This is a genomic window from Methanococcus mangrovi, assembly GCF_054506835.1.
The window spans coordinates 57672-113917 of record NZ_CP197114.1; the positions used below are offsets into that span (position 1 = coordinate 57672).

65 protein-coding genes (2 of these 65 cut by a window edge) are annotated in these 56246 nt (G+C 33.3%); 32 read left to right on the forward strand and 33 right to left on the reverse strand.

The genetic code is table 11. The annotated features are described in order from the left end of the window. Positions 1-802 carry the 5' portion of an anaerobic ribonucleoside-triphosphate reductase gene (gene nrdD / locus ACS5L2_RS00290; protein WP_459201773.1) on the reverse strand. 1505 nt of this gene lie to the left of the window's left edge, so 802 of the gene's 2307 nt are visible here — the first part of the coding sequence; it begins with the start codon at positions 800-802; its stop codon lies beyond the left edge, outside the window. A 229-nt stretch (positions 803-1031) separates the two neighbouring features. Between nrdD and ACS5L2_RS00295 the strand changes: the two genes are divergently transcribed. Further along, positions 1032-2153, forward strand: a complete 1122-nt coding sequence (locus ACS5L2_RS00295) for a tRNA (guanine(10)-N(2))-dimethyltransferase (RefSeq protein ID WP_459201774.1) — start codon at positions 1032-1034, stop codon at positions 2151-2153. 15 nt (positions 2154-2168) lie between these two features. On the opposite strand, the gene ACS5L2_RS00300 is transcribed toward ACS5L2_RS00295, so the two are convergent. The 4 genes from ACS5L2_RS00300 to ACS5L2_RS00315 all read right to left on the reverse strand — a co-directional run bounded on the left by ACS5L2_RS00300 (position 2169) and on the right by ACS5L2_RS00315 (position 5234). Beyond that, positions 2169-2900 carry an amino acid ABC transporter ATP-binding protein gene (locus tag ACS5L2_RS00300; RefSeq protein ID WP_459201775.1) on the reverse strand — a complete coding sequence of 244 codons (732 nt, stop codon included), beginning with the start codon at positions 2898-2900 and terminating at the stop codon, positions 2169-2171. Next, positions 2884-3564, reverse strand: a complete 681-nt coding sequence (locus ACS5L2_RS00305; RefSeq protein WP_459201776.1) for an amino acid ABC transporter permease — start codon at positions 3562-3564, stop codon at positions 2884-2886. The genes ACS5L2_RS00300 and ACS5L2_RS00305 overlap by 17 nt, the downstream gene beginning before the upstream one ends. 84 nt (positions 3565-3648) lie before the next feature. Continuing rightward, a complete protein-coding gene (locus ACS5L2_RS00310) occupies positions 3649-4431 on the reverse strand; it encodes a basic amino acid ABC transporter substrate-binding protein (protein ID WP_459201777.1) in 783 nt (260 codons plus the stop codon). Between the two features lie 116 nt (positions 4432-4547). After that, positions 4548-5234, reverse strand: a complete 687-nt coding sequence (locus ACS5L2_RS00315; protein WP_459201778.1) for an HDIG domain-containing metalloprotein — start codon at positions 5232-5234, stop codon at positions 4548-4550. 81 nt (positions 5235-5315) lie between these two features. On the opposite strand from ACS5L2_RS00315, the gene ACS5L2_RS00320 reads away from it, so the two are divergent. The 11 genes from ACS5L2_RS00320 to ACS5L2_RS00370 all read left to right on the forward strand — a co-directional run bounded on the left by ACS5L2_RS00320 (position 5316) and on the right by ACS5L2_RS00370 (position 14862). Further along, on the forward strand, positions 5316-5684 hold the full coding sequence (locus tag ACS5L2_RS00320; protein ID WP_459201779.1) for a cysteine-rich small domain-containing protein: 369 nt from the start codon (positions 5316-5318) through the stop codon (positions 5682-5684). 20 nt (positions 5685-5704) lie between these two features. Then, positions 5705-6745, forward strand: coding sequence for an A24 family peptidase C-terminal domain-containing protein (locus ACS5L2_RS00325; protein ID WP_459201780.1), 1041 nt, complete (start codon positions 5705-5707; stop codon positions 6743-6745). Between the two features lies 1 nt (position 6746). Continuing rightward, the gene (locus ACS5L2_RS00330) at positions 6747-7136 is read left to right on the forward strand and encodes a class III signal peptide-containing protein (RefSeq protein WP_459201781.1); all 390 of its coding nucleotides are present in this window, start codon (positions 6747-6749) and stop codon (positions 7134-7136) included. Positions 7137-7249: 113 nt separating this feature from the next. After that, on the forward strand, positions 7250-8398 hold the full coding sequence (locus ACS5L2_RS00335) for a DUF515 domain-containing protein (RefSeq protein ID WP_459201782.1): 1149 nt from the start codon (positions 7250-7252) through the stop codon (positions 8396-8398). Then, complete coding sequence (locus ACS5L2_RS00340) at positions 8398-9294, forward strand: hypothetical protein (protein WP_459201783.1); 897 nt, start codon at positions 8398-8400, stop codon at positions 9292-9294. Before ACS5L2_RS00335 ends, ACS5L2_RS00340 begins: the two co-directional genes overlap by 1 nt. Before the next feature lie 34 nt (positions 9295-9328). After that, the gene (locus ACS5L2_RS00345; RefSeq protein ID WP_459201784.1) at positions 9329-9745 is read left to right on the forward strand and encodes a class III signal peptide-containing protein; all 417 of its coding nucleotides are present in this window, start codon (positions 9329-9331) and stop codon (positions 9743-9745) included. After that, positions 9723-10172: a hypothetical protein gene (locus ACS5L2_RS00350; RefSeq protein ID WP_459201785.1), complete on the forward strand. Its 450-nt coding sequence runs from the start codon at positions 9723-9725 to the stop codon at positions 10170-10172. Before ACS5L2_RS00345 ends, ACS5L2_RS00350 begins: the two co-directional genes overlap by 23 nt. After that, entirely contained in the window at positions 10138-10650 is a 513-nt protein-coding gene (locus tag ACS5L2_RS00355) for a hypothetical protein (protein ID WP_459201786.1), read from the forward strand. The genes ACS5L2_RS00350 and ACS5L2_RS00355 overlap by 35 nt, the downstream gene beginning before the upstream one ends. Further along, positions 10647-12527, forward strand: coding sequence for a DUF2341 domain-containing protein (locus ACS5L2_RS00360; protein WP_459201787.1), 1881 nt, complete (start codon positions 10647-10649; stop codon positions 12525-12527). Before ACS5L2_RS00355 ends, ACS5L2_RS00360 begins: the two co-directional genes overlap by 4 nt. Before the next feature lie 9 nt (positions 12528-12536). Beyond that, the gene (locus ACS5L2_RS00365; protein WP_459201788.1) at positions 12537-13061 is read left to right on the forward strand and encodes a hypothetical protein; all 525 of its coding nucleotides are present in this window, start codon (positions 12537-12539) and stop codon (positions 13059-13061) included. Positions 13062-13071: 10 nt separating this feature from the next. Beyond that, entirely contained in the window at positions 13072-14862 is a 1791-nt protein-coding gene (locus ACS5L2_RS00370) for a DUF2341 domain-containing protein (RefSeq protein ID WP_459201789.1), read from the forward strand. 20 nt (positions 14863-14882) lie between these two features. Here the strand turns inward: ACS5L2_RS00370 and ACS5L2_RS00375 are convergent, their stop codons facing one another. The 10 genes from ACS5L2_RS00375 to psmA all read right to left on the reverse strand — a co-directional run bounded on the left by ACS5L2_RS00375 (position 14883) and on the right by psmA (position 19835). Beyond that, positions 14883-15152 (reverse strand): NifB/NifX family molybdenum-iron cluster-binding protein, encoded by a 270-nt coding sequence (locus ACS5L2_RS00375; RefSeq protein WP_459201790.1) that lies wholly within the window; start codon positions 15150-15152, stop codon positions 14883-14885. Positions 15153-15162: 10 nt separating this feature from the next. Further along, positions 15163-15537, reverse strand: coding sequence for a dihydroneopterin aldolase family protein (locus ACS5L2_RS00380; protein ID WP_459201791.1), 375 nt, complete (start codon positions 15535-15537; stop codon positions 15163-15165). Next, positions 15530-16546 (reverse strand): DHH family phosphoesterase, encoded by a 1017-nt coding sequence (locus ACS5L2_RS00385; protein WP_459201792.1) that lies wholly within the window; start codon positions 16544-16546, stop codon positions 15530-15532. The genes ACS5L2_RS00380 and ACS5L2_RS00385 overlap by 8 nt, the downstream gene beginning before the upstream one ends. A 38-nt stretch (positions 16547-16584) precedes the next feature. Continuing rightward, positions 16585-16926: a prefoldin subunit beta gene (locus ACS5L2_RS00390; protein ID WP_459201793.1), complete on the reverse strand. Its 342-nt coding sequence runs from the start codon at positions 16924-16926 to the stop codon at positions 16585-16587. 58 nt (positions 16927-16984) lie between these two features. Next, positions 16985-17236, reverse strand: coding sequence for a KEOPS complex subunit Pcc1 (locus tag ACS5L2_RS00395; protein ID WP_459201794.1), 252 nt, complete (start codon positions 17234-17236; stop codon positions 16985-16987). A 7-nt stretch (positions 17237-17243) separates the two neighbouring features. After that, on the reverse strand, positions 17244-17738 hold the full coding sequence (locus tag ACS5L2_RS00400; RefSeq protein ID WP_459201795.1) for an rRNA maturation protein: 495 nt from the start codon (positions 17736-17738) through the stop codon (positions 17244-17246). Then, positions 17738-17878 (reverse strand): DNA-directed RNA polymerase subunit P, encoded by a 141-nt coding sequence (locus tag ACS5L2_RS00405; protein ID WP_011869173.1) that lies wholly within the window; start codon positions 17876-17878, stop codon positions 17738-17740. Before ACS5L2_RS00405 ends, ACS5L2_RS00400 begins: the two co-directional genes overlap by 1 nt. A gap of 54 nt (positions 17879-17932) precedes the next feature. After that, a complete protein-coding gene (gene rpl37A, locus ACS5L2_RS00410; protein WP_459201796.1) occupies positions 17933-18223 on the reverse strand; it encodes a 50S ribosomal protein L37Ae in 291 nt (96 codons plus the stop codon). 29 nt (positions 18224-18252) lie between these two features. After that, positions 18253-18957, reverse strand: coding sequence for a ribosome assembly factor SBDS (locus ACS5L2_RS00415; protein WP_459201797.1), 705 nt, complete (start codon positions 18955-18957; stop codon positions 18253-18255). A 98-nt stretch (positions 18958-19055) separates the two neighbouring features. Beyond that, on the reverse strand, positions 19056-19835 hold the full coding sequence (psmA, locus tag ACS5L2_RS00420) for an archaeal proteasome endopeptidase complex subunit alpha (RefSeq protein WP_459201798.1): 780 nt from the start codon (positions 19833-19835) through the stop codon (positions 19056-19058). A gap of 172 nt (positions 19836-20007) precedes the next feature. On the opposite strand from psmA, the gene ACS5L2_RS00425 reads away from it, so the two are divergent. After that, complete coding sequence (locus ACS5L2_RS00425) at positions 20008-20304, forward strand: iron-sulfur cluster biosynthesis family protein (protein ID WP_459201799.1); 297 nt, start codon at positions 20008-20010, stop codon at positions 20302-20304. A gap of 62 nt (positions 20305-20366) precedes the next feature. Here ACS5L2_RS00425 and ACS5L2_RS00430 read toward each other — a convergent pair whose 3' ends face one another. Beyond that, complete coding sequence (locus tag ACS5L2_RS00430; RefSeq protein ID WP_459201800.1) at positions 20367-22475, reverse strand: acetate--CoA ligase family protein; 2109 nt, start codon at positions 22473-22475, stop codon at positions 20367-20369. Positions 22476-22616: 141 nt separating this feature from the next. On the opposite strand from ACS5L2_RS00430, the gene ACS5L2_RS00435 reads away from it, so the two are divergent. Together ACS5L2_RS00435 and ACS5L2_RS00440 are read left to right on the forward strand one after the other, a co-directional pair. Continuing rightward, positions 22617-24131, forward strand: a complete 1515-nt coding sequence (locus ACS5L2_RS00435) for an NAD(P)H-hydrate dehydratase (protein WP_459201801.1) — start codon at positions 22617-22619, stop codon at positions 24129-24131. A 29-nt stretch (positions 24132-24160) separates the two neighbouring features. After that, on the forward strand, positions 24161-25048 hold the full coding sequence (locus ACS5L2_RS00440; RefSeq protein WP_459201802.1) for a PHP-associated domain-containing protein: 888 nt from the start codon (positions 24161-24163) through the stop codon (positions 25046-25048). A gap of 28 nt (positions 25049-25076) precedes the next feature. Here ACS5L2_RS00440 and hisH read toward each other — a convergent pair whose 3' ends face one another. The 7 genes from hisH to ACS5L2_RS00475 all read right to left on the reverse strand — a co-directional run bounded on the left by hisH (position 25077) and on the right by ACS5L2_RS00475 (position 29513). Next, on the reverse strand, positions 25077-25688 hold the full coding sequence (gene hisH, locus ACS5L2_RS00445; protein ID WP_459201803.1) for an imidazole glycerol phosphate synthase subunit HisH: 612 nt from the start codon (positions 25686-25688) through the stop codon (positions 25077-25079). Between the two features lie 11 nt (positions 25689-25699). Next, on the reverse strand, positions 25700-26245 hold the full coding sequence (locus ACS5L2_RS00450) for a TATA-box-binding protein (RefSeq protein WP_459201804.1): 546 nt from the start codon (positions 26243-26245) through the stop codon (positions 25700-25702). Positions 26246-26375: 130 nt separating this feature from the next. Continuing rightward, positions 26376-26675, reverse strand: coding sequence for a 50S ribosomal protein P1 (gene rpl12p, locus ACS5L2_RS00455; RefSeq protein ID WP_012067791.1), 300 nt, complete (start codon positions 26673-26675; stop codon positions 26376-26378). Positions 26676-26759: 84 nt separating this feature from the next. Continuing rightward, complete coding sequence (locus tag ACS5L2_RS00460; protein WP_459201805.1) at positions 26760-27767, reverse strand: 50S ribosomal protein L10; 1008 nt, start codon at positions 27765-27767, stop codon at positions 26760-26762. Between the two features lie 13 nt (positions 27768-27780). Further along, the gene (locus ACS5L2_RS00465; RefSeq protein ID WP_459201806.1) at positions 27781-28422 is read right to left on the reverse strand and encodes a 50S ribosomal protein L1; all 642 of its coding nucleotides are present in this window, start codon (positions 28420-28422) and stop codon (positions 27781-27783) included. Between the two features lie 186 nt (positions 28423-28608). Next, positions 28609-28899, reverse strand: a complete 291-nt coding sequence (locus ACS5L2_RS00470; protein ID WP_459201807.1) for a DNA-directed RNA polymerase subunit L — start codon at positions 28897-28899, stop codon at positions 28609-28611. Beyond that, on the reverse strand, positions 28896-29513 hold the full coding sequence (locus tag ACS5L2_RS00475; protein WP_459201808.1) for a DUF2067 family protein: 618 nt from the start codon (positions 29511-29513) through the stop codon (positions 28896-28898). The genes ACS5L2_RS00470 and ACS5L2_RS00475 overlap by 4 nt, the downstream gene beginning before the upstream one ends. A gap of 452 nt (positions 29514-29965) precedes the next feature. On the opposite strand from ACS5L2_RS00475, the gene ACS5L2_RS00480 reads away from it, so the two are divergent. The 5 genes from ACS5L2_RS00480 to ACS5L2_RS00500 all read left to right on the forward strand — a co-directional run bounded on the left by ACS5L2_RS00480 (position 29966) and on the right by ACS5L2_RS00500 (position 33776). Beyond that, a complete protein-coding gene (locus ACS5L2_RS00480) occupies positions 29966-30157 on the forward strand; it encodes a hypothetical protein (protein ID WP_459201809.1) in 192 nt (63 codons plus the stop codon). A gap of 251 nt (positions 30158-30408) precedes the next feature. Beyond that, positions 30409-31338 (forward strand): tyrosine--tRNA ligase, encoded by a 930-nt coding sequence (locus ACS5L2_RS00485; RefSeq protein WP_459201810.1) that lies wholly within the window; start codon positions 30409-30411, stop codon positions 31336-31338. A 17-nt stretch (positions 31339-31355) separates the two neighbouring features. Next, positions 31356-32411 (forward strand): mechanosensitive ion channel family protein, encoded by a 1056-nt coding sequence (locus tag ACS5L2_RS00490; RefSeq protein ID WP_459201811.1) that lies wholly within the window; start codon positions 31356-31358, stop codon positions 32409-32411. 31 nt (positions 32412-32442) lie between these two features. Further along, positions 32443-32886: a DMT family transporter gene (locus ACS5L2_RS00495; protein ID WP_459201812.1), complete on the forward strand. Its 444-nt coding sequence runs from the start codon at positions 32443-32445 to the stop codon at positions 32884-32886. A 263-nt stretch (positions 32887-33149) separates the two neighbouring features. Then, on the forward strand, positions 33150-33776 hold the full coding sequence (locus ACS5L2_RS00500; protein ID WP_459201813.1) for a HoxN/HupN/NixA family nickel/cobalt transporter: 627 nt from the start codon (positions 33150-33152) through the stop codon (positions 33774-33776). A 22-nt stretch (positions 33777-33798) separates the two neighbouring features. On the opposite strand, the gene ACS5L2_RS00505 is transcribed toward ACS5L2_RS00500, so the two are convergent. Genes ACS5L2_RS00505 through ACS5L2_RS00515 form a run of 3 tightly spaced genes read right to left on the reverse strand, consistent with a single transcriptional unit; the run spans position 33799 to position 35988 of the window. Continuing rightward, a complete protein-coding gene (locus ACS5L2_RS00505) occupies positions 33799-34440 on the reverse strand; it encodes a MarC family protein (protein ID WP_459201814.1) in 642 nt (213 codons plus the stop codon). Positions 34441-34468: 28 nt separating this feature from the next. Continuing rightward, complete coding sequence (locus tag ACS5L2_RS00510) at positions 34469-35185, reverse strand: hypothetical protein (protein WP_459201815.1); 717 nt, start codon at positions 35183-35185, stop codon at positions 34469-34471. 14 nt (positions 35186-35199) lie between these two features. Continuing rightward, the gene (locus tag ACS5L2_RS00515) at positions 35200-35988 is read right to left on the reverse strand and encodes a tRNA pseudouridine(38-40) synthase TruA (protein WP_459201816.1); all 789 of its coding nucleotides are present in this window, start codon (positions 35986-35988) and stop codon (positions 35200-35202) included. Positions 35989-36246: 258 nt separating this feature from the next. Here ACS5L2_RS00515 and larC point away from each other — a divergent pair, with 258 nt between their 5' ends. Then, positions 36247-37464 (forward strand): nickel pincer cofactor biosynthesis protein LarC, encoded by a 1218-nt coding sequence (gene larC / locus ACS5L2_RS00520; RefSeq protein ID WP_459201817.1) that lies wholly within the window; start codon positions 36247-36249, stop codon positions 37462-37464. 9 nt (positions 37465-37473) lie between these two features. Here the strand turns inward: larC and ACS5L2_RS00525 are convergent, their stop codons facing one another. The 4 genes from ACS5L2_RS00525 to comA are packed head-to-tail and all read right to left on the reverse strand — an operon-like array spanning position 37474 to position 40424. After that, complete coding sequence (locus ACS5L2_RS00525) at positions 37474-38133, reverse strand: (Fe-S)-binding protein (RefSeq protein ID WP_459201818.1); 660 nt, start codon at positions 38131-38133, stop codon at positions 37474-37476. A gap of 1 nt (position 38134) precedes the next feature. Beyond that, positions 38135-38833, reverse strand: coding sequence for a GTP-binding protein (locus ACS5L2_RS00530; protein WP_459202640.1), 699 nt, complete (start codon positions 38831-38833; stop codon positions 38135-38137). Positions 38834-38858: 25 nt separating this feature from the next. Continuing rightward, on the reverse strand, positions 38859-39650 hold the full coding sequence (locus ACS5L2_RS00535) for an ATP-binding cassette domain-containing protein (RefSeq protein ID WP_459201819.1): 792 nt from the start codon (positions 39648-39650) through the stop codon (positions 38859-38861). A gap of 18 nt (positions 39651-39668) precedes the next feature. Next, a complete protein-coding gene (comA, locus tag ACS5L2_RS00540) occupies positions 39669-40424 on the reverse strand; it encodes a phosphosulfolactate synthase (RefSeq protein WP_459201820.1) in 756 nt (251 codons plus the stop codon). A gap of 211 nt (positions 40425-40635) precedes the next feature. Between comA and hypE the strand changes: the two genes are divergently transcribed. Both hypE and ACS5L2_RS00550 read left to right on the forward strand, forming a co-directional pair. Continuing rightward, on the forward strand, positions 40636-41640 hold the full coding sequence (hypE, locus tag ACS5L2_RS00545; RefSeq protein ID WP_459201821.1) for a hydrogenase expression/formation protein HypE: 1005 nt from the start codon (positions 40636-40638) through the stop codon (positions 41638-41640). Positions 41641-41878: 238 nt separating this feature from the next. Further along, positions 41879-44518: a NosD domain-containing protein gene (locus ACS5L2_RS00550; RefSeq protein WP_459201822.1), complete on the forward strand. Its 2640-nt coding sequence runs from the start codon at positions 41879-41881 to the stop codon at positions 44516-44518. 24 nt (positions 44519-44542) lie between these two features. Here the strand turns inward: ACS5L2_RS00550 and ACS5L2_RS00555 are convergent, their stop codons facing one another. Together ACS5L2_RS00555 and ACS5L2_RS00560 are read right to left on the reverse strand one after the other, a co-directional pair. After that, positions 44543-45577 carry a tetratricopeptide repeat protein gene (locus ACS5L2_RS00555; protein ID WP_459201823.1) on the reverse strand — a complete coding sequence of 345 codons (1035 nt, stop codon included), beginning with the start codon at positions 45575-45577 and terminating at the stop codon, positions 44543-44545. 131 nt (positions 45578-45708) lie between these two features. Next, positions 45709-46851, reverse strand: coding sequence for a TraB/GumN family protein (locus tag ACS5L2_RS00560; protein ID WP_459201824.1), 1143 nt, complete (start codon positions 46849-46851; stop codon positions 45709-45711). Between the two features lie 75 nt (positions 46852-46926). On the opposite strand from ACS5L2_RS00560, the gene ACS5L2_RS00565 reads away from it, so the two are divergent. From ACS5L2_RS00565 to ACS5L2_RS00580, 4 genes are read left to right on the forward strand one after another with little or no spacing between them, the layout of a single operon-like run. Then, positions 46927-47388: a CBS domain-containing protein gene (locus tag ACS5L2_RS00565; RefSeq protein ID WP_459201825.1), complete on the forward strand. Its 462-nt coding sequence runs from the start codon at positions 46927-46929 to the stop codon at positions 47386-47388. Positions 47389-47400: 12 nt separating this feature from the next. Further along, entirely contained in the window at positions 47401-48378 is a 978-nt protein-coding gene (locus ACS5L2_RS00570; RefSeq protein WP_459201826.1) for a beta-ribofuranosylaminobenzene 5'-phosphate synthase, read from the forward strand. 41 nt (positions 48379-48419) lie between these two features. Continuing rightward, a complete protein-coding gene (gene hisI, locus ACS5L2_RS00575) occupies positions 48420-48806 on the forward strand; it encodes a phosphoribosyl-AMP cyclohydrolase (RefSeq protein ID WP_459201827.1) in 387 nt (128 codons plus the stop codon). Positions 48807-48866: 60 nt separating this feature from the next. Continuing rightward, on the forward strand, positions 48867-50759 hold the full coding sequence (locus ACS5L2_RS00580) for a PINc/VapC family ATPase (RefSeq protein ID WP_459201828.1): 1893 nt from the start codon (positions 48867-48869) through the stop codon (positions 50757-50759). A gap of 1 nt (position 50760) precedes the next feature. Here the strand turns inward: ACS5L2_RS00580 and purE are convergent, their stop codons facing one another. After that, on the reverse strand, positions 50761-51237 hold the full coding sequence (gene purE / locus ACS5L2_RS00585; protein WP_459201829.1) for a 5-(carboxyamino)imidazole ribonucleotide mutase: 477 nt from the start codon (positions 51235-51237) through the stop codon (positions 50761-50763). Positions 51238-51440: 203 nt separating this feature from the next. Between purE and ACS5L2_RS00590 the strand changes: the two genes are divergently transcribed. The 5 genes from ACS5L2_RS00590 to ACS5L2_RS00610 all read left to right on the forward strand — a co-directional run. Beyond that, positions 51441-51860 (forward strand): nucleoside-diphosphate kinase, encoded by a 420-nt coding sequence (locus ACS5L2_RS00590; protein WP_459201830.1) that lies wholly within the window; start codon positions 51441-51443, stop codon positions 51858-51860. Between the two features lie 249 nt (positions 51861-52109). Then, the gene (infB, locus tag ACS5L2_RS00595; RefSeq protein ID WP_459201831.1) at positions 52110-53906 is read left to right on the forward strand and encodes a translation initiation factor IF-2; all 1797 of its coding nucleotides are present in this window, start codon (positions 52110-52112) and stop codon (positions 53904-53906) included. 134 nt (positions 53907-54040) lie between these two features. Continuing rightward, entirely contained in the window at positions 54041-55501 is a 1461-nt protein-coding gene (locus ACS5L2_RS00600; protein WP_459201832.1) for a DHH family phosphoesterase, read from the forward strand. 11 nt (positions 55502-55512) lie between these two features. Next, entirely contained in the window at positions 55513-55743 is a 231-nt protein-coding gene (locus ACS5L2_RS00605; protein WP_459201833.1) for a DUF504 domain-containing protein, read from the forward strand. 5 nt (positions 55744-55748) lie between these two features. Further along, positions 55749-56246, forward strand: partial view of a CBS domain-containing ParB/RepB/Spo0J family partition protein gene (locus tag ACS5L2_RS00610; RefSeq protein WP_459201834.1) — the 5' portion only. The gene runs 297 nt beyond the window's last position; 498 of the gene's 795 nt are visible here — the first part of the coding sequence; it begins with the start codon at positions 55749-55751; its stop codon lies off the right edge, out of view.

Consider the following 56246-nt stretch of genomic DNA (forward strand, 5'->3'; position numbering starts at 1 on the left):
CGCTCGTGTGCCTTCCAGTACCATCTACTTTCAAACCGTATTTGAAGAAGTTTCTAAGGTCGTGCTGACAGCAAACAGTTCTAACTGCTGCATATTCTAAATCATGAAGGTGGATGTCCCCTCTCATGTGGGAATCTGCAATATATTTAGGGAATACATTTAAAAGCGCAAACTGCTTCATGGTTTCGTCAGCAACCCATTTGTGAATACTTTCCGGGTTGTGCATCAGGTTTGCATTGTCTTTTGAACCTCTTTCGATTAATTTGACAATATCATAAACCGGAATACCAAGTCTCGTGTGTTTGTGCCTGAATTCTTCAAGCCCGTGTTCAATAAGCTTCGTATTTACAATTTCACGAATCATTGGAGCAGTTAAATAATTTACAGTTAAATTTTTAACTTCTGATTCTACTTCTGTAGCTATTCTTTCAGCAGTTTTTAAATCAGCACCAGCTTCCTGAATCAGCGCTTTTACGATTTTTTCTTTATTAAATGGTTCAAATTCTTTTTCCGAAGTCCTGATTTTTAAACAGTTTTCAGACATGTATTTTTTAGAGTAACTTCTGCCAGTTTTCTTGTCGTATTCTTTTAAAGTCCTGTAAAGAATTGATTTTACATCATCAGTAGACATTCCGTTGTAGACTTTCTCGTGTATTTCGGATAATATCGAGTCTATATTTTCGTAATCCACTCCTGAATTTAAAAGTGATTTTACAAGCTTGTTTATGTTGAATGTTTCTTCGTTACCGCTTCTTTTAACGACATTTATTTTGAAATCAGTGTATTTTGAATTAGAGATCATTGAACCACCTAAAAGAGAGTAAAAATAAATAATTCAAATAAATGTTAATATTGAGATAAGATCCCCGACTTGAATCCCGATATTAACAGGGTATTTATAACTAGTATTATATTATTCCTTTATCATAGGATAAGTAAGATTACTATATATCATTATCGATACGAAGTTCGAGCTTTAATTATATAAATAAGCTTAAAAACGGATATTTATGGAGTTACTGGTGAAGCAGATGAAAATAATTAGTGAAGGCGAGACAAAATTAATGGTTCCGGAAGAATCGACTTTATCAAAGAAAGATACTGTGTTTTATAATCCCATAATGGAAACGAATCGAGATATTTCTGTTTCAGTTGTCCAATCTTTTTTAGATGATTTTAAAAGAGATGAATTTTTGATGTGCGACCCTCTCGGTGGCAGTGGTGCAAGAGGGATTAGATATGCAAATGAATTGAAATTTAACGGAAATTTAAAAGTATCTATTGGCGATATTAATCCAAGTGCCGTAAAAATGATAAAAGAGAATTTAAAATTAAACGGACTTGAAAATGTCGAAGTATTTCACGAAGATGCAAACGTGCTGCTTTCAAAAAATTTTAAAATGTTTAATGTTGTTGATTTAGACCCTTTTGGCTCCCCAGTTCCTTATTTAGACAGTGGAATCAGGGCAAGCCTTACAAAAGGGGGGCTTTTATGTATGACTGCAACAGATACGGCTGTTTTATGTGGGGCATACCGAAAGACCTGCATTAGAAAATACAATGCAGTACCCTTAAAAGGAGATAAGGAACTTGCGGTACGTTTAATGATTGGATATGCAGTAAAAATGGCTTCAAAATATGATATTGGATTAAAACCAATATTTTCACATGTTACTGACCACTATGCAAGGACTTTCATGGTTACAGAGCGCGGTGCTGGAAAAGCAGATTCTGCAATTGAAAATTTAGGATATATTAGGCAGGATAGTGAACAAAAATCCTTCAAAACCTTTGAAGAAGGCTCTGAAAAAGGATACGCAGGCCCATTCTATTTAGGGGAAATTTCCGATAAAAATATCGTTCAAAATGCATTAAATACTGCTAAAAATAGAAATTATTCAAAAAGAGCAGTAGATATTTTAGAAATGATTTCAAAAGAGTCAGAAATTGAGCAAGTGGGCTGTTTTGATATTCACGAGCTTTGCAGTTTTATAAAAAAATTAGTTCCACCCGTAAATGAAATCATGGAACACTTAAAAGAAAATGGATTTAAGGTTTCAAGAGTTCACTACAACCCTTATGGCTTAAAAACAGATGCAAAACTTTCAGATTTGGTCGTTTTAATATCAGAATACCATTCAAAAAAATATTAATTTATTTTTAAGTTTTTAATTGTGTGAAAGAATTTTTCCAAAGAAATTTTTCGTTCTTTCATGTTGTGGATTACTAAATATCTCTGCAGGGTTTCCATCCTCTAAAATCTGCCCATCATCAATAAAAATAAGCCTGTCGCCGACTTCTTTTGCAAAACCCATTTCGTGAGTTACGACAACCATGGTCATTCCTTCGTATGCGAGCTGTTTCATTACATCGAGTACTTCTTTTACAAGTTCAGGGTCAAGTGCGGATGTCGGTTCATCAAATAACATTGCATCAGGTTTCATTGCAAGAGCTCGCGCAATTGCAACTCTTTGCTGCTGTCCACCTGAAAGCTGTATCGGGTATTGATTTTCTTTTCCTTCCAAACCTACCTTTTTTAATAGTTCTCTTGCAAGGGTTTCGGCTTCATTTTTTGGAATTTTCAAGACTTTTCTTGGGGCAAATGTGATGTTATCCAAAACCGTTAAATGCGGGAATAAATTAAATTGCTGGAATACCATTCCGATTTTTTGCCTTATTTTATTAATATTAACTTTTTTATCAGTTATATCGTTTCCTTCAAAGTAAATATGTCCTTCGGTAGCTTTTTCAAGTCCGTTAATGCATCTGAGAAGTGTAGATTTTCCGCTACCGCTTGGGCCAACGATTACTAAAACTTCTCCTTTAGCTACTTTTAAATCTACTCCTTTTAAAACATGGGCATCTTTAAATTTTTTGTGGACATTAACTATTTCTATCAACTTTCCACCTGTTTTCAATATATTGTACTAATTTACTCAACGGAAGGGTAATGATTAAGTAAAATAAAGCAACTCCCAAGAGAGGAGTCCAAGCATTGTATGTACTGCTGTATATCTGTTTTCCAACTCTTGTCAATTCCACAATTGCAATTACAGATAGTAATGACGAGTCTTTTAACAGTAAAATGAATTCGTTTCCAATTGCAGGAAGAACGTTTCTAAATGCCTGTGGTAATATTATGTACCTCATTGATTGTGTGTAATTCATCCCCAAACTTCTTGCAGCTTCCATCTGTCCAACGTGAACCGAAAGTATACCTGCTTTTATGATTTCTCCAACATAGGCACCGCTGTTTAAACCAAGGGCCAAAATACCGGCAGTATACGCACTTAAATTTATTCCAAATGACGGGAGCCCGAAATAAATTATCATTATTTGAACTAAAAGTGGAGTTCCCCTTACAAATTCAATATAAAACGAAGAGATGTACCGGTAAATAATATTGTGAGATATTCTTCCCATTCCAAGAATTGTTCCTAAAATTAATCCGATAATTATCGAAAAAACAGTTATTTTGATGGTCAGCACTGAACCATCAATTAATTGGGGAATTATCTTAAAAAATAGCTCTAAATTAAACTGAGACAAGATCGACTGAACCATACCATGTTCACCTTAACATTATACAAAATAAAAACTTTATATCTTATTTAAATTTTATTGAAACGAAAAATAGAAAAAATGGTTTTAATTATCAAACCATTTTGCATATATTTCATCGTATGTACCATCTTCTTTTACTTCTTTTAATGCAGTATTGAGTGCATCTAATAATTCTTGGTTACCCAAGTTTGTTGCAAGTCCATAACTTTCAGAAGTCATTGGTTCACCAACAACTTTGTAAGCACCAGGTTTTGTATCGAGGAATCTTTGAGCAACACCGTCATCTGTAACAACCGCGTTAACTCTTCCATTTTCCATGTCGATAAATGCATCAGCCATTACTTCGTATGATTTTATTTCAAATCCTAATTCTTCAGCGTAGTGTTGAGCTTCGTATTCTCCGGTTGTTCCAAGCTGTGCTGCAACAACTTTTCCTGCTAAATCATCTACACTTTGTACACTGTTGTCATCAATTAATACAGCGATAACCTGTGCTGCATCAAAGTATGAATTTGTGAAAGCAACTTCTTTTGCCCTATCATCAGTAATTGTAACTGCGGAGATAATACAGTCGAATTTTTCTGCTTTTAATGCAGGAATAATGCCATCAAAGGGCTGTTCAACAAACTGTATTTCTAAGCCCATTTTTTCTCCAAGCGCCTTCATCAAATCAATATCAAAGCCTACGAGTTCACCATCTGCATTTTTTTCTTCAAATGGGGGGAATGTAGGGTCTGTTCCAACAACTAAGATACCATCTTTCATAGTCATTGAATTTCCAGTAGATGCCTGTTCTTCGGTGCAACCTGAAAATGCGACCAAACTTACCACTAAACCGAGTAAAATTACCTTTTTAACGTCAAACATGCTGTTAACCACCATATCATTATTTTTAATGACCCAAATTTATATCTAAAAAATAATATATATTTGTTTTTATTTGGATTGGACGGTCTAAAAAAGTCAATACCAAGATAATTTAATTATTCATCCTTTATTTCTAATTTTTCCTTTAAAAATTCTTTTACTTTTTCTTTTCCTAATTTTTTACGCATTTCATATAGTTTTAATGGGTTAACTATTTTATAAATTTGTGAATCATCGATTCCAAACTCTCTTGCTCGTGCCTGACATATTCTAATTCCTATATCATTAATTGCAGCATCTACATTGTCTGCATGATGAATTAACCATGCTTCAATTGAATCTGGACTTACTGGGCCGTGGTCTCCGTGGTGGCTTGCTACAACTTTTATAACTTCGAGTGGAAAATCTCTTCTGTAAAGTTCTGAAATTCCAAGTGTTAGGTGGTCAAGGTGAAAATCTGAAAGATGGTCGAATTTTCCGTCTTTTAACTGGTAATTTTGCGGTTTCATAATGTCGTGAAGTATTCCGCCTGAAATTAATAAATCGCGATTTAATTCAATCCCATACGATTCTTCGAGGGCTTCTGCCATTTTTACAGCCATTTTTGTAACTGCAATCGTGTGTTCAATTAATCCGCCGGGATATTTGTGATGTCTTTTAACGCTTGCCGGGGAGTTTTCGATTGTTATTCCGGTACTTTCAATTTCGGGATGTTTTGGGGTCGGGTCATTTATAAAGTCAATAACCTGTTTTTTTAATTTTTCGTCCTTAATTTCCTCTGCAAGAGCTATCAGGTCTTTCATTAATTCACCTCTGGCACATATAAAACAATAAATAGATTAAATTACTATATATTTCATTCGATAAATGAAAATGGTGCATATATGATAGATTTAGCAAAAGACCACTTAAAAAAGGTTCTTTCAGTTTGTGGGGCAAATCGTGATTGTGAATATTATCCCTGCCACTATGAAAATCAATCGTGTCTTTGGTGTTACTGCCCGTTTTACCCTTGTGAAGATGAAGATTTGGGCGAATTTGTTAAACGAAAAGACGGCTCTTTAATCTGGAGCTGTATGAAATGCAACTGGATTCATAAACCAGAAATTGCATCAGAAGTTTTAAAAGAGATTACAGAACTTACCAAAGATAAGAAAATCAATGATTCGGTTGAATATATTGATAATCGCGATATATTATTGAGTATTAAAAGACGGGTTGAAGAAAAACTTGGAAAAGATAACTCAGTTTAAATGTAGGGGCGGAAAAGAGCATGTTTGGATTCGATAATTTAATTCTTGGAGTTTATTTATTTAATTTTTTGCTGATATTAACTGCGACAGTAACAGATATTCGGGAACGAATAATCCCTCATTTTGTAATTATCTTAATGTTGATTGTTAATTTGCCAATCGGGTATTATCTGTTTGGTTTTGATGCGATAACATCGTTTTTTACAACGTTAATTTTGTGTTTAATTCTCGGGGTCGGCATGGGTGGCGGAGATGTTAAATTGTTTACTGCACTCTCTCCAATTTTTGCATCAGAAACTATATATTTTGTCCCGAAAAATATTTTAATATTGATAGGTTTAAGCGCATTGTTTGCAGCAATTTTCCCAATGACTAAAATATTAAAAAATTACTGGAAGGACATCATTCCATCTTCTGCGTATCTTGCAATGGTTGTTGGAATAATAGTTTCACTTACAAAAATATATTCTATTGGAAATGCGACAATAATACTTTGGATTTACGTGATTTTATCAATAATTATTTCGCGAAAAATTCCAAAATACCGAGTTATTTCTAAGAAGATTGGTTATTTCTCGCCGATTTATTTAATCGGTTTTTATCTGATTAATCCATCGTATTTTGTGTCTGAAAATGTACTTGTTTCATTTTTTGGATATATTGGACAGCTTTCATTAATTTCCCTGATAATTTATGCATTAACTGGTGCTGAAATTTCTTCAAAAAAACAGGTAAGTGAGTTAAAAGAAGGGGATATTATTAGAGATATTATCACCATAAAAGAAAATGGTGACGTAACTGTTGAAAATGCAAATATTTTGAAACGGTTTAAGCACATGGTTTATGTAGAAATGGGTAAAATTGAAGGAAAATCTTTAATGACTGATGGTGAAGGTCTTTCGAATGAAAATTTAGAAGTATTAAATAAATTGCAAAGTGAAGGTAAAATTGGTGGGGAATTAAATGTATTAACAACGTACCCCTTTGTTCCGTTTGTTCTTGCAGCTTACTTCGTAATTATTGCATTGAATTTGGGAGTTATAAATTATCTGGTGGGATAAGATGTTTAAACGTTCTAAAAAGGGCCAAATATCTTTTGAATTCTCAATAATCGTCCTTTCCATACTTTTAATATCTACAATAACGATTACATATTTTTTAACATCTTCATTTAATGAAGCATCAAGAGAACTTGATAAAATCGATTTGGGTGCAAAAACTGCGGTTTCGCTTGTAAATTCTGGATATAATGGAACTGGACTTGACGAAACTCTTATTTATGCAGGGATGACCTGGGATGAGGAAGATAATAAATATGTAAATATAACAATTTATATTACAAATACGACACCAGTTCCAAACGGTACTCGAGATTTTATAAGAAATTACGTTATTGATTCTCAGGAGATAGATACATCAAAATATAACTTTACGATATCTTGGTCGGGTTAATATCATTACAAAAATTTAAAACACAATAGACAATATATTTAAAAGACCTTGACAATATATTTAATATCCACATTTATTATTTCATTGTTATGAATTCTGGAAGGAGGGAGTTTATGCCTGCTGAAGAGTATAGTGGTAAATTGAAGAGTTTGAAAACTAAATCGAAAAAATCTTCTAGGATACCTCCGAAACAACTTAGAATGGCACTTGTTATTGTGGTTTCGGTTATTGTGATTTTTGAGGTTTATAATATTTATTTCACTGCAAAAAACAGGGAAATTGAGGAATTAGAAAATAATAGGGCAGTTGCAATCGATACGATAGATAAATTGTTCTTTGAATATCCAAACGATCCTCAGAAAATAGCTTATGTAATCAAAATACAGCAAAGTCAGGATGGGGATAATATAGAGCGTATTTTGGATGACGCTCAAAAGTACTTAGAAATAAAGCAGTATAAGACGCTGGCCATAAATCAGATTAAGAATATGTATGGCGAATATTACGGAAGTAGTATAAAAGCGAATGAACTTGAAAGAAAAATAAATGCTGCAAATTCAACTGCAGAAGTTGATGAATTGTTTAAACAATCAAATGTGGAAGAAGAAGTTAAAGAAATTCTCGAAAGGTCCCTTGAAAAAACAATATCTTCTGGAGATTCTTATTTCTATGTTCAAATGTCTGGTCAGGAATACTTCATGACAAAAGATGACGTTTTAGAACTTACTAATTCAATGGGAATAATGCAGTTAAAAGAATTTACTGTATCTCCTGTATCAAATTTAAATAAACTTACAGTTGTAGTCTCTTCAAAACAGTGTGGTAAAATACCGCTTTCAGGAGATTCAATATTAGTATATGACAAAAATACGCCTGAAGCACCAATTGCTTATGCGGTAATTTCCTCATCGTACGTAATTCTTCCAGGTATTGGTTACAGTGAAGAAAGATCAGTATCAAATGTTGTAAATGACGAAGGAAGTGAATCAACAGTTGAAAGTACTTCATCAATTTCATACAGCCTCAGTAATTTACCAGGGGTACTTCACGCAACTGCTGCCGATAAATTAGATACTGCAACAGTTATCGAGAAATTTGGAAGCTATGGTGAAAAACTTAATAAAATTGAAGATAACACTCAAATATTTGACGAAAATGTAAATTACTTATTAATAGTTGCAGTTCCATCAGAAAAAGTTTCAAACTTAGTTGCAGTAAACAGTGAGGACTTATTCATTGTAAAAGCAGCAGGTGGTAACTGATGAAAACACCTAAACTAAAATACTTAACTATTTTTTTGTTTTTAGTAGCCATAATTCCAAACGTCCACTCTGAAGACACAGTTGCGACTGTGGATACATACTGGAGTTTGACGGGGGAAATTACAAATACTTACCCCTATTCTATATTTGTGACAATCCCTGAGGAAATTGAATACATTAATAAGGATTTAAAGTCGTCAAAAAGTTTCACGGTATTAACAAACGGTGAAGATGACGATGAAGATGACGAACCTACTGATGCTGTTATTGTGGATATTACTCCAAAATCAGAATTAAATGGTCAGGAAGGTTTTTGGATACCTCCTTATACAACGGCAAAAATCAAAATGTACACTACAAGATCAGATACATTGACTGTAAAAGAAGATGATGAAGATGACGAGGACAGTGACGAAATAGTTAGGACAATGGAAATATCAGGTCCTGCAGTATATCCTAAAACGAAAGTCCTCGATTTAGCTGAAATAATTCCTGCATCTAAAAAACAGGGAATAAAACTCGATAACTTTAAACTCTATGTAAGGGGCTCTGTGTTTAAAAATGATACTGATGTTTTGAGTATCGTGCTGCCTGCACCGATTTTATTGAAAGATTACAGTAATTGTGATAAATTTATCAGTAAATATTCTGTAAATACCTGGATAAACTCGTACACTGACTGGGTAGTTGGCCACAATGAATTAAACAGTTATGGATCAACCATCCTCGATAGTACGCTTGTTCCAGTTCTCGATTTAGGTCCTGGCTTTTATAAAACGGCAGATATACCAGCAATGGTTTATACCACATCATCTAATAAAGAAGTGGATTTTTCATACAGTATGTACTGGTACGCTGATAATGAAGAAAATACAAAAGATATCTGGATGCTTTAAATTTACCTATCTTTAATTTTTGAGGAATGTTAAAATGTCAAAAGGACAGGTTTCAGTAGAATTTATTGTATTATTTTTGGCACTTCTTGTCGCAGTTGTCGTATCCACAATGACTCCAGGAATTTTTGGACTTAATAAGACCGTAGAATTATCTTCGGCAAGTTTGGCCCATGCTGCACTTTCTAAAGTTAAGAATAATATTGAACTGCTTGCTGCATCCGACAAGGGTTCATCAAAACTTGTGTATGTTAAGTCTCCAATTTCAAAATGGGAATTTGATAACCATACGGTTTCATTATCTGGGGACGGGTACAATGTTTCAACAAATACGACTGTAGCTTTAAAAAATACGTTAGGAAGCAGTTCATTTAGTTACAATATTACTTCATTGAAAATCGTAACAGTTACTTTAACAAGGATGGATGATTATGTTCAAGTTAGCCTCACGTAAAGGACAGGTTTCTTTTGATTTTATATTGGCAATGCTGTTTCTTTTATTGATTTTTGCATTTACTGGTCAGAGTGTTTTAAACATTGCAAAATCTTTTAAAGATTCAGAAACTGCTGAACGGGGGCATGCGATACTCGATAATTTTGAAAATTATGCAATCACTGCATATTCAAAAGATGTAACTATAAATACTACGTTTGAGCCAATCGGGGATTTGAACTATACAATAATGCTTTCAAATAAAACAATACCTGTTAATAATACCACACACATTATATTTCGACCAGAATCGGGTGATGATGGTGAATTTGTTAACATTACAAGTGATAATCTCAATAATTCTGTGAATTCCATTCCTTCAAATGTGGTAAATATTTCTTTTGGGGAGTTTTATGTTACGAAAGAATTACAAATCTCTATACAATAATCTTTTTTTGATGTTATCCATTTTTTTGCTGGTTTCTTCAGTGCACTGCTGTTCTCTTGAACCTTGTAGTTTAAATGTTAATGAACAGTCCATAACTGAAACATTTAATATCAATAAAGTAGAAAATTATACATATAATTTGAGTTACGTTCACTATGGAAATATTCAGGAAGGAATGTACGTTAAAATTTTTGTAAATGGAAACTTTATCCATGAATATTCAAAGGACATGTTTAATATTGGTTCTGGAGCATATAAAAAATCAGAAAATGGAGTAGATATTACAAATTACCTTATAAATGGGGCAAATGAATTTCGGGTGGAAGCAAATATCTGGAAAACTGAGAACTCAAGTCCTTATTATGTTGTAAACGATATAACAATTTCTGAACCATTAAAAGTTCCTGTGTCCGTTAATACAAATATTTTAATATTTATTTTATGTTCAACCGTTTTGATAATCAAAGTGATAAAATGACTTTAAAATCAAAGTTATGCTCCAAAAGGGGTTATATATTTACGTATGAAGCTGTTGCAGTTGTAATATTATTTGTTGCAGTATTTTATATGGGTTATTTTACATTTACACACGTAAACCTTACTACCCAAGACCAAAAGCACGAATTAGAACAGTTCGAAAAAGCAAACCTTATTTCTGATACATTATTTAAAATGCATGAATTTCCTTCACAATCTTATGTTCCAGATTATTTAAGGTTTTTAAATTCTATTTCTAATAGATATTCCGGTTTAGAAACAATTCCTGGTACATTTGACCCTTATGCAATAAATGAAAAGAAGTACGTATACAACGAATCATGGTATTATGAAATAAATATCACTAACCCAAGTACACAGGATTTATCAGATTTTCAGGTACTTGTAACACTGAATCCGTCAAATTTCAATTTTGATTATTCAACAGATGGTACAGGACTTAGTTTTTGGCAGGGAAATACTCAACTTCACTACTGGATTGAAACATGGGAGTACAATAAAGAAGCAAGAATCTGGGTGAATGTAAAAAGCCTTCCCCAAACGGAAACAATACCAATACTAATGAAAAGGAATCAAACAGGTTCGTACTCCAGTAACGGGGATGATACGTTTATATTCTTCGATGATTTTGAGTACGATTTTTGGATATCTGACAGTAACTGGGATGATATAAGTGGGTCCTGGGAAATCATAGAGGATTCCGAACTTCCATATTACAACGAAAACTCTGGAACTAACCATGTTGCGCACCTTGAAGCAAGTAGTGAAGAATACCGAAGGGCAGTTTCAGAGGATCCATTAAATGTGGTTGATGAGGATGTTTATATTATAGATGCTGCTGTTAAGGGGCACACCGGAGCTACGGGTGGAAGTGCAGATAGCCCCGATACAATGATTGGATTTTATTCAAATTCCGCAGGTAATTTATATTATAACTCTTTCAACGGTTGCTACCAAGTTTTTGCAATCTGTAGAAATGGGGATGAAGACGAGAAACTCTCAACAATATTTACAAGTGACAATGTTTGGTACTATGAAAAATTAATCCTTGAACAAGAAGATAGTAATGGTATTGGAGATATGGATAAGATATGTAAAGCATCGCTTTGGGAGTTGTTTAACGGTTATTTGGGAGATACTAATCCAAATTATAATTTAGATTCAATGTATGGTACAGTATGTAGAATTGAAGATTCATCAGGTACTCGAAAGTATATACTTATTGGAACTGCACAGGGCAGTCACAACGAAGAATACTGGTTTGATAATATTAAGGTTAGAAAATATTCTCCAAATATTTTGGTTGATGTTAACGAAAATTTAGGGTATAATGCTGGACCAAATGCGATAAATCTTACTGGATACCACTTTACGGGGATTCCAAGTTATCTAATATCAAATGTGAATTTAGTTGCAGTAAATTACAGTTATGATGTAGCTTCAAATACCTATGTAAAGACGAGAAAGTTATACCTGCCTGAAAAAACCTGGAGGTATTCAAATTCAAAATCTGTAACCGAAAACATCAGTTCAGGAGAAATAATGTACTTTGCTACAAGAAGACCTTCAACAGTATCGAGCATAACTGCAAAATCAGATGTTTCAACAACGGCTTTATTTTTAGTAAACGGGGTGCCATATGAAATTTCGCTTGATACAAGTTATGTGGGTACAGATTTTGAAAAGGTTATTTCAACTCACAACTGGGAATATTATGAACCAAATGAGATAAAACTTTTAAGCACAAATCCTGTTACAAACGTAGATTTAAATTTAAATTACGATGAAGAATCCACGATATATGTTTTAAAATTAAAGCAATACAATGTGTCATGTGTTATTAATATGAACGATTAAGGTGTTTAAATGATATTTGATAGTGATTTAGTCATTGCAATAGTTATTCTTACGATTGGAATGGCATTTTTTACGACATCACTCGTGGAACACTCTGGCGCTTATCAGGATGTTATAAAATCTGATATCCTGCACGATAAGGCGTCTTACCAGTTAAAAGCAATAATTGCTGATGGAACTGCTGAAACAGTTCTGCTTTTACTAAATAATAATGAAAATTCGACTGCACAGTCTATATTGAATAATAGGTTGCAGTTTAAAAATTACGAATTTTTGGTCGGCGATGAAGTGGTATTCAGTGAAGGAGACCAACTTAATCAGGATATTATAATTGTATCATCTGTAGTAGTTATGAACAGATCTGAAGGTTGGTATGGGGTAGCATGGAATGACGGCGGTAGTATTACAATATTAGGTCCAGAAACTTCGGAATTACAGGCCTACCAAAGCGTTTCAGGAGATTACAAAAAAGCGATTTATTACTTTAATAACAGTAAGCCCGTAAAAGTCTCTTTAAAAGTATACGGCAGCTAAGGTGGTATTTATGTATCTTTCTCAAAGCACTACTACTCTTGTATTACTATTATTGTTGACAGCTACGCTAACGTATAATACGTTGGATTTACAGAAAAATCAGGTTTTAACCGAAATAGAGGCCTCTTCAATAGATTTAAAATCTTCTTCCATGGAACACGTGATCGAGAGCTCTCTTCCAACGGTGTTTAACAGAGTATTAAATGACGCAGAGTTAAAAGTGATAGATAATTATAACAGCAATCCTTCTAATGATCCTTTTTTTAGTTCTACAAATGACACTTTATTTTATTTAAAAAATGGAACAGAAACTATTATTGCAGAAGACTACATGAAAAATGTGAGTGAAGAATATTCTAAGTTAGGTTATACTACAGATTACAGGTTTAACATAACCAATATCACGATGGTTGATGGATTTACGTTTAAAATAGATTATGACCTGTATTATAAAATTCAGGGAAACAAAGGCGTAGTTAAAGAAGAAAATATTTCTTCATTCCAGTATTCAACAGTAAAAACAGTACTGGATGCTTATCACTATGTAAAACCAACGTATGTTGGGGAAATAGTTATAACCAATTCAAATGCAAAAGAATTGACAGATTTTCAAGTAAGGGTAGTTTTTGATAATGATAATTTTGATTATTCCGTAGAACCAACCGGGGAAGGACTCAGGTTTTACGATGAAAATGGGAACTATGTACCGTACTGGATTGAACTTTGGGATTATAGCGATACTGACAATGATAGAACCTCAATAGTATGGTTAAAAGTTCCAAGTTTGCCTAAAAAAGATACAACAATCAGTATTATATCAACATATCCAAAAATTTCAGAAAGCAACGGAAATTTAGTATTTGAAATGTTTGATGGTTTCGAGAGTACTAACCCAATAGAATCAAAATGGAATATTTACAGGGGAAACTGGGAATATGATTCCAGTTCAAACATATTTTCAGATGGTTTGTACAATACTCATGTTGTAACCTGTCAAAATGCACCTGCTGTAGCTCGGATGATATCTGTGGGTAACATGAGTTTAAGTGATTACGTTGTTGAAGTTGATACAATGGGTTACTTTGCATTCCACGGGATTGAAATTAATCCGCCATACACGATGCTCGGATTTTTTGCAAACCCCCAGTATTTGGCAAAAACCACTACTCACCCCGATGCATTTTATGCAGTTGATTTGGGTGGTGCATACGGAGCATTACTTACGGTTACAGGAAATAATTTAGAATGGGATTTAAAAGTTTTTCTTCCTTCTTTTGGACTTTCTGAAGAATATCCTGTCGATTATTATAATGTGCTCAGGACACGTGTAGACTCGGATTTATTTAATTGGCCTACCGAAGGTAACTGGTACAGGGTTAAATTAGAGGTATTGGATGACGATGTTCAGGCAAAATATTACACGCTTGATGATTACGTGAATGAAGATGAACCTGGCTGGATGGTTTCAGAAACCAAGCTTACAAAGTACGGATCCCATTTTGAACTCGGTACGTCATCAGGGGATTTACTCGGATTAATTTACGATATGTATTTTGATAACTTCCGTGTTCGAAAGTATGCTGCAACAGAACCAACTTCAGACGTTAACCCATTATCAAAAACAGTTGGTATAAATTACATAACACCACCAAAAGCAGATGGTACAATGTATGTTTTGGGAAGTGATTACAACCTGTACTATGAAGAAGCAGATGGTTATCCATCAATAATAGATATGCTTGCAGGAGAGGATGTTAGGTCTTGGGAAGATGGATACGGTATAAAATTACTTGGATATTAACCAAAAAAATAGAAAATTAATTATTCAATTTTTTCTAACTTTTCTTCAATAAATTCTAAAATACAAACGTCAACATCGTTTTGTTCACAAAAGAAACTTTCCATTTTTCCATTAAATTTTTCGCGTTTGTTAACAATAATCGCATTTGGTTTTTCTTTTAGCATTTCTTCAAGATTTAACAGGGTTTTTGTATCAACGACTTCTTTTTCTTCGATTTTAAATATTAAAAAATATTTTGCAAAATCAACATCTGAAATTGTATCCATGTCCATTGGAACTGCAACTTTCATTTTTTCACCTTTAAATTTTTTCAACGTACATTAGCGGATAATCGAGTTCTTTGATGTATTTTAACCTTAAAAAAGCACGGTTTTCTTTTGTTTTTACTGTTAGTGATACATCGAGCATTTCACCTGTTAATGAAACGTATTTTCCATCTTCAATTTCACCAACAATATTTACAGAAACATCTTCAATAAATGGCTGATTTTTCAATGACTCAGACATTGCAATTTCTAAACTTTTTTTAGTTTTTTCACTAACTGGAGTTCCAACAAACTGGTGGAAAAGTGCTCCAAGTGAAATTCCACCTTCAAAAACGGCCCTTTCCCTATCACTTAAATTTTTAAAGTATGAATCAAAAATTTCACTTTTTTCAAGGCTTTTTTCAGACATTTTTTACACCACTTAATTCTTCTTCAAGAGATTTAATACATACAGAAAGAACAGAATCAATTGCTTCTTCTTTTGTTTTTTCCTTATCCCATGGGGCATTTAATCCCGCAGCTTCAGCATGTCCGCCGCCCTGTCCACCTAAAAGCTTGGCAACGTTTTCCATTAGTGCTCCCATGTGGACTTTTTTTGAAAGTGATTTTCGTGATCTTACACTTATTCTAATTTCCCTTTCCCTTTTTCTTGCCGCAACAACGAATGCAATATCTGCACCAATACTAACAATTGTTTTTGCACAAGACGCTTCATGAGAACTTGCATTGGATATTGCAATAGTATATCCATTAAGTTCCATTAATTCCATCCTACTGCATGCTTTCAAATGTGCAATTCTTTTGCTCGGGTCACTTTCCTGGCTTAAGAGATAAAGTACTTTTTGAAAAGAAATGTCTTTCATTAACCAAGATATTATATTAAATGTGGATTCTTTTGCAATTTTCAAATGTTTTGTATCATATAAAATACCGCACAAAAGTCCTATCCTAATATTTTTTGGAGGATAGATTTTCATTTCCCTAAATAAATTTGCAACAATTTCGCAAGTTGAAGTTGATTCTTCATCCACAATATAAAATTTGCAAAAATCTATAAGGCTGGTTTTTTTGTGATGGTCTATTAAAATAACATCTGAATTACCTAATTCTTCAGAATTTACAGTTACTTGATTTATCGAAGAAGTATCAACTAAAAAAACGGTTTTAGGTAATTTTGGATACTCGATGATTTCAATTTCTTCGTTTAATTCATTTAAAATTGATCTTGAGAGTTTGCTTACTGAATCTGCAGATACTTTTAAATTTTTTTCTTTTGATTTTTTCTTAGAAAAGCTGTTTGCAAGCTGTTTTAAACCGATTGCAGCACCAACTGCATCAGGGTCTGCGTTATGGTGACATAGAAATAATATATCATCATTTTTTAGAAAATCTTTTAATATTTCAATTTTTTTCTTCATAAACAGACCTAAAAAAGAGAGTAGTAAAAATTATTAAATTACTGTCCTTGTCCGATTACTTTTTGGAGATTTTCCTGTAATTCGGTGTATCTTTTCTGCATTTTTTCTTCCTGTTTTTCAAAAGTAGTTACTCTTAACTGGAGTGTTTCTACCCTTTCGCTTAATTCTTCTTTTACTTCAGCCTTGTTTCTTTTAATGAGGATTCCTCCAGCCATTTTGAACACTTCTTCAGAATCGGATTTTTCCATTTCTTCAATGGCTTTTTCCATTTCCTTTAATTGTGTTTCAAACTGCTGTTTTTGGTACATTATCATCTGTAACTGTTGCTGGAGTTGTTGGAATTGCATTAACTGATTTTGAACATTTGCTGGTAATTCCATGATTTCAATCCTCTTTTAGTTTTAATTTATTTTTTAAACTCATTTTATATATCAATTATTATTCATCTTCTGTTAGTTTATATATACTTTCTGCAACTTTTATCCAACGAAGATACGAGTAAATTGATGCTTTTAATATACTCAATTCGTCAGAAACACACGATATAATAATTGAATTTTCAAAAAGGTTCATTTCACATTTTGAACGAACTTGTGATGCGACATGTTCTGGAAAAACAGATTCATAAATAATTTTAGCTTTTTTTGGGGTTTCAAAAGTTAGTTTTAATGTAAATTTTGGGTAAGCCATAATAACACTATTCAATATCGAGTATTTTTACAGTCTTAATCTTCAAACTTGGACCTAAGTTTTCTGAGTCTTTGTGAACTTCAATGTAGAACGTGGTCTCATCAACCGTTTTAAATGTAATTACAACATCAGAACTCTCTTCTTCATAATTACTCAATTTTTTGAATAAATATTCGGAAAATAATTCTTTTAAATTTTCAGTATTTTTATCGAACTTTGAACTCAACTTTCCAGAATTTTTAAAAACTTTTCCTGAAACTTCCCTCTGAAGTTTTAAGGATAGGTTCATTGAGAGAATTTTGTTATTTTCAAAATTAAATATTTTGAGCCTTCCAGGATTTCCCTTCAATTCTTCTACAATTATCATATCTTCCTTATTTTCGATTAGCTCGGAGAAAGGAATTTTGCCCCTGTTTAATATTTCAAAATTAAAAACCCGTGCTAAATCATTTACAAGGCTCCTGGTCCTTTGGGAAGGTTTTCTGGAAGTCGTAATTATCATTATCGTGCCTGAACTTTTTTAACTATTTTAGGCCTTAATTTTATCAAAACTCTGTTACTGCAGTGAGGACATTTAGCTTTTAATCCTATCTCATCAAGAGTTACAATTTTTCCGCAGTTGGAACATCTGTACTCTGCCATAATATCACCTAAAAAAGCTTAAAATAAAAAACAAATGGTTTAAAAATAATTAAATTAGATTTCTCTACTTTTACTTTCGATAACTCTTCTGATAGCTTTTGTAACAACCTTACCAGCACCAGTTTCTGGAGTGTATGCTCCACCAGCGATTTTTGCACCACATTTGTCACATACCCAGATTGAGGTTCCTACTCTTTTTAATTTAGGGAATGCACAAACAGGACATTTGTATTCTTTGTTCTGTTTGATTTCAACGTCTCTTAATCTTACTCTGATTTTTCTACCGTATCTTGATCCGAATCTTCCTGCTGAACCAATTTTTTTAGTGTGGCTAAATTCTACCATCATTTCACCTGTTTCTATCCGTAAATTGATTAATCATATCTTTTAAGTACTTTAGTTTGAACAGTTCCTTTTGTAAGTTTGTTCAAATGCATGTAAAATTCGCTTTCAATACCGCTTGGAATTTCAATTACAAGAACAAGAGAACCATCGCCCAGCCACTCTTCCTGTTTAGTTGCGCCGTATTCATGAAGTGTATGGTATGCATTTGCAGCAAATTCTCCGGGAATTTTAACTGCAACATCTCTTTTTTCAAACTTAATGGGTAAAAGTTTCCTCAATTCCTTAATAATTTTAGGAATTTGTTCTTCAGCGCTTTTATAAATATCAACGCTGATTCGAGCTTCTTCCATAGCGTTTTCAATCCTTTTCGGCGGGTGTGGAGTGTCAGTTTGAGGATTTATCGTGTTTTTCGAAATTAAAGACACGATTTGCTTTCGCTTTTGTTCTTGTATTTCTTTTCGCTGGTTAGCTGTTAACTGAACAGTTCCTTTTTTTAGAATCTGTTCTGCGATTTCCAAAGGATTCAGGGTTTCAAAAATCTTCAAAAGTACATCTTCTGGAACTTTTTCTCCTTTTCCAGAATCTTTGTAGACTGCTTCAGCAGCCAAGATTTCTGAGATACCGATTGGCTGTCCTTCTTTAAATTTAGCTGCCAAGTATGGATCCACGAGTATTTCGAATTTTTCCCCATGTGATTGAAGCCTTGCTATAACAGCATCGTCCAATGACACCATATCTATCCCTTCTTTTATTTATATACCTTTCCCCCTATTAAATAAAACAATAATACGGGTTTTTTTAGGTATTTATTTTCAATTTATCTTAATTTAATTTATTCAGTACTTTCTTCGCTTTTATTTTTTTCAGCTTCTGCTTCTTCAGCTTCAACTTTTTTGTAAACAGCTTTTACGATTTTTTCGATTTCATCAACACTTATTTTTTCAACTAATTTTCCAGAATCCTTTACAATTGCCATATCAATATTTTCAGGCTTTAATTCTTCGGTAGTTTTGCTTAAAGCGTAAAGTGCTAATTCCATTCCTTCGCTAACAGTCATTTTTTCATCGTATTTAGCTTCAAGAACTTCCATTGCAATAGGTCTTCCTGAACCGATTGCTGTAGCTTTATATTCAATTAAAGCACCACTTGGGTCAGTTTCAAATAATCTTGCGCTGTGTCTGTCAATTCCTGTAATTAAAAGTGCTAAACCAAATGGTCTTGCGCCGCCGTGCTGGGTGTATGCCTGTTTGATGTCGCAGATTTTTTTTGCAAGTGCTTCAACCGTGATTGCTTCACCATAAGAAACCCTGTTCATCTGTGCTTCGAGTCTCGCCCTATCAATTAAAACTCTCGCATCAGCAACTAACCCTGATGTAGCAGCTACAATGTGGTCGTCAATCTGGAATATCTTCTCGATTGATGAAACATCGATTAATTTGCTTGTAATTCTCCTATCAACTGCAAGAACTACCCCATCTTTACACTTAATTCCTACTGCAGTGGTTCCTCGTCTCACTGCTTCTCTAGCATATTCAACCTGATAAAGTCTTCCTTCTGGGCTGAATATGGTTATTGCCCTATCGTATCCTGATGCCGGAACCATTTGTTGCATATAATTGCCTCCAAAGTTTAAATTAATAAGTATTAATTGAAAATCAACGGTTATAATAACTACTTTTCGCTGAATTTTTATATATATCTATCTTTTTTCCTTAAATCTCAGTCCTGTTATATATTAATATATTAGAAAATCTAATATATTCATGTACAGAAAGGTGAAAAATATGATCCCTGTAACAATTTCTGAAGAAGCAATGGAGTTTATAAACGAAAAAATAAGCGATACTGGTTCAAAAGACTTGATCGTGTTTTTCGAAGGATTTGGTTGAGGAGGCCCTAAATTCGGGATCGATACAGCAAGTAAAATCCTTGAAACAGATGAAAAAATTTACGATGAAGATTTTAGAATCTTTATCGACAAGATGGCCAGACAGGTATTAAACGAAGTATATATTATCGTTAAAAAATCCGTTTTCAGCGGAAAATACCTGGCAGTAAAAGGAGCAGGTGGATGCTGTTAATTTAAGAACCCTGATTGGGATTAAAGACAGCATACCTCATTTTTTTCTATTTTTTTATTGTATTATTTTGTTATAATTAATGCATCTCCAACGAATCCGCCTTGGCCTTCTTCTTTAATAAATGCAGGGTTGATATCAATTTCACTTATTTCTTCGTAAGTTTCCATTAAAACTCCAACTCTAACGATCAATTCTTTTAGGAATTCGATATCGCTTCTTTTTTCGCCTCTAACTCCTTCCAAGATTTTATATGATTTTAAGGATTCGAGTATTTCTCCAGCGTATTCTTTTGTTATGGGGGTAATTCCAAAAGAAACATCTTTTAAAACTTCTACGAATATTCCACCAAGTCCAGTCATGACAACAGGTCCAAATACCGGGTCTCTTTTAGCACCGATAATAATTTCTTTTCCTGTGACAAACTGTTCGATCAAAACACCATCGATTATTCCATCGATTTTTCTGTCTGACAAATATTTTGTTCCATTTTTCATTATCGTTTCAAATGCTTCGGATGCATCACTTGGATCAATTATCACACAGCCTGCATCTGATTTGTGCAAAATATCTGCTGAAACAACTTTCATTACTACTTTTCCTAAATTTTCAGCGTATTCTTTAGCTTCTTCTTTAGTTATAGCAACAAATTTTTCAGGAATTGCAAATCCATTCAATTTTAAAAATTCTTTTGAATTGCTTTCGTTTGCATTTGCGAGCAGTTCGTCAATTTTTTCCTGGTTGTTAGCTTTAGCAGTTGCTATTTCGGTTCTGATTTCATTTAAGTATTCAGGACTGTCGTATTTGTCCATGAGGTGGCTTTGTCTGTATAAACAAGCTAATGCTTTAACTGCAAGTTCTGGGCAGATAAATGATGGAATTCCTTTTTCTTGTAAGTAGCTTCTTGCTTCCAATACTGAAGTTCCTCCAACGAATGATGCAACAATTGGAATTTTATCTTTTTTACATATCATGTAGTTTTTAAGTTTTACAAGTTCTCTTGCAACACCAAGAGCATCGGTCATTCCTTGGGGGGTCAATATTGCGAGTAAACCATCTACATTTGGATCATTTTCAACCAATTCAAATGCGTGTTTGTATCTATTAACATCTGCATCCCCGATTAAATCCAATGGATTTGAAATACCCGATGTGTCTGGTAAATATTTTTTCAATTCAGAAACAGTTGTTGCTGAAAATTCTGCAAGTTCGAGCCCACATTTTTCAACAGAATCTGCTGCCAAAACACCAAATCCACCCGCGTTTGTTACAACAGCAAGTTTTTTGGTTTTCATTGGTGGCTGTACGGAAAAGATTTTTAAAAGATTTACGAGGTCTTCAAAGCTTTCTACGTTAAATACACGGCTTTTTTTGAATGCTGCATCATATACTGCGTTATTTCCTGCAAGGCTTCCTGTGTGTGAAGAAGCAGCTTTTGCACCTTCTTCTGATTTTCCACTTTTTAAAACAATTACTGGTTTTTTCCTTGAAATTTTTTTAGCAGCGCTGATGAATTTTTCGTCCTTTAAACCTTCAATATAAAGCGCTACAACTTTTGTGTGGGGGTCATTTTCAAGGTAATTTAACAGTTCATACTCTTGAACATCGATTTTGTTACCCATACTCACGATTTTTGAAAATCCGAGGTTGTAATAATTTGCAATATCGAGTAGTGCAGTCATGATTGCTCCACTTTGTGATATAAATGCGATATTTCCCATTTTTGAAAATTCTTTACTAAATGATGCGTTTAAATGGTTGTGAAGATTAATCACACCAAGACAGTTTGGACCGATTGTTCTGATTCCATACTGTTCAATAATTGATTTTAATCTGTCTTCTAACACGTGGTTGTTGGTTTCTGCAAATCCTGCCGTAATAATTATTGCCGCTTTTACTCCTTTTCTTCCACATTCTTCCATGGCATCTACTGCATATTCTGCAGGAATTGATATGATTACAAGGTCTGGAGTTTCAGGAACGTCTAAAACAGAGCCGTAGCATTTAATCCCGTATACTTCATTGTATTTTTTGTTAATCGGGTATACTTTTCCACCGTGCTGTTTAAAGTTCAACAGGTTTTTCATCACAGACTGCCCAACTTTTCCTTCAATTTCTGATGCACCAATTACTGCAACTGATTTTGGGCTGAATATTCCTTCAAGATTGTTCACGTAAATCCCTCGGTTTGTTATATTTTGGTAAACATAATTATAATTAATAATAATTAACAATAGGTAATTACAGTTTAATTTAATATATGTATTTTTCGGATTGAAGTTCGTGTTAAATTCAGTTTTCGGGTGTTGAAGGGTATGAAAGACATCAAATGCGTTCAGAAAACAGGAAATATTTTAAAATTTGAAGAGCTAAGAGCAAAACTTAATATTAATGATAAAAAGGACGTATCTTCTTTTGAAATAAAGGTGATTGACGAAAATTCCGAACAGTATGGAATTTCAAAAGAAAAATTAATGGAAAATGCTGGAAGGGCAGTTTACGAAGAAATTGCTAATTTAAACTTTGATTTTTCAAAAGTTTATGTATTCTGCGGTACGGGAAATAATGGGGGAGATGGTTTTGTTATTGCAAGACACTTAGCGAATAATTTTGCTACATTTGTCGTATTAATTGGTAGCGAAAGCAGGATAAAAACGCCTGAATCTCAGAAAAATTTTGAAATAATAAAAAACATGGAATTTTTCAAAAATTTAGATTATATAAATATTTTAGAAAACGAAAATGTGATGGAATTATTTAAAACACTTGAAAGTGGACTTAAACGGGATAATATACTGATAATTGATGCAATGCTTGGAACAGGAGTTACTGGAAACTTAAAAAATCATTATTCAATAATTGTTGATTATTTAAATGTTTTAAAGACCAAATACTATGAAAATTTGAAAATAGTAAGTGTAGATATCCAAACTGGAAATTTAAAATCCGATATCGAAGTTATACTTCATAAAAGAAAGGTCGAAAACAAAAACAAAAATTTTGTTGTTAAAAGTATCGGAATTCCAAAATATATTGAAAATATGATTGGAAAAGGGGATTTTAATCTTTTAAACGAAAGAAAACAAAATTCCCACAAAGGACAGAATGGAAAAGTACTGGTTATTGGCGGATCGAAAGAATATCATGGTGCGCCAGTTTTTTCAGCTCTTGCAGCTTCCAAATTTGCAGATATTGTGACAGTTGCTTCAGTTCCAAATGTTATAAACACAGTTCAAAATTATCCAGAATTAATACCCTATGAATTAAATGGGGAGTATCTCGGTTTGGAAAATACTGATGAACTTTTAAATTTGTCTAAAAATTATGATTGCACGATTTTAGGAAGTGGAATTTCTATAAATTCCGATACAAAGGAGTTTGTAAATTCTTACGTTACTGAAACAAATGGAAAAGTAGTTATTGATGCGGATGCAATAAAGTTGATTGATTATGGTAATTTTGAATTTAGAAATAATTTTATATTCACTCCGCACAAGAAAGAATTTGAGTATATCAAAAATTATATTGAAAATCAAGGATTTAATTCGACAGTAGTTTTAAAAGGAAGTCTTGATATAGTATTTAATTCTAACAATATCAAAATGAACATTACTGGAAATCAGGGAATGACTGTTGGCGGTACTGGAGATATATTATGTGGGATTATAGGTTCAATTTACTCCTGTAATGAAGCATTCCCTTCAGCATGCTGTGGAACTTATATAACTGGATATTCTGGAGATTTACTGGAAAAAGAGTATGGGTATTATTACAATTCAACAGATATTATCAAAATATTACCCAAAGTACTCAAAGAACTTCTACATTAATTTAATGTAATAATTTATTGAGGGAACTCATGGAAAATAATGTATTTAAAGCAGATATGCACATTCACACTAAATATTCTGGAATGATGAATTACATGGGCTTAAAATTTCCAGATTCGGTTGAAGAGCCTTTAAAGGTATTGAAATGTGCAAAATCAAATGGCATGGAGATAATTGCGGTAACTGACCACAACACGATTAAAGGTGCTCTTGAGACAAAAAAATATGAAAAAGAGTTCGGAATTGAAGTTGTAGTTGGAAGCGAGATAATGTCAAAAGATGGCGAAATTTTAGGATTATTTTTGAATGAAGATATTCCAAAAAGACTTAGCGCAGAAGAAACCATCGAAAGAATTCATGAACAGGGGGGACTTGCAGTATGTCCTCACCCATACAGCCCAATTTGTGAAGCAATTGGAGATAAGATGTTTGAACTTAATTTTGACGGTGTCGAAGTCTACAATGCATACCACAGGGATGGAATTGTAAACAACATTGCACTCGACAAAGTTTTAAAAAACTACCACAAATCCCCTTTTGCATTTTTGGGAGATAGTGATGCGCATTTAGCAAGAATGATTGGAAATGGACATACTAAATTTGAAGGAAACTGTGCAGATGATTTATATGATGCAATAAAGCACAGAAAAACAACGTACGAAGGAACGCCAACACCACTTTCAGATATAATTTTGTGGAGCTATAACGTGATTTACGCTTCAGAAAAAGCCCTTCTAAAATCAATGGTTAAAAAAGACGATAATATTGTAAACTACAACTGTTCAAGATTTAAAAAAGGTCTTGCGGCATTTGGTGGTTTAATGTATATTGGAACACCACTCCCGCTCCTTGCAGGGTTTTTGGGAAATATATATCTTAAGAAAAAAGCAAAACAAAAATTAAAAGAAGTAATTTAAGTTCTAATTTTGTTTTTTAAAAAATCAATTAAATTAATTCAACAAAATTTTCAATCATTTTTAAACCGTTTTTACCACTTTTTTCAGGGTGGAACTGAGTAGCATAAACATTTTTTTTGTTTAAAACACATGGGAATTCATAGCCGTAATTAGTAGTTCCTGAAATCACGTCTTTTTCTGAAGGGTTTACGTGGTACGAGTGTACAAAGTAAAAATATTCATTATTTGTTATTCCTTCAAAAAGGGGAATATCCTGAACCTGATTTACAGTATTCCAACCCATATGGGGAATTTTTTCAGAATGTCTAAATTTTATAACGTCTCCAGTTATTACTCCAAGACCAGGGATTTCTGGACATTCTTCACTTTTTTCAAGTAATAACTGCATTCCTAAGCAAATTCCTAAAAATGGAACCTTTTGAACGCATTTATTAATTATTTCATTTAAAGAACAGTCTCCAGTTTTTTTGGAAATATTTTTCATCGAATCTCCAAAATTTCCAACGCCTGGAAGAACTAACTTGTCAGCACTTAAAAGAATTTCAGGGTCACTTGTAACAACAATATCTTTTGTGTATAATTCAAGTGCCTTTTCGATACTCCTTAAGTTGCCTGCATTATAATCAATTATTGCAATCACGATTATCCCGTTTAGTATAATTCTTCTTCAAGTTCTTTTAATGTTTTAGATATTTTCTCAAATGCTATATACGCGTCTTCAATCACTTTTAATCCTGTAATTACAACTTTTCCACTACCGAATATTAAAACAACAACTTTTGGATCGCTTAATCTGTAAACTAATCCTGGAAATTGTTCTGGTTCGTATTCTGTGCATTCTAACGTGGATATATCGTCTAAGTTAGGTTCCATTCCAAGTTCGGTTGTAGCAACCATGTTCTGTACATTTACTTCGGGGTTGTCGATGATGTCCATTCCCGCATCTTTTAACTCTTTAATTATTTTGTTTATTGCAATTACTGCATCTTCTTTGCTTCTTGCACCGGTGCAATTTAATTTACCACTTCTAAATATCAAAAGTGCAACTTTAGGCTCACTTAATCTACAAACAAGTCCGGGAAACTGTTCTGGTTCGTATTCTGCGTTATCCAATATATCTGCGGCATATTCTAAGTCAATATCAGTTCCGATCTGGGTTGATACAACCACGTTTACGATTTTGATTTCAGGTTCCATAATTCTCACCAGTTTATATATCTCTATAAATTTCTATTTATATAGTATATAAACGTTTATATGTTGGATTATATATTTGGATATATCAATTTATATGCCCAAAATAAAAAAAGAGTATTCGGAAATGTAATTATCCGAATAAAGCACCGAGACCTGCAGCAGCAGCTGCGGTTGTGTCTTCTTTTTTCTCTTCTTTCTTTTCTTCAACTGGTGCAGCTGCAGCAGCTGCAGGAGCAGCAGCAGCTACTGGTGCGATTGCAGCTTTTTCGATAGCTTCTGCAATGTCAACACCTTCTAAAGCAGCAACTAAAGCTTTAACTCTTGCTTCGTTTGCTTCAACGCCGCCAGCTACTAAGATAGCTTTAACAGCGTCTTCTGTGATTTCTTTACCTGCGGAATTTAATAATAATGCTGCGTATATGTATTCCATAAAGTACACCTCCAAGATGCATGAACCTTTTTTTGAAATTATCCGTTTCTATATATATTTTTATGTATTTTATTATAAATTATTTTAGAAGAGCATTCCAAGACCTGCAGCTGGTGCAGCTTCTTCTTTTTTCTCTTCTTTCTTTTCTTCAACAGGAGCTTCTTCAACTGGTGCAGCTGCGCCTGATGACATTTTTTCTTTTAATTCTTCGTCTAAAGCGTCATCGCCAGCAAGACCTGCAACAGCAATCATTTGAGCGTAAGCTTTTCCAAGGATTGCGTTAGCTGTTTTATCTGTTACGAATGCACTTTCAACTGATACAGCTTTTGCATCGTTGAATGCTTTTTGAACGATTGTTGTAACTGTCGCGCTTGTTGGAATAACAGCGTTAACTGACAAGTTGAATGCGCTTGTGTAAGCTTTTTGGATTTTTCCGATGAATTCTTCTTCATCGATTTTTAAATCGCTTTCAGTGTAAATAACACCATCTTCGTAAACTCCGAGTACGTTTAAACCAACGGTAACTGGTTTAATACTTAATGCAGAGAGTACAACAGCAAGCTTTTGTGAGACAATTTCGCCTTCTTTTACAACGACTTTGTCTTCTTTGATTCCGATTTTACCCTTATCAATAGCAGCAGGAATTCCAACTGCTTTCAATTCACTTAAGAAAGGTCCTGGTGGCATTCCTGTTGAACCAGCTTTAACTTCGATATCGCATGGTGCAGTAGCGCCTCCTTTAACAGGTGCAGGGCTTTTGCTTTCATCAAGTGTTTTGTATAATTTGAATGGGTTCATTTCGGTAGCAATGATTGCAGCACCTTTGTCCAAGTAATCTGCTAATTTAGCAAATTCAGGATTTCCGGTTTCTTCAGCAACTTCTTCAATTGCCCTTTTCATGAGTGTGTTTCTTGACATTTTCAATGTCATTTGGTCTCTGATTTTGTCCCTGATTTCTTGGAGTTGTACCGCAGGAACTTCCATCATGTCAATTAATGCAATAATGCTTGTACTTTTAAGTAATTCTTTTAATGCATTAACTTCTTCAATTTTCCAAGGGGCAATCTTATGTTCTGATTTAGCGTCGATCATATTTTCAACCCCTCTATTTTTCTATAGGAGCAGCTGCGCCCATTGTAAGTTTTGTAAATGCACTTTTAACGTGGTAGAGCCCTTTTTCGTATTTTTTGGACACTACGTTTAAAATTGCTTCAGCATTTGCAGCAAGCTCTTCATCGCTCATTGATTCGTGTCCAATGTACACCTGGAATAATGCTTTATCCCTTGTGTTGATTGAAACAGTTTTTTGGAATCTGGCAACTAAAGGCGCTAAATTTGCATTTGCAGGCACTGGTTGTGGCATTTTACCTCTTGGACCTAAAACTGGACCTAAAGATTTACCTACCAATGGCATCATATCCGCTTGAGCGATAAAGAAGCCGTGTGCGTTAGCAATTTTTTTAGCTGTTTTTTTGTTTTTACCTAATTCTTCTAATTCTTCCTGTCTTATTACAGTGAGGCCCATGTCTCCTGCCTGAGCAGCCAAGTCACCTTTTGCAATAACCGCAATCTTTACGTCCTTACCTCTTCCACTTGGTAAGACGATCTGTTCTTTTAACCTGTTTTCAGGTCTTGTAAGATCTAACTCTTTTAAGTTAACGATAAGATCAACGGATTGCGTGAAGTTTCGCGGCTTAGCAAGAGTTCGAGCCTCCTTCACTGCGTTCAGTATTTTTGCACTGTCCATGTTGATGCCTCCTGTAATTATTTAACCGCACCAATGCGATGTAAACATGGGGCAGACATACTATCACTTACTATTATTTATAAGTTACTGGGTAAAAAAGTCGCTTTTTTAAAATACTGTTATAGGCACGGTTCTGTTTTTTTAGTTTTCAGGTTAAAAAAGAGGTATTCACTAAATATATATTAATTATAATTCTTCAAGAGTTTTGTTGCAGAGGTCAACAATGTCTTTTAAAGCTTCTTTTAAAACTTTTTCTGCATCGATTTTTTCATCGGTTTTTAACATGATTCTTGGGTTTGAAATATATCTTCCGGTATCCGGGTCTAAAACAGGGTGTTCTATACCGTATGATGCGAGAACGACACCTTTTTTAGATAATAATACTTCTTTTATCAAGTTGCTTAAAGAGTGGTCGTCATTTACCAATTCTAATTCGATAAAGTTTTTGCTTTTTTCAAGAATGTTAATGTAGTTCATTTTTTCACGCTCAAAAGTTCTTTTCTTGTTAAATCTATATCTTTATTAAGAACAATTTTTTCGTCTTCTTCTCTAAATAGTTCTTTTTCAAGTCCTTCTTCAATTAATTCATCAATATCTCGCCCTGTTATGTATGCGGCAAGAGTTATCACGTTTTTAACAGGTTTTGAACCAATATTATAAAAGTTGAGTTCAGAGTAAATATCAAGAATGTCTTTTAAGATATTGTTAATCTCTTCTACTTTTTGTTCACACTTGATTACGTTTTCATCTTTTAAATATTTAAAATTAATTTTTAATGCAGAAAGAGTATCCAATACAAGGTCTTTATTTACCGGATATTTTAAATCATTTAATTTGTATTCAAATAATCCTTTAACATCTCTATTGTATTTGTTATGAACTGTATCGATGATAGTTAGTATATTTTTATGGTCTTCTGCAAGTTTATACTTTTCATCGCCAAATATTTTTATTCTTGCACTGTTGTATGCCCGATTCTCTGCATAGTTTGCTTTTGCGTCAAAAGAATAGTCGATACCTAATTTGGATATTCTTTCGCAGATTTCGATAATTTCTTCTTCAGTTCCTTTAATTGATATTATTCTTTTCATAATTCTCACCAGATTCCAAAACAGTCTCTTCAAAATAGATACAAAACTTCAAAAAAGTTAAACAGGGTTCTATATAAAACTATGTAGTTATATCTTAAGACTCAAAAATATAAAAGTATTGGCAAAATAAAAATAGTCTGTTAAAACCTGCAACTTTACGTAAAACGCGTGTCAAAAATCTTATATATATTATTGCCCATATGGGTAAATAGTCCTGCAAAACTTCTATCTGATTGTTTAAGTTCAATAAATTTTAATAACCTCAAATATTTGCAGGATACCTCTATTCTTTATGATTATTCTCAAAATTTTAAAAAAGAGTAATTAACTATTTTAAAGCTATTTTCTGTTAATTTTGATTAATTTTTTTACGTATTTTTTTAACGACCTTAAAACTCTAAAAATCTATTTAACTGTTTTTAAAGATAATTGTATTATAATGGAGGGAGATTATGGTACATGTTTCATATTCGAGCGTAAATGAAATGCTTGACCACTGGAAATTTAGGAAAAATATGAGAAATCGGATTAAAAAAAGCTTTAATTTAGAAAGACTTTTTAAATCGCATGAAAAATATCGGGATTTGGAAAGTGCAGTTTACAATAAACTAAAAAAACGAGAAGAAAAGGAAAGAAATCTATAAAATAATATACCTATTTTAAAATTTGGAATATTTTTTAAATTTTTTTGTTTGTTTGCTATTTTTATGTATTATTTTAAATCTGGGTTTATCAGTTTTATAAAAAAATCAGAAAAGTATAAATCGTGAAGGTAGACATTAGTATAAATAATATTAATTTTGGCAGCAGATATGCTATATTTTAAATAAAATCTAAATATAACTCTAAATCACGAAAACGTTTTTATTGTTATTTGTAAAATTCAGGCGAAAATATGTTAGAAAATATTTTAAAAAACACTTCAGAAGTAGTGTCAATCGAAGAATTAACCGAACTTTTAAAAAAAGAAGAAAAAATTGCATACATCGGCTTTGAACCAAGTGGCAGAATTCACATGGGCCATTACTTGCAGATAAGAAAGATGATAGACCTTCAAAAGGCAGGATTTAAGATAATAATTTTGTTAGCCGATTTACACGCATACTTAAACCAGAAAGGAACAATGGAAGAAGTAAGGGCTCTCGGTGAAGAAAACAGAAAAGTATTTGAAGCAATGGGTCTTGTTGCAGATTACATTTACGGAAGCGAGTTTCAGTTAAAAGACGAGTATACAATCGATGTCTACAAACTCGCACTTTCAACCACCTTAAACAGGGCAAGAAGGAGTATGGAAGTAATTGCCAGAGAAGACGAAAACCCGAAAGTCGCAAGTGTGGTATATCCACTAATGCAGGTAAACGATATAAAACACCTAAATGTGGACGTTGCAGTTGGTGGAATGGAGCAGAGGAAAATTCACATGCTTTCAAGGGAAATTTTGCCGAGCATGGGCTACAAAGCTCCAGTATGCATACACAACCCTGTTTTAACAGGACTTGATGGCGAAGGTAAGATGTCTTCTTCAAAAGGAAACTTCATCGCAGTAGATGATGATGAAGATACAATTCAGAAAAAAATGAAAAACGCATTCTGCCCTATGAAAGAAGTTTCGGGAAATCCTGTTTTAGAAATTGCTAAATACTATTTAAAATACCCTGCAACTGTGAAAAGGCCAGAAAAATTCGGTGGAGATTTAGTTTTAGAAAATTATGAAGCTTTAGAAAATGCATACGTTGAAGGGCTTCACCCAATGGATGTTAAAAACCTCGTTTCAAACCAATTAATTGAAATTTTAAGACCTATTCGCGAAAAAATGAATGAATGATGATTAATAGTGAAAATATGGCGTTAGATCAATTATATTTTGGAAATACATTATATTCGTACATGATATTTTTAATATTCATATTTTTTGGAGTATTTTTTGGAAAAGTAATGTACATATTCTTAAATAAGTATGTACGCGTTCTTGCAGGAAAAACAAAGACAAAATTAGATGATGTAGTACTCGATGCAGTAGAAATTCCGTTAATAATCGTAGTATTCGTTTTATTTTTATATTACGGTTCAAACAGCTTAATTTTACCGGAAAATTTAGCGTTATGGCTTAATGAATCTTTAACCGTGGCAATAACCTTTGCAGGAGTTTTATTTTTACTTAAAATTGTAGATGACATAATTGTAAATTATGTTGTTCCAATTGTAGAAAAGTCAGAAAATAAACTCGATGACCAGCTTGTCCCTTTAATGAGAAAATTGGTCAAATTTTTGATTTTAATTGCAGGTTTATTGCTTATTTTATCAAATGTCGGTTATAACATTTCAGCACTTCTTGCAGGACTTGGTATTGGTGGTTTGGCAGTTGCGCTTGCTGCAAAAGATACTATTGAAAATTTAATTGCAGGATTTATTATAATCGTTGACAGGCCTTTTAAATTAGGCGACTGGATAAAATGGGGCGGAAAAGAGGGTATCGTAGAAGAAGTTGGAATCAGGAGTACCCGTGTTCGTTCATTTGGAGACACCATAATCACTGTTCCAAATGCAAACATCGTTCAAACGGAAATCGAAAACTTCTCAGAACGGAGAAAAAGGCAGGTAAAAGCAACAATTGGTTTAACTTACGATACTCCGGTTGACAAGGTAAAACGTGCAAAAGAAATAATAGAAAACGTTTTAAATGAACATCACGGAGTTGTAGATCCTATAAGGGTTTCATTTGTTGAATTCGGAAGTTTTTCACTTGATTTACGGGTAGAATACTTTGTAAGAGATTTTGGGTTTGATTTCTTCTTAAATACGAAAGATGAAGTAAATATCAAGATTAAAGAAGAATTTGAAAAAGAGAATATCGAATTTGCATTCCCTACGCAGACTGTATACTACAAAAAAGAATAATAATCTATTTTTATATTTTTAAGGGAAACTTATGGATAAGACGTGGGCGTTAATTTTTGCAATTGTTGTTGGATTTGTAGCATCCCTTCAACCAGTGGTAAATTCAAAATTGGGGCAAAATATCGGTTCTAAAAATGCAGTATTTGTAAATTTCTTAATCGGACTCTTTTTAATCGGGTTAATAATCCTAATTAGTGACCCTTCTTCAATTAAACAGCTTTCAAAAGTTCCAAGTTTAAATCCCGTTTATCTTCTTGGAGGAATTATGGGCGTTATAATTGTTCTGCTTTCATTAATTGTCGTACCTGAACTTGGGGCGCTTTCCGCATTTTCAATTTTTGTTGGGGTTCAATTGATAAGTGGTGCGTTAATTGACCACTTTGGATTATTTGGGCTTCAAAAATCGCCCATAACGCTTATTAAAATATTTGGAATATTGCTACTACTTGTCGGCATGAGAATCCTGATTAAATAATCTTAAACTAAATGCTGATTTTTATTAAAAAACTTTTTTAAAATATTATTTAGTGATATGATAAAAACTAAATAATTATTTAGTGTTATTTAAGAAAACTTTATAGTAATCACATATTTATATATCTTTAAAAATAAAATAATATTAAGTATTAACTTAGTGTAAATATATCTAAAATCGTAATATCAAATACTGGCAAAGTTTTGTTATTTACCGTAAAGTATTACTCAAATTTAAAAGAAAATGTATCAAAAGTGATTGCTATGGATTTTATTATTGGTTTTTCAGCATTTTTACTTGGCGCAATGCATGCACTTGAACCCGGCCACGGAAAATCGGTAATGGCAGCATACGTGATGGGAACGAATGCAAATCTGAAAGAAACGCTTACCCTTGGTTCTACAATCTTGTTTTCACACGTATCAATCATATTACTATTAGGGCTTTTTTCAATTTATTTAGTTAAATATCTCAATATTGCGTATGTAAATACAATAATGGAACTTCTTGGTGGTGTTATTCTTTTATTGGTTGGATTATGGATTGTTAAAAGTTATTATTTTCCCCACAAACACCATATCGACACGAATAAAGGAGCATTAGCCATAGGATTATCTGCAGGTTTAGTTCCGTGTCCTGCTGCACTTGCAGTATTGTTATTTAGTATTTCAAATAACGCAATTTTTGATGGGCTAACTTACGTAATCGTGTTTAGTATCGGGCTTGCGATGAGTATTGCATTATTTTCGATACTATTTGTAAAAAGCAAGAATTTTTTAGAAAAATACATGAAAAACGAAAATGTAAATAGGCTGCCACTGATTAGCGGGGCAATAATTATATTATTTGGGCTCTGGAACATATCTGGTCCGATAATAGGAATTCATTAAAAAGAGAATATAATTTTTAAATTTATCCAAAGACCATTAATATTCCATCAAGGGCCATCTGGATAGATATTGCAGTAAGTACCAGACCCATCATCTTTGTAAGTACTTTAAAGCCGATTTTACCAAGCATTTTTTCTAAATCTTTTGAGAATTTTAGTACAAAGTACGATACGATGATACAAAGAGATATTGCAATAATTACTGAAATTTTTCCATCAAAGTCACTTGATTGTGCCATCATGGCAATAACTGCACTGATTGAACCGGGTCCCGTAAGTAATGGAACAGTTAACGGCACTATTGCGATTTCGTTCATTTCATCAAGTTCTTCGCTGTGGCTTTTCAAATGCGATTCAAGTTTCGGGGTTTTTTCAACTTTTGAGGTGTTTCCCTGAATCATATCAAGTGCAATCAAAAACAGTAAAACTCCGCCTGTAATCTTGATTGCAGGAATAGATATTCCAAAAAACCCTAAAATCTGATTACCGAGCAGTGCAAACGTCATTAAAATTGCAAACGCTGCGAGCATAGATTTTCGTATTATTTTTATTTTTTCAATTTTGGAGTACTGGCTTGTTAAAATCAGGTACGTCGGGATTACTCCAAATGGGTTTAGTATAGAGAATAATGATGTAAATGCCAGTATTATAACGTGTACGTCCATATTTTCAACTTTTATTTTTCCAAATTTTCTATAGCATGTTATTTTTTCTTTTTATTCCGTCATACAGGTCGATAGCATTTCCATTTAAAAAGGCAGTCATCGTGTATATTACTCCAGGGGGCATTATACTGGTTGGAGAACCCCTTTTAACGAAATAAACATTTTCAAATCCTAAAAGCCCGCCGTAAATCATACCTGCAATTTTTTGCAAGTTTTTCACGTTTTCAAGGGTGATTACTACGACAGGGTCGTCAGTAGAAACTCCCGAATATCCAATTCCAGGAATTTCTTTAGGAACATCTGAAACACTTGAAGATGAATCATATCCAAATTTTTTTCCAATTTCTTCAACAAAGAGGGCAGCTTCATTTACAAAGTCTTCGCCGCAATAAGTGTCAAACCCGATTATTAGTGAATCTCCATATTCTGAAGCTGTTTTAGAAAGTGCATAAGAAACTCCTTCGCCTGCAGTTTCAGGATTTTTTGAAACACCATTTAAATCATCAAAACCTTCAGCGTGTTTGTGAAGTAACTTAAACACGATTTTATTAACTTCTTCAAGTCTGTCTTCCGGCACGAAAGATGAAATTACAATATCATCCCCGGTAACGTTTGTAATTTTTGATTTTACACCAAGTTTTGCCATTTCAGGCTGGAGTTCTCGCTCTATTTTTTCATTAACAAATTCGTTTGTTTCAACATCATTTGAAGATATATCAACACTTATTGAGGAAATGTACTTCAAAATATCACTCTTTTTCAGGTTTTTGATAAAACTGTTTTGCAGAGCCCAAGTCTCATTAAACTGTTGTTCAATGATTTTTCCCAGCTATTTTTAAAGGTTCTAAGGACATAAGTATCAATATCAAAGTCAATATTAGTTTTGACATCAACAAGTATTAAACCTTCGGCAGGAGATGGCGGGTAACCTTTATTGTAATCTTCTGACAGGATTAGTTCGATAAATTTTTCAGGGTTTTTGAATTTGTGCTTTCCAACGTCTGAAAGTAGCCTTATGATTCGTCGAACCATGTTCCAGAGAAAACTCTCTCCGAAAATATCAATTGTGACGAAATAGTCATTTGAAGATATTTTAATGTCGTAAAGGGTTCTAATCGGGTCTTTGAATTTTGTCTTATCCCGCCTTGCTAAATTCTGGAAATAATGTGTTCCAATAAGTTTTTTAGATGCCTTTTTCATTAATTCGACATCGTGATTTTTATTTGGTAAATTGTACTGGTAATGCCGGTATTCTATTTCGGGAAATGTATCGATTTCTTTACATCCCAAAACCCATATTCCGTCCCATTTAAGTTTAGACTGGACTCTTGGAAGTACCGGCTTTTTGTCCATTTCATAGACAACGTAATTTCCAAGTGCAGATACGCCAAGGTCAGTTCTTCCCCCGTGGTATAATGGGATTCTATTTTTCATTTCTAAATATTCACAGTCTAAAAGTGCATCTGAAATTTTGTCACAAACCGTTTCTCCGTGAGGCTGTGTCTGAAAACTAAATCTTCCGTCGTATGCAATCTTAAATATATACATTTTATCACAATTATATATTGGAATTTCTTGAAATGTCCTCTTCGATATATTTTACAGGTATAAATAATTTATCAAAATTGGAATTTCAAAATATTAATAGTAATATATTAATCAAAGCTACTTTTTTTAATTATTGTATTTTTCAAATTTTATAAAATTTAGAATTTAATTGTTTTGTTTTGAAAAACTTGATTATTTAAAAATATTTAAATTTTAACAGAAATATAGTTACATTTAACACTTGTATTCCGTGATAATATGACAAAAGTTTTAGTAATTGACCCAAAAATTGCAGGAATGTCTGGAGACATGTTTGTTTCATCATTACTTGCACTTACAAATTCCTATGATTTAATGGATGAAGTAATTTTGGAATTGGAAAAATTAAAAAGTTGCAACTCCTTTAAGGTATCTGTAATAGATGAAAAAGTAAATGGAATTTCTGCAAAACAGTTAAAAATTGAAATTGATGAAGAAAGAATAAAAAATCCCGGCGAATTAAAAGAAATTATCATAAATACTTCTAAAAATTTAAAAATCTCTGGAAAAGGGGTTAAAATTTGCGAAAACATAATAAACGATTTAATTGGAGCTGAAGAAAAGCTTCACGGAAATCACTTTCATTTGCACGAAATTTCTTCGCTTGACACTGTTTTTGACATAGTTTTACCCATATTAATTTTAGACAGAAACGGATTTTTAAATGGAAAAATTTATTCAACACCGCCTGCACTTGGAAATGGAAGAATATCTATGGATCACGGGATTATTCCAAGTCCCGCACCTGCAACACTTGAAATTTTATGCAAACACGAATTAAAATGTTCAAAAGTAGATTCTGATTTTGAATTGTTAACTCCAACGGGAGCTGCGATTCTTTCAAACGTTACAGATGAATTTACCGAATCTTATCCTGAAATAGTTCTTTTAAAAACGGGATATGGTGCAGGAACTAAACGAATGGAAAATATTCCAAATGTTTTAAGACTCGTTGAAGGAAACACGAACGAAAAAATAATTGAAAAAACAGTAATTTTGGAAACTAATATTGACGATATATCTTCAGAAGTTTTAGCATATGCAGTTGAGAAGCTTTTAAATGAAGGGGCACCCGATGTATTCATAACTCCAGTTTTCGGTAAAAAAAATCGGCCATCAAGTATGATTTCTGTAATATGTCCATATCACTCCCACGAAAAATTTGCAAAAATTTTAATTGAAGAAACAGGAACTCTTGGAGTTAGGATTAACCATTATGATAAGATCAGGGCCAAAAGAAGAATTGAAAAATTAAAAATTAATATAAATGAAATTGATTTTGAATTTGACGTGAAAATATCCGATTTAAATGGTGAAATTGTAAATATAAAACCAGAATTTGAAGATTTGAAAAAAATTGCAAAAATTTTAAATATTCCGTTAAGAGATGTTTTAAGGCATGCAAACTCTAAAATAAAAGAAATTTATGGTTTTTAAATTATTATCTTACCATACTTTTAAATCAATTCCTTCAATCAAAACTCTGTTTCCTTCAACTTCAACTACAACGCCGCTGTGGACTTTTTGCATCATGCAGTGAGTTGGGATAAATTTAACAGTTTTTCCAACTTCTGGAGTTTTTCCTCTGTAAACTCCTTCAAATGCAGCAACGAGTGCAATTCCAACTTCAATATATTTTATTTTTTCTGAATTAAACCTGTTACAAGGGCCTTCAAGATGTACAACATACATTCCGTGGGAGTCATCAATTATTTCAGCAAAATGTGGAATTGGGCATCCAAGAGGTCTGTATTTGATATGGTCGCCTTTTTTTATTGGATTTTTTGAAAGAATTATGAGCGTTTCTCTGCAAGAATGTTCTTCAGGAAGTGGGTCAAGTAAAAAGTCCGCTTCATAGCCATCTAAAAGTCCGATAAGTCCAGTTTTGGATTCACATGTCTTTTTAATTTCAAGAGGTTCTGAAGTTGACACAATCTCTTTTATTTTTTCAATGTTTCCTTTAAATTCTTCTTTGAATAATAAGGGGCAGTTTTCAGGGGTTTCTCCTTCAAGGATTTTTTCTGCGAAGAGATCACATCTTTTATATCCGCAGGCTTTGCAGTTATATCCTGGAAGCAGTTTGGTAATTTCTTTTATATTTTCCATGTTATTCACCAATATATTTGGTAAACCCATCGATTCTTCTTAAAACACCCCTATGGTGTTTTTTAGCAACTTTAGTTTCCCCAACACACAAAGTACAAACGCAAAGTGGAGCGTTGTGTCTTAATTCTTCATTTTCAAGGTCTACAATATCTTTTGCTTCAATTATCTCTTCAGAGATTTCTGCACAACCCTGTCCGCTAAGCCCGTTTACATCATATATTGTACATTTCGGGTTCATTTCAAGAACTCTTTCTCTAAATACTTCCCTTTCAGCCTGTGAAATAATGTCTCCTTTGGTTATTGCAACAACATCAGCACTGGTTAAAAAAGGTCCAACTTTTCTAGGGGTATTCGGGCCAGATGTAGCATCAATTACGCAAATTCCAAGGCTGTTTTCGGTGTATGGCGCACAACGGTGACAAAGACCTGCAGTTTCGATAATTAATGTATCAACGCCTTCTCTTTCAGCCCATTCTGCCATTTCTTCTAAATTATAAATTGCAAAGTGGTCAGGACACATATCTTTACTTAATCCAACAAGTGTCGGAATTCCAAGTTTTCCGTATCTTGTATCGTCATCAGTATACAAACAGTCAATTTTAACAACTGCCGGTTTGTTTCCTTTGCTTACAAGCTGTTTTATTGTGTGGGTCATCACTGAAGTTTTTCCTGCACCCGGAGTTCCTGCAACAATTATCATTTTCAATATTTCACGTCCAATTTAGTTAATTACCAGAAACTGCCGGAGTTTCTATGTCTTTTAAGTTTAATTTTTCGCCATGCCTTACTTTTTCTCTCATTGAAAGCATCCAGCTGTCAATTTCACTCAATCTTTGAGATACTTCTTTTTCTTCAGGTGTGGTTTCAATAATTTCGGTCATTCCACCATTTCTCATAACAACCCGTCTTGTAGTCATTAAAGCGAGAACCGGGTCGTGTGTAATTACCATAACAATTTTTCCGCATCCTGCAAGGAGTTCGAGTGCTTCGTGCTTTTTAATTCCAGCATTTTCGATTTCATCAATTAAAACAATCGGTGAATCGCTGATAACTGCAACATCTGCAACCATTAAGCTTCTGGACTGTCCACCACTGAGTATTGTTAAGTTGTAATCCTTTTTAATCGGTTCTCCAGTAAGCTGGTTTGCTAAATCGACTACTTTATCGACGATTCCTTCAGAATTCATGCCTCTGCTTTTTGCATGCATAATTAAAAATTCTTCAACCGACATGTCTGCTAAAAAGTTCATGTTTTGCGAAAGCTGGGCAATTCTTCTTTTTCTTGGGTCCCTTCTCATTTCAATATCTGGAACATTTCCATTTACGAGTATTTTTCGTTTTGAAGGAGTATCTCCCTGAGCAAGCTGTTCAATATCGCTTATTAAGTTAGATTTTCCACTTCCTGTTGGCCCAACTACTCCAAAAATTTCTCCTCGTTTTACAATTAATTCGTTTACTTTTTCAGATTCTCCGCACTTGTTGAATCCGCCAATAATTTTAATTTCTTCGATATTCATGAGTTACACCTTTTTAACTTAAATTTTTCCGAAAGTGTCCCCTCTTAATCCTCTTCTCAGAGTTTCCAGTGAAATTACTTCTTCAAATGAAATATTTCCAAGATTTACGTCATTCCCAAAACGTAATATAAATTCAACCTGCTGATTTTTTTGAGGTGCTTCAAGGATTATTTTAGACATATCGACATTTTCAGCAAGTATCTCAAGTTCTTCCTTTTTCACGTTCCCTTTTTCATCAAAAAGACCGATTGATTTTCCACTTTCTCTGCCTTCGATTATTACAAAGTCTGCACCGGATTCAAGGTCTTTTTTTACGAGTTCTACTCTTTCATGGATTTCAAGTTCACTATCTAATACGATACTTTTCTTTCCAACTTCTGAAAGAACGATAAAACCTGCTTTTTTTGCCTGTTTTATTGCGTAATCTTTGTCTTCAGGTTTTAAGTTCATTGAACCATCAGATATTTCCACACATTCAAATCCAAGGTCTTTACATTCTTTTAGGAATTCTTCAAAAAGATTTTTTGAAAAACAGACTTCAAAGAGCGTTCCTCCAGGGTAGGGTTTAATGCCGTATTTTTTGTAATTTTCAATTTTTTCCTTAACGACATTTTTAGACTGAACAGCGCTTGTACCCCATCCAAATTTTGCAAAAGTGATGTATTTTCCAGATACTTTTAGATAATCGTTGATAAAGTCCGGGGATAATCCTTTATCGATTACCATGGTATTTTCAGTCCCTTTTTTCAGGTTTAAAAAAGAAAATGCGTTCATAATTACACGACCATATCTTATAAGAAATAAGGTTGGGAATATTTTTATTATAATATCATTTTAATGTATTATATGAATTATCAATTATATAATTTGTTATTTGTAACGGGAATTTCATTTCTTATAAGAAATATTCGGTATTAAAACCATATCACAATCAATAAAAAATAAAATGACTAATTATCAGTAGTTTAAATTTGGAGTTGATCACATGAATATTACTCGGATGCACGGTGCTGGCGGAACCGTAATGCAAAAGTTAATTAAGGAAACAATACTCGGTAACTTAGAAAATACTAAAATTGAAGGCGGGATTGGTCTTGAATCTCTTGACGACGCCTCAACTATACCTCTTGGAGACAAAGAAATAGTTTTTACTGTTGATGGGCACACTGTGCAGCCGATATTTTTTCCAGGCGGAGATATCGGTAGGATTTCAGTATGTGGGACTGTAAACGACCTTTCAGTAATGGGTGCAAAACCTGTTGCACTTTCTCTTTCAATCGTCCTTCCAGAAGGCTTTGACATTGAAAAACTTGATAAAATAATGAAATCCATAAACGAAGCCTGTAAAGAAGCAGGTGTTGCAATAATTACGGGAGATACAAAAGTTTCAAATGTTGACGATATAATCATTTCATCTGCAGGAATCGGCCTTGTTGATTCTGGAAAAGCTGTAAGAGACTGCGGAATGAAAGACGGGGATGTAATAATTGTTAGTGGAAATATCGGAGAACACGGTCTTACGATACTACTTACAAGAGAAGGCTTTGAATTTGAATCGGATTTAAAATCAGACGTAGCTCCTGTAAATGGGCTTGTTCAAAGCGTTTTGAGTGCTGGATTTGAAATTAATGCAATGAAAGACCCAACAAGAGGCGGTCTTGCAGATTCATTAAATGAAATGGCAGAAAAAAGTAATTTAGGTGTATTGGTTTACGAAGACAAAATCCCCATAAGCGATGAAGTTCAGGCTATTGGTGAAGCTCTCGGAATTGACCCGTTAACAGTTGCAAACGAAGGAAAAGTCGTAATGTCTGTAAATGCGGAAGATTCAGAAAAAATACTTGAAATTTTAAGGGCGCACCCACTTGGAAAAAACGCCAAAATTATTGGGAATGTGACATCTGAACACAAAGGGGTCTTAATGGAAACAATTGTTGGAAAAAGAATTGTTGACACGCCAATGGGCGACCCGATTCCGAGAGTATGTTAAAACTTTTGAAATAATTAAATTTATTTTTTTATATTTTAAAATTTTATATTTTCAAACATCTAAACGATTATTCGTATTTTATACAATTAATTCTATGTCTCTGGTTTAATCTATTTTATGCCGTAATTAATCCTTTATTTTAACAATAAGCTATAATAATAGCGTTTTATAAAATTATAATTGTAAGAGTTATATTGAATTTGGGGAATTCGATATATAATTTTAAAGGGGGGTTTTAATGAAAATTTTCAAGATATTTCTTGTAATGGTAATTTTGGGGGCCATTTCAGGAATATATGCAGAAGATACCACGATTTATGTAAATAATACTCATTACTGGTATCAAAGCGGTTTATTTGTAGAATCAAATAATTCTATTCAGGATGCAATAGAAAATGTGCCAGAAAATGGAACAGTTGAACTAACGGCTGATTTAAAAGTAGTTAATGGTATCAAAATCAATAGAAGCGATATTACAATAGATTTAAAAGGAAATACGATTTCTGGAAACTATGAAGGTTTGGGAATTACTGTTTCTGGAAATAACGTAGTTTTAAAAAATGGGGTAATTTCGAATTTTGATTATGGAATAATGCTCGAAAACTCAGAAAACTGTAAAATTTCAAATAACGAAGTGTTTGGAAATACTTATGATGGAATTTACCTACTTAATTCAAAAAATAACGATGTTTCTGAAAATTTAGTTCATGAAAACGGGTTTATCGGGATTATTTCTTCGGGAATATATTTAAACGGGTCTGAATTTAATAATATCACTAAAAATACGGTAAATAATAATATTTACAGTGGAATTGAGCTTTTAAATTCAAAAAACAACCTTATTTCAGGAAATAAAGTTTTTGAAAACGAAGACAATGGAATTTTTGTCAGAAATTCAGAAAATAATTCAGTAGTATTCAATGAAATATCCCAAAATGAAAATAACGGTATTTTGGCAAGAGAATCTGGATTTAATACAATTGAAAGCAATAATATCTTTGAAAACGAAGATTCTGGAATTTATTTCTGGAAATCTTTTGAAAATAGCATATCAAAAAATAAAATTTCTGAAAATTCAAATGGGGTAATCTTTTGGGATTCCGATTTGAACGTACTTTTTAAAAATAAATTATTAAATAACGCGGAATCCGGAATTTCAATAGAATTTAACACAGAAGATAACATTATTTATGATAACCTGTTTAATAACTCATTAAATGTAAATTTCAAAGATTCCGGTAAAAATTTTTGGAATATTTCAATTAGTAATAACACAAACATAATTGACGGGGAATTTACTGCAGGAAATGTTTGGTATACTCCAGAAGGTACTGGATTTAGTCAAAAAGCAATAAATCAAGATTCAGATGGGGATACGCTTTCTGAAACTTACTTCGAACTTAACGTTGAAAATATAGATTATAGTCCATTAGCACCAGATACACTACCTCCGGTGGTAAACATTATTTCACCAAAAGAAAATACGTTCTTTAATGAAAATGAAACTGTAATAATTGATGTTTCAGTAAATGACAACTCTGGAATTCACGTTGTAATGCTTGAAATAGATGACGACTACAAAGAACTCTTGATACAAAATGGAACAGTTTATTCTAAATCGCTTGATAACTTAGACTATGGGGCTCACACGATTAGAATATACGCAGAAGATACCGCTGGAAACGTAAATTCTTTAGAATCAAGGGTATTTTCAATATCAACGCCAGATTCAACTCCTCCCGAAGTTAAAATTATCTCTCCCGTATCAAAATCTTATGCAGAAGGTTCGGAAATTTCGATAAAAGTTCAGATTATTGATGAATCCGATATATATTCGGTTTATGCAAAGATTGATGACTGCACGGTAGATTTAATTGAAAGTAACGGGTATTATGTGAATATTCTCGATAGTATGGGTTGGGGGGCTCATACTTTATGGGTAATTGCAACAGATGCTGCAGGAAATTCAAATTACAACGAAAAAGTTACATTTGAAATAAATGAAGGGGATATTACACCACCAGAAGTTGAAATCATCGAGCCTGAAAGTGGAGAGTCGTTAGAAGAGACAGATATTTCAGTTAAAGTCTCGGCAACAGATGATTCAGGAATAGCTTCTGTAAAAGTAATGCTCGATGAAAAAGTAAGTTTTACTTTGACAAAAGATTCAGAATATTATGTGGGAACAATAACAGACCTTTCGTATGGTATTCATACATTGAGAGTTTATGCAGAAGATGATGAGGAAAATATAAATTCAGATGAGGTTATACAGTTTAAAATAGAAGTTCCAGATTATTCATACTTAAAACCGGTTACATCTGAAACAGTAGTGGAAAATACGCAAGAAAATTCAGTTTCTGAAAATACTACTACAGATATAGACTTAGATAACGAAACAGAAAATATTTCAGAAATTGAAAATAATTCGGGTGAAGGAACTGAAAATTCTACAGATACATCCCCAGATGATGAAATAGATAGTAATACTGATACTGAAACAGAAGAAACTTCACCGGGTAGTACAGAAGACACAACCGAAGAAACAGATACTTCAAGTGAAACAGAAGATTCTGGAGAAACTTCTCAAGAAGAAACAGGGGACAATTTAGACGGCGATACTTCGGGTGAAACAGAAGAAACTTCACCGGGTAGTACAGAAGACACAACCGAAGAAACAGATACTTCAAGTGAAACAGAAGATTCTGGAGAAACTTCTCAAGAAGAAACAGGGGACAATTTAGACGGCGATACTTCGGGTGAAACAGAAGAAACTTCATCAGAAGGTACAGAAGACACAACCGAAGAAACAGAAGATTTTTCAGAAGATACGGCTGAAAACAGTGAACCCGAAGGCAGTGAAGAAGCAGTTATTTAAAAATTTAATAAATTAAAAAAAGAATTAAATTAATTTTTCTACAATATCCATATTTTCTTTAGCGTTTTCATTTTCGGGGTCAATTTCAAGGGCTTTTTTATAACAATAGATCGATGATTCATAATCTTTCAATCCGACATACGAATTTCCTTTTAAAATCCAGGTATCTGGGTTTCTTGGTTCTAATTGAATTGCTAAATCAAAATTGGATATTGCACCAACGTAATTTTTCATATTATCAAGGCAGATTCCTTTATCAACTAAAACATCTGCATTTGATGGGTTTATTTCTAATGCATCATCATATTGGTCTATCGCATCATCATAGTTTTCCATATCTCGATATGCATTTGCTTTGTAATAAACTGGATATTCACTTTCAGAGTCGATATTTTTTGCTTTATCAAAACATTCTATCGCATCATCATAGTTTTGCAGTTTTAAAAGCGCTTTTCCTTTTCCAAGTAATGCATTATCCATTTTTTCATTAATTGAAAGAGCTTTATTGTATGAATCGATGGATTCGTCATAGTTTCCAAGTTTAAACTGTACTTCCCCTTTGTTATACCATACTTCTGAATTGTTAGCATCAATTGAAATGGATTTATCAAAACATTCAATAGCTTCTGAGTACCTGTAGAGGTTACTTAGTGTAATTCCTTTATTATTCCATGTTTTTGAGTTTTCGGGATTGATTTTTAAGGAGTTATCGTACATTTCAAGGGCTTTTTGGTAATTTCCAGTTTTTGAAAGAACCATTCCCATACCGTTAAAAGCTTCTGAGTTTTTCGGGTCAATTATAAGAGCTTTATTAAAACATTCGGTTGCTTCACCGTATATTCCAAGTTTTAAAAGTGAATTTCCCTTGTTTACCCATATTTCAGTAGATTTTGGGTTTTCCAAAAGTGCAAGGTTGTATTCGGATATTGCGTCAACATAATTTCCTTGACTGTACAGTTCAAGACCTTTATCGTTATAAGATTTTGATTTTTGGCCGCCTATGCACCCAGATACTATAAGCAATAAAATTACGGTCAAAATAACGACAATTTTTCGCATACCTACTCACCACTCCGAGGATTTGAGCGTTAATTGAGTTTTTATATATTAATGCCAAAATAAATAGTTTTGTTATTGTATTTTTGGAAAATCTATTAAAAAACGAGAGTTACGAAAAAATTATAATATCTTTATAAAAATCTCGGCACAAAATAAAATGTTCCAATTGCACTTCCAAGGTTTGCAAGCGCGGCAACTAAAAGAACCCGCATCGCCTGATTTTCCATTAATTCTTTAAAGCTTTCCGTATTCATCATTTTTCCAATGTCGTTAAAGGAAACATCTCTAAATTTAAGCTCAACTAATCCTGCAACGTATCCTGCACCAATTACTGGAATTAATGACGTGATTGGAGCAGCTAAAAACGCTGCAATCATCGTTTGAAGTTTACCCCGTGCTATAAGAACACCCAATGATGAAAGACAGCCATTTACAAGAACCCACTCGATTGTGAGGCTTTTTAATGCTTCAAGATTTGATGACACGCTGTAAAATCCGTATAATATGATTAATAGAATTGCAATCGAAATTACTTTACCTAATACATTTGACTTTTTTTTTATTTCCATTAAAGATTTTAAGTCGATGTCTTCCCCAGATTCCATCTGTTTGAGGTAATTTTTAATTCCCGGAACGTGTCCAGCACCAACTACTGCAACGATATTTTCTTTTCCTTTGCTTGCTTCAAAGAGGTTTTTTGCCATGTATTTATCTCTTTCATCAACAAGAGTTTCGTAAATTGAAGGAGAAATATCCTTTAAAAGTAAAATTAAATCATCAGCATTTGAAACCATGTCGTTAACTGCTTTTTCATCTAATTCGATGTTTTGTTCTGTTAATAAGCCTACTAAAAAGTCAAACTTCTCTTTAAACGTCATTTTATTAATTGTTCTTGATAGTGTAATATTAATTGGTCTATCAATTAGTGAAATTGGTTTTCCGTATTGTATCGCAAGGTCGGTGGCTTTTTTCATTTCACTTCCAGGTTTTATCCCGAATTGTTCCCCGATATTTTTCTGGAAGTTTGCTAAAATAGTGTGAACTATGTAAATTCCTACTTTTCCCTGTTTTATGACTGATTTTAAATCCACGTCATTTTTTTTATTTTGAAACATGGCTGCAAATCGGTCTTTATCCAATTCAATAGCTATCAATTCAGGATTTGTTTCTATAATGGAGTTTTCTACTTCCATAACGCTATCGTCAGATACGTGAGCAGTTCCTACCAATCTGATGTTGCATTCAGTAACGCCATTGTTAACCCTTATATACATTTTACCACCAATATATCTATCAGCTATATCAATTATGGATTATATATATTTGTTGATAAATAATCTGGTGGAAGAATGATTTTTGTAAGAGACGTAATGAAAAGGCCAATTACCTTGAATAAAGATGATAATATCGAACAGGCAATCTTAACATTTAGGAAAAATAAGATAAGTGGTGCACCTGTTGTTGAAGGCGAAAAAATTGTTGGAATTATCTCTGAAAGTGATATAATTAAAGCTTTAACTTCACATGACGAGAGATTTAGATTAGTACTTCCATCTCCTTTTGATTTGATTGAATTACCGTTAAAAACAGCGATAAAAATTGAAGAATTTAGGGGAGACGTAGAAAACGCACTTAAAACAGAAGTTTTCGAAGCGATGATTGAAAAGGTGGTTACCGTATCACCCGAAACTCCGATAACTGAAGCTGCCGAAATAATGGTAAAAAACAAAGTAAAACGGTTACCAGTTGTTGAAGACGAAAAATTAGTTGGAATTATAACAAGGGGCGACTTGATAGAGGCAATGATTTAAGGGTGAAGTTTAATGAAGTTGAATTCTCCTTCCAGAATACATATGGGATTAATTGATTTAAATGGCGAACTTGGAAGGGTTGATGGTGGAGTAGGTGTTGCTCTGGATTACCCTAATTTTCAGATTGAAGGAAAAGAAAGTAGCGAGATAGAAATAGATTTCAAAATTAAAATTGACGAAAAAGACAGAGAAAATTTGGAATTAAGAATTAAAAATGCTGCGAAAAATGTTCTTGACAGTATTGGAAAAGAAGGAATAAGTTTAAAAGTAAATGAAGCAATTTTATCCCATTCTGGACTTGGAAGTGGAACTCAGGTGTCGCTTTCTACAGGAAAAATTACCTCATTAGTTTACGGTGTAGATTTAAGTGCAGAAACAATAGCAAGAATTACTGGAAGAGGCGGAACTTCAGGAATTGGGGTTGCAGCTTTTGAACATGGTGGTTTTATCGTTGATGGGGGGCATTCGTTTGGTGAAGGAAAAGATAAAATTGATTTCAGACCTTCTTCAGCATCAAAGAATGTAAAACCCTCTCCAGTATTATTCAGGCATAATTTTGACTGGGATATTGTTTTAACAATTCCAAAAGGAGAACAGGTCTGTGGAGATAGGGAAGTTGACATATTTAGAAAATTCTGCCCAGTTCCATCAGAAGACGTTCAAAAAATATGCAGGCTCGTTTTGATGAAAATGATGCCGGCAGTTGTTGAAAAAGACTTTGATTCGTTTGGAATGGCAGTAAATGAACTTCAAAATCTTGGATTTAAACGTGCAGAAGTTGGACTTCAAAAACAAAGTTTAAAAAACTTGTTATCAAAGCTTCAAGACGTTTCATACAGCGGAATTTCAAGTTTTGGACCAACAATTTATTCATTAGGGAATAAAGATGTGATAACTGAAATTTCAAACGAAATTTTCGATGAATTCGGAATTGAAGGCGAAATTATATCTACAAAAGCAAATAATTCCGGTTTTGAGATAATCAACTAATTATTAACCAAATAATTAATGGTCAAACCACTGTGAAACTCATGGAATATACAAAAGAAATTATAAGAAACATGAATTTAAAATTTAGAAATATCGATGGAAAGAAGCTTTTGTTAGCAATTTCAACCGATAAAGCCGGGAATGTTTTAATGACTGCATTTATGAGCGAAGAGTCTTTAGAAAAATCAATTGAAACAGGATACATGCATTACTACTCTACAAGCCGGGATAAAATATGGCAAAAAGGCGAAGAAAGTGGAAATGTGCAAAAAATAATCGATATTTTCAGGGACTGTGATGGGGATGCACTCCTGTTCACAGTTGAACAGACTGGATGGGCATGTCATGAAGGTTATATGTCCTGTTTCCATAATAAAATTGATTTAAATACTGGAAAATCTACTGTTGTTGGAAATAAATTAGATTAATACTTAATTTAAATTATTTTTTAAAATTTAAATATTTTTTATCGTTTTTATGGTGAGACCATGTCTGTCAAAGAGTTTAATCAAAATTTAAATGAAAATAAGAAGTTTAACGACTGTATAATTACCGTAGATACCTGTGTGGTTATTGACGGCAGGATTACTGAATTAATACTCGATGGAACAATCGAAAAGTGTAAAATAATTGTTCCAGAAGCAGTAATTTCAGAATTAGAAGCGCAAGCAAATAAAGGTAGAGAAATCGGGTATTTTGGAATCGAGGAATTAAAAAAACTAGTGAATGTTGCAAAAGAAAACGAAATAGTAGTTGAATATTACGGGGAACGGCCTTCAATTGGTGAGGTTTCGCTTGCAAGGGCCGGGGAAATAGATGCAATGATTAGAAAAGTTGCAAAAGATACAGATTCAATACTTTTTACAAGCGATAAAATCCAGTACAGTCTGGCAGTTGCACAAAATATCAATGCACATTTCTTAAAAGTTCAGGAAGAAAAGGTAGATTTAAAATTGATTGGATATTTTGATGAATTTACAAGTTCAGTTCACTTAAAAGAAAACTGTTTACCTTACGTTAAAAAAGGAAGACCCGGAAAAGTTAAATTAATTCCATTTGCAGATGAAATTTTAGATAGAACTGAAATGAAAGTAATAATTGACAATATTTTAAAATATACTGAGCAAAATCACGGACTAATTGAAATCGAAAGAAGAGGAGCTACAGTAATCCAGCTTGGAAACTTGAGGATTTCGATTGCAAGACCCCCATTTTCAGAGGCTTTAGAAGTTACTGCAGTAAGGCCAATTACTAAAGTGTCTTTGGAAGACTACAACCTTTCCGAGGATTTAAAAGTACGATTAGACAGTGCAGAAGGAGTTTTTGTTTCAGGAGCTCCTGGAAGCGGTAAATCCACGTTTGTTTCAGCACTTGCTGAAAGATACAAAAATATGGATAAAATCGTAAAAACAATGGAAAGTCCAAGAGATTTGCAAGTTGGGGCGGAAATAACTCAGTACGCGCCACTTGAAGGGAGCATGGAAAAAACATGCGATATTTTGCTTTTAGTAAGGCCAGACTACACGATATACGATGAAGTTCGTAAAACAAAGGATTTTGAGATATTTGCAGACATGAGGATGGCTGGAGTTGGAATGGTTGGTGTAGTCCACGCTTCAAAAGCGATAGATTCAATTCAAAGGCTTATTGGAAGGGTAGAACTTGGAATAATCCCTCAAATTGTAGATACTGTAATTTTTATTGAAAATGGTAAGATTGGAAAGGTCTACGAAGTAGAATTTAATGTTAAAGTGCCACACGGAATGAAAGAAGCGGACCTTGCAAGACCCGTAATTGAAGTAGTCGACTTTTTGACAAAAACTCCAGAATACGAGATATATACTTACGGGGAGCAGGTCGTTGTAATGCCGATAAAAGAAACGGCAGAGACCAAAAGTCCGGTTTTAAGATATGCAGAAGAAAAAATTTCGGAAGTTTTGAAAAAACACCTTCCAAAAAAATCAAGGCCAGATATTAAAGTTGTAAACAACGATACTGTTGAAGTAAAAGTTTTGGAAAAGTTCATTCCTGCGATAATTGGAAAAGGCGGAAAGGAAATCTCAAAACTCGAAGAAATAACGGGTTTGCGAATAAGTGTCAGGGAAAAGGACGAATTTGTTGAGAATGAAAACGAATTTGAAACTTACGAGTTTATAAACGACTACGAAAGTACAAAACTTACTCAAACCGGAAAACACGTTATCGTTGAACTTGGTGAGGACTATATCGGTGCAAATATTAAGATTTACATCGAAGGGGAATACGCATGTTCTGCAACGGTCAGTTCAAACGGTACTGTAAATATCAGTAAAAAAACTGCAATCGGAAAAGATTTGGCAAACGCAATGAAAAAAGGAAAGGATATTTACGTAGAATTTTAATTTATTTTTTAAAAAGTGCGGAAACTTCTGCATCATCTGAAAATATTTTTTGTTTTTGTTTTTCCCTAAATTCAGATAATTTTTTTTCAATTTTTTCATCAGAAATGGATAGCATTTCAGCGGCCAATATTGCGGCATTTTCTCCCCTATCGATTCCAACGCAAGCTGCAGGAATTCCTGGTGGCATCTGAACAGCGCTTAGCAATGCATCAAGTCCATCCAATTTACTTTCAACAGGAACTGCAATAACTGGTTTTGTAGTCATTGCCGCAACAACTCCGGGTAAGTGTGCCGCAAGTCCTGCAATTGCAATAAATACTTTTGATTTTGAATTTTTAACAATTTCTTCGACTAATTCTGGAGTCCTGTGTGCTGAAGCCACTTTTACTTCATAATCAATTTCAAATTCTTTTAAAATAGAAACTGCCTTTTCTGCAATCTTTACATCACTTTTGCTGCCCATAATTATTGTTATCATTTTGTCACCTGTAATTTTATGTATACTTTTAAAGAACTCTATTTTATGGTTTTTACATAACGTGTTTTTATCAGTTATTTAAATATTTTATAAATTTAAAATTTAGAATTTAAAGTTTTAATTTAATCTTGATATACATAGTTTAATTACAATCAAAATAAATATTATTTTAAGACGTATTTTAAAATTAAACAGGGGATACTATGGTGTGCGGAAACGAAGTAGAAAGAACATTTGTAGCTTTAAAACCTGATACTGTTTCAAGAAAGCTTGTTGGAAGGGTAATTCAAAGGTTTGAAGACCGGGGCTTTGAAATCGTTGAAATGAGAATGTTAACCCTTACAAAAGAAATGGCGGAAGAATATTACGGCGAACACAAAGGAAAAGAGTTTTATGATAGATTGATTAATTTTATGACTTCTGGACGGATAGTTGCGATGACTATAGAAGGTGAGAGGGCAGTTTCAACAGTTAGAAAAATGCTTGGAAATACCTGCCCTTGTGAAGCAGAATCTGGAACAATTAGAGGTGATTTTGGACTTTACACTCCAGCAAATATCATTCACGCATCTGACAGTTTAGAAAGTGCAAAACGCGAAATAAACTTATTTTTTAAAAAGTAATTTTAAATACTTTAATTTTTATTTTAAGTTGGATGGTTGATTTATTAGATTTATAAAATATGTTGAAATCTAAAAAAGATGGATGTAACTCGATTTAATATTCGATTGTAAATTTATTCACTTTTTAATTCATGGCAGATGTTCGTAAACTATATAATATGTAGACTACTAATTTCTGTTTCAGATTTTTATTAATTTCATGTTTTGTATTTGGGAAACAAATTTTAATTAACGTTAACTGGTGGTTTTATGGCATTAAGATGTCCGATTGTTAGTGTTCTTGGTCACGTTGATCACGGAAAAACTTCTCTTCTCGATAAAATACGGAGTACGAGAGTTACCCAAAGAGAAGCTGGGGGGATTACCCAGCATATTGGTGCAAGCGAGATACCAATAAATATCATAAAAAAAGTTTCAAAGGACCTTTTGGGATTATTTAAGGCAGATTTAACTATTCCTGGAATTTTAGTTATTGATACGCCAGGGCACGAAGCATTTACTTCTTTAAGAAAAAGAGGGGGTGCTTTAGCAGATATTGCAATACTTGTTGTTGATATGAATGAAGGATTTAAACCCCAAACAATTGAGGCAATAAATATTTTAAAACAGTGCAAAACTCCTTTTGTAGTTGCTGCAAATAAATTGGATAGAGTTCCAGGCTGGAATTCAAAAGAAGGACCGTTTATTTTAAATTTTAACGAAAAAAACCAGCACCCAAATGCAATGACTGAATTTGAAATAAGACTTTATGAAAACGTCATAAAGTACCTAAATGAACTTGGATTTGATGCAGATTTGTTTTCAAGAGTTAAGGATACAACAAAAACGATAAATGTAGTTCCAGTATCTGCAATGACTGGTGAAGGAATTCCAGATTTACTCGTTATTATTTCTGGATTAGCACAGAAATTCTTAGAACAAAAATTGGCTTTAAATGTTGAAGGTTATGCTAAAGGTACTGTTTTGGAACTAAAAGAAGAAAAAGGGCTTGGAAAAACCATTGACGCAATAATTTACGATGGAATTGCAAAAACTGGTGATTTTTTAGTTGTTGGAAATCCTGAGGGCGTTCTTGTGACGAAAATCAAAGCGCTTTTAAAACCAAAAGAACTCGATGAAATGAGGGATCCAAAGGATAAATTTAAACCTTCAAAACAGATTTCTGCGGCAACAGGTGTTAAAATATCTGCACCAGATTTGGATAATGTTATTGCGGGAAGCCCTTTAAGGATTGTTCCAAAAGAGAAAGTAGATGAAGCAAAAGAAGAAGTTCTTGAAGAAGTCGAGGAATTTACCATTTTAACGGATGATGAAGGAATTATCATCAAAGCGGATACAATGGGATCCCTTGAAGCGCTTGCAAATGAACTTAAAAAAGTAAAAGCTAAAATTAAAAAGGCGGAAGTTGGAGATATATCTAAAAAGGATGTTATCGAAGCTTCTTCATACGCTTCAACGAATCCTTTAAACGGGCTTATAATTTCGTTTAACACGAAAGTGCTCGCGGATGCAAAGGCGGAAATTGAAAAATCAGACGTTAAATTACTCGAAGGAAAAATTATCTATAAATTAGTCGAAGAATATGAAGAATGGCTAAAAGAAGTAGAAGAATCGATGAAATCTGATGAAATAAACAGGTTAACAAGACCTGCAATGATTAAAATTCTTCCAAACTGTATTTTCAGGCAGAAAGAACCTGCAGTATGTGGTGTTGAAGTATTATATGGTACTTTGAAAATTGGAAGCCCATTAATGTCTGAAGATGGAAAAAAACTTGGATACGTTAAGGAAATGAGGGACAAACAGCAGGAAAATATAAAAGAAGCAAAAGTTGGTATGCAAGTCCCAGTTTCAATTGACGGAAATATCGTTCTTGGCAGGAATGCAAAAGAAAACGATATACTATATGTCGAAGTGCCAGAACCTGAGGCAAGGAAGTTGCACCACGAATTTAAGGACGAATTGAGGGGCGATGAAAAAGAAGCCCTTTCAAGATACATGGAATTAAAACAAAAGATTGAAAATAATATATTTTGGGGAATGTAGTCCATTAAACATCATTTATACAAATGACGAAACATTATCAATATATACCCATTACGTTAAATGTAGTTATGGATTATTATTCGGAATTTTCAAATTTAACTTAACTTAATAATTTTCTCTTCCGGAGGCATAATATGATTTTGGTCATAGGCTATGGTTCTTTAGGGCGTAAAGTTGTAAATAACGCCAAAAATATTGATAAAGTAACCGTGATAGATAAAAATGAGGCTGTTTTTGAATCTCTTGAAAACGGGGATTTTAACTATGTAATCGGTGATGCTTCCGAATCAGATGTTTTAGAAAGAGCTAAGGTAAAGGATGCAGATACTATTTTAGTTCTTACAAACGATTACGAAATAAACCGGAAAATTGTTGAAATAATTACTGTAGTAAATTCAAAGGCGTATATTATTGTAAGGGGCATAATAAAATACCCTGAACTCTACAACGGTTTGGATATAAACAAGGTAATTTATCCTCTCGAAAGTGCTGCAAAAGATGCAGTATATGAAATAGAAAAATCAAAATTGAGGAGAAAATTATCCGAATTAAAAGAAGTTGCAAACAATGCTAAAAGGTCTTTTAATGAACACTTCTCTGAAAAAGAGGATGAAACACAGGAAATTCACAAGGCTCCTTTTTTAATATTAATGCACAGAAACCCGGACCCTGATGCGATGGCAAGTGCAATGGCATTGAAAACCATTTTTGATAAATGGGGCGTTTCTTCAGAGATTGCTTACGGCGGAAAAATAGGTTATGACGAAAATAAGGCCATGGTAAATTTACTCAGCATAAAATTAAACCCGATAGATGAAATAAACCTGTCAAGATACTGTTCAGTTGCAGTAGTCGATTCTTCAAGTTCTAAAACACTTCCAACTGATGTCGAAAGTTCGAAATTAGCCGTGATAATTGACCACCACAATGACAGTGATATTGTTGCAGGATACATGGATATAAGACCTGAAATAGGTGCAACAGCCACTATTTTAACAAAATATTTACTTGAACTCGATATTGCTCCAAACAGGGATTTGGCAACTGCCCTATACTACGCAATAACGTCTGATACAAACTATTTTAAAAGAAAAACCTCCAAAAAAGATTTCGATGCGGCAAGCTATTTACAGGGTTTGATGGACCCAAAAGTTTTAGAAATGATTGAAAATCCAGATATGGATACAGAAACCATGGAAATCCTTGGAAAAGCAATAATGAATAGAAAGATTATAAAAGGAAATCTTGCACTCTCGTATGTTGGAACCGTGAAAAATAGGGATGCCTTGCCAAGAGCTGCAGAGTTTTTGCTTAAAATGGAAGGGATAAATACAACATATATCTTTGGAATCGCAGAAAATGAAATCCACATAAGTTCAAGGACGAAAGATTTGAGAATCGATGTTGGAAATATCATGAAAACTGCGTTTGGAGGCGGGGGCCACCAATCTTCAGCAGCGGCAAGCGTGGAACTTGGCATCTTCCAATCAGTTTCAGATAAGAATTCCTTAAGGAAACTTGTAGAAGAAGCAATCCAGGCAAAAATATTCGAAACAATGGGTATCGAAGAAGAAGAACCTGCAGGACAGGATTAATACCTGATAAAATGCTAAAAGAACTTATAAACAAGTTGTTGTGGCATCCAAACTATAATCCTGAAGATTATATTATAACATACCTTCACAGGGGCGTAGAAAACGACAAAAAATCAGTCCCTTTGAAAAACGTTGTTATTGAAGACTCTTTTCTTGTTTTTGATGAAACGCACATCCCGTTTCACAGGATTTTGGAAATTGAAAATTTAAAGACTGGAGAAATACTTTACAAAAAAAGGTAGAAATCATGGTATATGTAGAAGAGTACATGACAAAAAAAGTTCATTCTATAACTCCCGATGCTACGGTTTCAGACATAATAACGCTTGTAAAAGAAACTACCCACGATACATTTCCAGTTGTAGTTAATTCAAAAGTTAAAGGTATCGTTTCAGTTCACGACCTTATTGGAAAGAATGAATCTGTTAAAGTAAGCGAATTCATGACTTCAAGGGAAGATATGATTGTTACAAAGCCAAACACTAACATAATGGATGTTGGAAGGATAATGTTTAGAACAGGATTTTCAAAACTTCCAGTAGTCGATGAAAATAATAATATTCTTGGAATTATTACAAATACCGATGTAATAAGGTCACAAATTGAAAAAACTACTCCAAAAAAGCTCAAAAAAATTGTAAATTCGTATGTAAATTTGGGCTACGATGTAAATACAAGGCGGGAAACTATTCAAATTGATGATTTGATACCTACGCAAGCAACAGTTTATGAAGATGAGCTTTAT

Bases quoted from the DNA above. Each gene is read 5' to 3' on its own strand.
- ACS5L2_RS00295 (WP_459201774.1), top strand. From the start codon at position 1,032: ATGAAAATAATTAGTGAAGGCGAGACAAAATTAATGGTTCCGGAAGAA.
- ACS5L2_RS00305 (WP_459201776.1), bottom strand. From the start codon at position 3,564: ATGGTTCAGTCGATCTTGTCTCAGTTTAATTTAGAGCTATTTTTTAAG.
- ACS5L2_RS00310 (WP_459201777.1), bottom strand. From the start codon at position 4,431: ATGTTTGACGTTAAAAAGGTAATTTTACTCGGTTTAGTGGTAAGTTTG.
- ACS5L2_RS00315 (WP_459201778.1), bottom strand. From the start codon at position 5,234: ATGAAAGACCTGATAGCTCTTGCAGAGGAAATTAAGGACGAAAAATTA.
- ACS5L2_RS00320 (WP_459201779.1), top strand. From the start codon at position 5,316: ATGATAGATTTAGCAAAAGACCACTTAAAAAAGGTTCTTTCAGTTTGT.
- ACS5L2_RS00325 (WP_459201780.1), top strand. From the start codon at position 5,705: ATGTTTGGATTCGATAATTTAATTCTTGGAGTTTATTTATTTAATTTT.
- ACS5L2_RS00330 (WP_459201781.1), top strand. From the start codon at position 6,747: ATGTTTAAACGTTCTAAAAAGGGCCAAATATCTTTTGAATTCTCAATA.
- ACS5L2_RS00335 (WP_459201782.1), top strand. From the start codon at position 7,250: ATGCCTGCTGAAGAGTATAGTGGTAAATTGAAGAGTTTGAAAACTAAA.
- ACS5L2_RS00340 (WP_459201783.1), top strand. From the start codon at position 8,398: ATGAAAACACCTAAACTAAAATACTTAACTATTTTTTTGTTTTTAGTA.
- ACS5L2_RS00345 (WP_459201784.1), top strand. From the start codon at position 9,329: ATGTCAAAAGGACAGGTTTCAGTAGAATTTATTGTATTATTTTTGGCA.
- ACS5L2_RS00350 (WP_459201785.1), top strand. From the start codon at position 9,723: ATGTTCAAGTTAGCCTCACGTAAAGGACAGGTTTCTTTTGATTTTATA.
- ACS5L2_RS00355 (WP_459201786.1), top strand. From the start codon at position 10,138: ATGTTACGAAAGAATTACAAATCTCTATACAATAATCTTTTTTTGATG.
- ACS5L2_RS00360 (WP_459201787.1), top strand. From the start codon at position 10,647: ATGACTTTAAAATCAAAGTTATGCTCCAAAAGGGGTTATATATTTACG.
- ACS5L2_RS00365 (WP_459201788.1), top strand. From the start codon at position 12,537: ATGATATTTGATAGTGATTTAGTCATTGCAATAGTTATTCTTACGATT.
- ACS5L2_RS00370 (WP_459201789.1), top strand. From the start codon at position 13,072: ATGTATCTTTCTCAAAGCACTACTACTCTTGTATTACTATTATTGTTG.
- ACS5L2_RS00375 (WP_459201790.1), bottom strand. From the start codon at position 15,152: ATGAAAGTTGCAGTTCCAATGGACATGGATACAATTTCAGATGTTGAT.
- ACS5L2_RS00380 (WP_459201791.1), bottom strand. From the start codon at position 15,537: ATGTCTGAAAAAAGCCTTGAAAAAAGTGAAATTTTTGATTCATACTTT.
- ACS5L2_RS00385 (WP_459201792.1), bottom strand. From the start codon at position 16,546: ATGAAGAAAAAAATTGAAATATTAAAAGATTTTCTAAAAAATGATGAT.
- ACS5L2_RS00390 (WP_459201793.1), bottom strand. From the start codon at position 16,926: ATGGAATTACCAGCAAATGTTCAAAATCAGTTAATGCAATTCCAACAA.
- ACS5L2_RS00395 (WP_459201794.1), bottom strand. From the start codon at position 17,236: ATGGCTTACCCAAAATTTACATTAAAACTAACTTTTGAAACCCCAAAA.
- ACS5L2_RS00400 (WP_459201795.1), bottom strand. From the start codon at position 17,738: ATGATAATTACGACTTCCAGAAAACCTTCCCAAAGGACCAGGAGCCTT.
- ACS5L2_RS00405 (WP_011869173.1), bottom strand. From the start codon at position 17,878: ATGGCAGAGTACAGATGTTCCAACTGCGGAAAAATTGTAACTCTTGAT.
- rpl37A (WP_459201796.1), bottom strand. From the start codon at position 18,223: ATGGTAGAATTTAGCCACACTAAAAAAATTGGTTCAGCAGGAAGATTC.
- ACS5L2_RS00415 (WP_459201797.1), bottom strand. From the start codon at position 18,957: ATGGTGTCATTGGACGATGCTGTTATAGCAAGGCTTCAATCACATGGG.
- psmA (WP_459201798.1), bottom strand. From the start codon at position 19,835: ATGCAACAAATGGTTCCGGCATCAGGATACGATAGGGCAATAACCATA.
- ACS5L2_RS00435 (WP_459201801.1), top strand. From the start codon at position 22,617: ATGAAAGACATCAAATGCGTTCAGAAAACAGGAAATATTTTAAAATTT.
- ACS5L2_RS00440 (WP_459201802.1), top strand. From the start codon at position 24,161: ATGGAAAATAATGTATTTAAAGCAGATATGCACATTCACACTAAATAT.
- ACS5L2_RS00450 (WP_459201804.1), bottom strand. From the start codon at position 26,245: ATGGAACCTGAAATCAAAATCGTAAACGTGGTTGTATCAACCCAGATC.
- rpl12p (WP_012067791.1), bottom strand. From the start codon at position 26,675: ATGGAATACATATACGCAGCATTATTATTAAATTCCGCAGGTAAAGAA.
- ACS5L2_RS00460 (WP_459201805.1), bottom strand. From the start codon at position 27,767: ATGATCGACGCTAAATCAGAACATAAGATTGCCCCTTGGAAAATTGAA.
- ACS5L2_RS00465 (WP_459201806.1), bottom strand. From the start codon at position 28,422: ATGGACAGTGCAAAAATACTGAACGCAGTGAAGGAGGCTCGAACTCTT.
- ACS5L2_RS00470 (WP_459201807.1), bottom strand. From the start codon at position 28,899: ATGAACTACATTAACATTCTTGAAAAAAGCAAAAACTTTATCGAATTA.
- ACS5L2_RS00475 (WP_459201808.1), bottom strand. From the start codon at position 29,513: ATGAAAAGAATAATATCAATTAAAGGAACTGAAGAAGAAATTATCGAA.
- ACS5L2_RS00480 (WP_459201809.1), top strand. From the start codon at position 29,966: ATGGTACATGTTTCATATTCGAGCGTAAATGAAATGCTTGACCACTGG.
- ACS5L2_RS00485 (WP_459201810.1), top strand. From the start codon at position 30,409: ATGTTAGAAAATATTTTAAAAAACACTTCAGAAGTAGTGTCAATCGAA.
- ACS5L2_RS00490 (WP_459201811.1), top strand. From the start codon at position 31,356: ATGGCGTTAGATCAATTATATTTTGGAAATACATTATATTCGTACATG.
- ACS5L2_RS00495 (WP_459201812.1), top strand. From the start codon at position 32,443: ATGGATAAGACGTGGGCGTTAATTTTTGCAATTGTTGTTGGATTTGTA.
- ACS5L2_RS00500 (WP_459201813.1), top strand. From the start codon at position 33,150: ATGGATTTTATTATTGGTTTTTCAGCATTTTTACTTGGCGCAATGCAT.
- ACS5L2_RS00505 (WP_459201814.1), bottom strand. From the start codon at position 34,440: ATGGACGTACACGTTATAATACTGGCATTTACATCATTATTCTCTATA.
- ACS5L2_RS00515 (WP_459201816.1), bottom strand. From the start codon at position 35,988: ATGTATATATTTAAGATTGCATACGACGGAAGATTTAGTTTTCAGACA.
- larC (WP_459201817.1), top strand. From the start codon at position 36,247: ATGACAAAAGTTTTAGTAATTGACCCAAAAATTGCAGGAATGTCTGGA.
- ACS5L2_RS00525 (WP_459201818.1), bottom strand. From the start codon at position 38,133: ATGGAAAATATAAAAGAAATTACCAAACTGCTTCCAGGATATAACTGC.
- ACS5L2_RS00530 (WP_459202640.1), bottom strand. From the start codon at position 38,833: ATGATAATTGTTGCAGGAACTCCGGGTGCAGGAAAAACTTCAGTGATG.
- ACS5L2_RS00535 (WP_459201819.1), bottom strand. From the start codon at position 39,650: ATGAATATCGAAGAAATTAAAATTATTGGCGGATTCAACAAGTGCGGA.
- comA (WP_459201820.1), bottom strand. From the start codon at position 40,424: ATGAACGCATTTTCTTTTTTAAACCTGAAAAAAGGGACTGAAAATACC.
- hypE (WP_459201821.1), top strand. From the start codon at position 40,636: ATGAATATTACTCGGATGCACGGTGCTGGCGGAACCGTAATGCAAAAG.
- ACS5L2_RS00550 (WP_459201822.1), top strand. From the start codon at position 41,879: ATGAAAATTTTCAAGATATTTCTTGTAATGGTAATTTTGGGGGCCATT.
- ACS5L2_RS00555 (WP_459201823.1), bottom strand. From the start codon at position 45,577: ATGCGAAAAATTGTCGTTATTTTGACCGTAATTTTATTGCTTATAGTA.
- ACS5L2_RS00560 (WP_459201824.1), bottom strand. From the start codon at position 46,851: ATGTATATAAGGGTTAACAATGGCGTTACTGAATGCAACATCAGATTG.
- ACS5L2_RS00565 (WP_459201825.1), top strand. From the start codon at position 46,927: ATGATTTTTGTAAGAGACGTAATGAAAAGGCCAATTACCTTGAATAAA.
- ACS5L2_RS00570 (WP_459201826.1), top strand. From the start codon at position 47,401: ATGAAGTTGAATTCTCCTTCCAGAATACATATGGGATTAATTGATTTA.
- hisI (WP_459201827.1), top strand. From the start codon at position 48,420: ATGGAATATACAAAAGAAATTATAAGAAACATGAATTTAAAATTTAGA.
- ACS5L2_RS00580 (WP_459201828.1), top strand. From the start codon at position 48,867: ATGTCTGTCAAAGAGTTTAATCAAAATTTAAATGAAAATAAGAAGTTT.
- purE (WP_459201829.1), bottom strand. From the start codon at position 51,237: ATGATAACAATAATTATGGGCAGCAAAAGTGATGTAAAGATTGCAGAA.
- ACS5L2_RS00590 (WP_459201830.1), top strand. From the start codon at position 51,441: ATGGTGTGCGGAAACGAAGTAGAAAGAACATTTGTAGCTTTAAAACCT.
- infB (WP_459201831.1), top strand. From the start codon at position 52,110: ATGGCATTAAGATGTCCGATTGTTAGTGTTCTTGGTCACGTTGATCAC.
- ACS5L2_RS00600 (WP_459201832.1), top strand. From the start codon at position 54,041: ATGATTTTGGTCATAGGCTATGGTTCTTTAGGGCGTAAAGTTGTAAAT.
- ACS5L2_RS00605 (WP_459201833.1), top strand. From the start codon at position 55,513: ATGCTAAAAGAACTTATAAACAAGTTGTTGTGGCATCCAAACTATAAT.